Annotated in this window: 50 protein-coding genes, 1 rRNA gene and 1 pseudogene (2 of these 52 cut by a window edge); 6 read left to right on the top strand and 46 right to left on the bottom strand. The window is 45.5% G+C overall.

All coding sequences use genetic code 11. The features are described from left to right. A protein-coding gene (locus CCC17_RS06400) for a hypothetical protein (protein WP_022426903.1) crosses the window boundary here: on the bottom strand, positions 1–793 show its 5' portion. The gene continues 98 nt to the left of window position 1, outside the view; only the first 793 of its 891 coding nucleotides appear in the window; it begins with the start codon at positions 791–793; its stop codon lies off the left edge, out of view. A 30-nt stretch (positions 794–823) separates the two neighbouring features. Continuing rightward, a complete protein-coding gene (locus tag CCC17_RS06395; protein ID WP_022426904.1) occupies positions 824–1,765 on the bottom strand; it encodes a magnesium transporter CorA family protein in 942 nt (313 codons plus the stop codon). 226 nt (positions 1,766–1,991) lie between these two features. Here CCC17_RS06395 and aroC point away from each other — a divergent pair, with 226 nt between their 5' ends. Continuing rightward, positions 1,992–3,086, top strand: coding sequence for a chorismate synthase (aroC, locus tag CCC17_RS06390; protein WP_044962434.1), 1,095 nt, complete (start codon positions 1,992–1,994; stop codon positions 3,084–3,086). A 129-nt stretch (positions 3,087–3,215) separates the two neighbouring features. Here the strand turns inward: aroC and CCC17_RS06385 are convergent, their stop codons facing one another. The 7 genes from CCC17_RS06385 to hemA form a co-directional block, all read right to left on the bottom strand. After that, complete coding sequence (locus CCC17_RS06385; protein ID WP_022426906.1) at positions 3,216–4,298, bottom strand: lactonase family protein; 1,083 nt, start codon at positions 4,296–4,298, stop codon at positions 3,216–3,218. A gap of 188 nt (positions 4,299–4,486) precedes the next feature. Further along, positions 4,487–5,767 (bottom strand): glutamate-1-semialdehyde 2,1-aminomutase, encoded by a 1,281-nt coding sequence (gene hemL / locus CCC17_RS06380; protein ID WP_015525262.1) that lies wholly within the window; start codon positions 5,765–5,767, stop codon positions 4,487–4,489. Then, the gene (gene hemB, locus CCC17_RS06375; RefSeq protein WP_022426908.1) at positions 5,767–6,750 is read right to left on the bottom strand and encodes a porphobilinogen synthase; all 984 of its coding nucleotides are present in this window, start codon (positions 6,748–6,750) and stop codon (positions 5,767–5,769) included. Before hemB ends, hemL begins: the two co-directional genes overlap by 1 nt. A gap of 2 nt (positions 6,751–6,752) precedes the next feature. Further along, complete coding sequence (cobA, locus tag CCC17_RS06370; RefSeq protein WP_092071995.1) at positions 6,753–8,258, bottom strand: uroporphyrinogen-III C-methyltransferase; 1,506 nt, start codon at positions 8,256–8,258, stop codon at positions 6,753–6,755. After that, complete coding sequence (gene hemC / locus CCC17_RS06365; protein WP_022426910.1) at positions 8,255–9,148, bottom strand: hydroxymethylbilane synthase; 894 nt, start codon at positions 9,146–9,148, stop codon at positions 8,255–8,257. The genes cobA and hemC overlap by 4 nt, the downstream gene beginning before the upstream one ends. After that, positions 9,135–9,626, bottom strand: coding sequence for a precorrin-2 dehydrogenase/sirohydrochlorin ferrochelatase family protein (locus CCC17_RS06360; RefSeq protein WP_015525267.1), 492 nt, complete (start codon positions 9,624–9,626; stop codon positions 9,135–9,137). The genes hemC and CCC17_RS06360 overlap by 14 nt, the downstream gene beginning before the upstream one ends. Beyond that, a complete protein-coding gene (gene hemA, locus CCC17_RS06355) occupies positions 9,616–10,845 on the bottom strand; it encodes a glutamyl-tRNA reductase (RefSeq protein ID WP_173739430.1) in 1,230 nt (409 codons plus the stop codon). The genes CCC17_RS06360 and hemA overlap by 11 nt, the downstream gene beginning before the upstream one ends. Positions 10,846–11,046: 201 nt before the next feature. Between hemA and CCC17_RS06350 the strand changes: the two genes are divergently transcribed. Continuing rightward, positions 11,047–11,844, top strand: coding sequence for a sirohydrochlorin cobaltochelatase (locus CCC17_RS06350; protein WP_110103277.1), 798 nt, complete (start codon positions 11,047–11,049; stop codon positions 11,842–11,844). 122 nt (positions 11,845–11,966) lie between these two features. Here CCC17_RS06350 and CCC17_RS06345 read toward each other — a convergent pair whose 3' ends face one another. Together CCC17_RS06345 and CCC17_RS06340 are read right to left on the bottom strand one after the other, a co-directional pair. After that, positions 11,967–13,178, bottom strand: coding sequence for an NADP-dependent isocitrate dehydrogenase (locus CCC17_RS06345; RefSeq protein ID WP_059085918.1), 1,212 nt, complete (start codon positions 13,176–13,178; stop codon positions 11,967–11,969). 163 nt (positions 13,179–13,341) lie between these two features. Then, positions 13,342–14,166: a S8 family peptidase gene (locus CCC17_RS06340; RefSeq protein WP_287082752.1), complete on the bottom strand. Its 825-nt coding sequence runs from the start codon at positions 14,164–14,166 to the stop codon at positions 13,342–13,344. A 304-nt stretch (positions 14,167–14,470) separates the two neighbouring features. On the opposite strand from CCC17_RS06340, the gene CCC17_RS06335 reads away from it, so the two are divergent. Further along, positions 14,471–14,632 (top strand): hypothetical protein, encoded by a 162-nt coding sequence (locus tag CCC17_RS06335; protein ID WP_015525281.1) that lies wholly within the window; start codon positions 14,471–14,473, stop codon positions 14,630–14,632. Positions 14,633–14,668: 36 nt separating this feature from the next. Here the strand turns inward: CCC17_RS06335 and spoIVA are convergent, their stop codons facing one another. The 4 genes from spoIVA to CCC17_RS06315 all read right to left on the bottom strand — a co-directional run bounded on the left by spoIVA (position 14,669) and on the right by CCC17_RS06315 (position 20,343). Further along, complete coding sequence (spoIVA, locus tag CCC17_RS06330) at positions 14,669–16,138, bottom strand: stage IV sporulation protein A (RefSeq protein ID WP_022426914.1); 1,470 nt, start codon at positions 16,136–16,138, stop codon at positions 14,669–14,671. Between the two features lie 144 nt (positions 16,139–16,282). Then, positions 16,283–17,980, bottom strand: coding sequence for a [FeFe] hydrogenase, group A (locus CCC17_RS06325; RefSeq protein ID WP_173753593.1), 1,698 nt, complete (start codon positions 17,978–17,980; stop codon positions 16,283–16,285). 15 nt (positions 17,981–17,995) lie between these two features. Beyond that, on the bottom strand, positions 17,996–19,867 hold the full coding sequence (locus CCC17_RS06320) for an NADH-quinone oxidoreductase subunit NuoF (RefSeq protein ID WP_118369163.1): 1,872 nt from the start codon (positions 19,865–19,867) through the stop codon (positions 17,996–17,998). Then, positions 19,864–20,343, bottom strand: coding sequence for a complex I 24 kDa subunit family protein (locus tag CCC17_RS06315; RefSeq protein WP_015525285.1), 480 nt, complete (start codon positions 20,341–20,343; stop codon positions 19,864–19,866). Before CCC17_RS06315 ends, CCC17_RS06320 begins: the two co-directional genes overlap by 4 nt. 399 nt (positions 20,344–20,742) lie before the next feature. Here CCC17_RS06315 and CCC17_RS06310 point away from each other — a divergent pair, with 399 nt between their 5' ends. After that, entirely contained in the window at positions 20,743–22,251 is a 1,509-nt protein-coding gene (locus tag CCC17_RS06310) for a 4Fe-4S dicluster domain-containing protein (RefSeq protein ID WP_287082751.1), read from the top strand. 442 nt (positions 22,252–22,693) lie between these two features. On the opposite strand, the gene CCC17_RS06305 is transcribed toward CCC17_RS06310, so the two are convergent. From CCC17_RS06305 to CCC17_RS06230, 16 genes are all read right to left on the bottom strand, one after another. Continuing rightward, on the bottom strand, positions 22,694–23,455 hold the full coding sequence (locus tag CCC17_RS06305; RefSeq protein WP_330577300.1) for a glucosaminidase domain-containing protein: 762 nt from the start codon (positions 23,453–23,455) through the stop codon (positions 22,694–22,696). Positions 23,456–23,485: 30 nt separating this feature from the next. Continuing rightward, positions 23,486–24,337 carry a bifunctional 5,10-methylenetetrahydrofolate dehydrogenase/5,10-methenyltetrahydrofolate cyclohydrolase gene (locus tag CCC17_RS06300; protein WP_015525289.1) on the bottom strand — a complete coding sequence of 284 codons (852 nt, stop codon included), beginning with the start codon at positions 24,335–24,337 and terminating at the stop codon, positions 23,486–23,488. Positions 24,338–24,351: 14 nt separating this feature from the next. Continuing rightward, complete coding sequence (locus CCC17_RS06295; RefSeq protein ID WP_021651423.1) at positions 24,352–24,981, bottom strand: cyclodeaminase/cyclohydrolase family protein; 630 nt, start codon at positions 24,979–24,981, stop codon at positions 24,352–24,354. Between the two features lie 98 nt (positions 24,982–25,079). Beyond that, complete coding sequence (locus tag CCC17_RS06290) at positions 25,080–26,765, bottom strand: formate--tetrahydrofolate ligase (protein WP_138277590.1); 1,686 nt, start codon at positions 26,763–26,765, stop codon at positions 25,080–25,082. A 98-nt stretch (positions 26,766–26,863) separates the two neighbouring features. Next, entirely contained in the window at positions 26,864–27,526 is a 663-nt protein-coding gene (locus CCC17_RS06285) for a DUF3786 domain-containing protein (RefSeq protein WP_022427073.1), read from the bottom strand. 27 nt (positions 27,527–27,553) lie between these two features. Then, complete coding sequence (gene acsV / locus CCC17_RS06280; RefSeq protein ID WP_270855637.1) at positions 27,554–29,494, bottom strand: corrinoid activation/regeneration protein AcsV; 1,941 nt, start codon at positions 29,492–29,494, stop codon at positions 27,554–27,556. Between the two features lie 148 nt (positions 29,495–29,642). Next, positions 29,643–30,428 carry a carbon monoxide dehydrogenase/acetyl-CoA synthase methytransferase subunit gene (gene acsE / locus CCC17_RS06275; protein WP_015525295.1) on the bottom strand — a complete coding sequence of 262 codons (786 nt, stop codon included), beginning with the start codon at positions 30,426–30,428 and terminating at the stop codon, positions 29,643–29,645. A 110-nt stretch (positions 30,429–30,538) separates the two neighbouring features. Then, positions 30,539–31,885 (bottom strand): acetyl-CoA decarbonylase/synthase complex subunit gamma, encoded by a 1,347-nt coding sequence (gene acsC, locus CCC17_RS06270; protein WP_015525296.1) that lies wholly within the window; start codon positions 31,883–31,885, stop codon positions 30,539–30,541. 21 nt (positions 31,886–31,906) lie between these two features. Next, complete coding sequence (acsD, locus tag CCC17_RS06265; protein WP_015525297.1) at positions 31,907–32,848, bottom strand: acetyl-CoA decarbonylase/synthase complex subunit delta; 942 nt, start codon at positions 32,846–32,848, stop codon at positions 31,907–31,909. Between the two features lie 172 nt (positions 32,849–33,020). After that, the gene (gene acsB, locus CCC17_RS06260; protein ID WP_092072021.1) at positions 33,021–35,150 is read right to left on the bottom strand and encodes an acetyl-CoA decarbonylase/synthase complex subunit alpha/beta; all 2,130 of its coding nucleotides are present in this window, start codon (positions 35,148–35,150) and stop codon (positions 33,021–33,023) included. Between the two features lie 17 nt (positions 35,151–35,167). After that, positions 35,168–35,941 (bottom strand): ATP-binding protein, encoded by a 774-nt coding sequence (locus CCC17_RS06255; protein WP_015525298.1) that lies wholly within the window; start codon positions 35,939–35,941, stop codon positions 35,168–35,170. 44 nt (positions 35,942–35,985) lie between these two features. Then, positions 35,986–37,878 carry an anaerobic carbon-monoxide dehydrogenase catalytic subunit gene (cooS, locus tag CCC17_RS06250; protein WP_021975846.1) on the bottom strand — a complete coding sequence of 631 codons (1,893 nt, stop codon included), beginning with the start codon at positions 37,876–37,878 and terminating at the stop codon, positions 35,986–35,988. A 117-nt stretch (positions 37,879–37,995) separates the two neighbouring features. After that, complete coding sequence (locus CCC17_RS06245) at positions 37,996–38,766, bottom strand: ATP-binding protein (protein ID WP_021975845.1); 771 nt, start codon at positions 38,764–38,766, stop codon at positions 37,996–37,998. A 112-nt stretch (positions 38,767–38,878) separates the two neighbouring features. Then, positions 38,879–39,811 (bottom strand): methylenetetrahydrofolate reductase, encoded by a 933-nt coding sequence (locus CCC17_RS06240; RefSeq protein WP_059085931.1) that lies wholly within the window; start codon positions 39,809–39,811, stop codon positions 38,879–38,881. 23 nt (positions 39,812–39,834) lie between these two features. Further along, positions 39,835–40,017: a CooT family nickel-binding protein gene (locus tag CCC17_RS06235; RefSeq protein ID WP_021975843.1), complete on the bottom strand. Its 183-nt coding sequence runs from the start codon at positions 40,015–40,017 to the stop codon at positions 39,835–39,837. A 64-nt stretch (positions 40,018–40,081) separates the two neighbouring features. Then, complete coding sequence (locus CCC17_RS06230; protein WP_021650179.1) at positions 40,082–40,474, bottom strand: hypothetical protein; 393 nt, start codon at positions 40,472–40,474, stop codon at positions 40,082–40,084. A 346-nt stretch (positions 40,475–40,820) separates the two neighbouring features. On the opposite strand from CCC17_RS06230, the gene CCC17_RS06225 reads away from it, so the two are divergent. After that, positions 40,821–41,648: an aldo/keto reductase gene (locus CCC17_RS06225; RefSeq protein ID WP_287082749.1), complete on the top strand. Its 828-nt coding sequence runs from the start codon at positions 40,821–40,823 to the stop codon at positions 41,646–41,648. Between the two features lie 155 nt (positions 41,649–41,803). On the opposite strand, the gene CCC17_RS06220 is transcribed toward CCC17_RS06225, so the two are convergent. The 4 genes from CCC17_RS06220 to CCC17_RS06205 are packed head-to-tail and all read right to left on the bottom strand — an operon-like array spanning position 41,804 to position 46,158. After that, positions 41,804–42,820 carry an NAD(P)H-dependent glycerol-3-phosphate dehydrogenase gene (locus CCC17_RS06220; protein ID WP_287082748.1) on the bottom strand — a complete coding sequence of 339 codons (1,017 nt, stop codon included), beginning with the start codon at positions 42,818–42,820 and terminating at the stop codon, positions 41,804–41,806. A gap of 12 nt (positions 42,821–42,832) precedes the next feature. Continuing rightward, positions 42,833–43,480, bottom strand: a complete 648-nt coding sequence (gene plsY, locus CCC17_RS06215) for a glycerol-3-phosphate 1-O-acyltransferase PlsY (protein WP_287082746.1) — start codon at positions 43,478–43,480, stop codon at positions 42,833–42,835. A gap of 4 nt (positions 43,481–43,484) precedes the next feature. Continuing rightward, entirely contained in the window at positions 43,485–44,810 is a 1,326-nt protein-coding gene (gene der, locus CCC17_RS06210) for a ribosome biogenesis GTPase Der (RefSeq protein ID WP_015525309.1), read from the bottom strand. Next, positions 44,773–46,158, bottom strand: a complete 1,386-nt coding sequence (locus CCC17_RS06205) for a DUF512 domain-containing protein (protein ID WP_287082745.1) — start codon at positions 46,156–46,158, stop codon at positions 44,773–44,775. Before CCC17_RS06205 ends, der begins: the two co-directional genes overlap by 38 nt. A gap of 144 nt (positions 46,159–46,302) precedes the next feature. On the opposite strand from CCC17_RS06205, the gene CCC17_RS06200 reads away from it, so the two are divergent. Next, entirely contained in the window at positions 46,303–47,475 is a 1,173-nt protein-coding gene (locus CCC17_RS06200; protein WP_015525311.1) for a ribose-phosphate pyrophosphokinase, read from the top strand. Here CCC17_RS06200 and pgeF read toward each other — a convergent pair. From pgeF to CCC17_RS06145, 11 genes and pseudogenes are all read right to left on the bottom strand, one after another. After that, positions 47,462–48,307: a peptidoglycan editing factor PgeF gene (gene pgeF / locus CCC17_RS06195; RefSeq protein ID WP_022426627.1), complete on the bottom strand. Its 846-nt coding sequence runs from the start codon at positions 48,305–48,307 to the stop codon at positions 47,462–47,464. The genes CCC17_RS06200 and pgeF overlap by 14 nt on opposite strands. A gap of 18 nt (positions 48,308–48,325) precedes the next feature. Further along, positions 48,326–48,685 (bottom strand): YraN family protein, encoded by a 360-nt coding sequence (locus tag CCC17_RS06190; protein ID WP_186582607.1) that lies wholly within the window; start codon positions 48,683–48,685, stop codon positions 48,326–48,328. 45 nt (positions 48,686–48,730) lie between these two features. After that, positions 48,731–49,486 (bottom strand): ribonuclease HII, encoded by a 756-nt coding sequence (locus CCC17_RS06185; RefSeq protein ID WP_186582604.1) that lies wholly within the window; start codon positions 49,484–49,486, stop codon positions 48,731–48,733. Beyond that, complete coding sequence (gene ylqF, locus CCC17_RS06180) at positions 49,486–50,343, bottom strand: ribosome biogenesis GTPase YlqF (RefSeq protein ID WP_015525314.1); 858 nt, start codon at positions 50,341–50,343, stop codon at positions 49,486–49,488. The genes CCC17_RS06185 and ylqF overlap by 1 nt, the downstream gene beginning before the upstream one ends. Before the next feature lie 42 nt (positions 50,344–50,385). Then, the gene (gene lepB, locus CCC17_RS06175; protein WP_173758942.1) at positions 50,386–50,994 is read right to left on the bottom strand and encodes a signal peptidase I; all 609 of its coding nucleotides are present in this window, start codon (positions 50,992–50,994) and stop codon (positions 50,386–50,388) included. A gap of 96 nt (positions 50,995–51,090) precedes the next feature. Further along, the gene (gene rplS / locus CCC17_RS06170; protein ID WP_015525316.1) at positions 51,091–51,438 is read right to left on the bottom strand and encodes a 50S ribosomal protein L19; all 348 of its coding nucleotides are present in this window, start codon (positions 51,436–51,438) and stop codon (positions 51,091–51,093) included. Positions 51,439–51,575: 137 nt separating this feature from the next. Next, the gene (locus CCC17_RS06165) at positions 51,576–52,451 is read right to left on the bottom strand and encodes a methionyl aminopeptidase (protein ID WP_173775398.1); all 876 of its coding nucleotides are present in this window, start codon (positions 52,449–52,451) and stop codon (positions 51,576–51,578) included. Between the two features lie 196 nt (positions 52,452–52,647). Next, positions 52,648–53,811: an RNA-guided endonuclease InsQ/TnpB family protein gene (locus CCC17_RS06160; RefSeq protein ID WP_287082744.1), complete on the bottom strand. Its 1,164-nt coding sequence runs from the start codon at positions 53,809–53,811 to the stop codon at positions 52,648–52,650. Then, a pseudogene (locus tag CCC17_RS06155) lies at positions 53,741–54,273 on the bottom strand (IS607 family transposase). The gene CCC17_RS06160 and the pseudogene CCC17_RS06155 overlap by 71 nt, the downstream one beginning before the upstream one ends. A 399-nt stretch (positions 54,274–54,672) precedes the next feature. Then, positions 54,673–55,371 carry an energy-coupled thiamine transporter ThiT gene (locus tag CCC17_RS06150; RefSeq protein ID WP_287082743.1) on the bottom strand — a complete coding sequence of 233 codons (699 nt, stop codon included), beginning with the start codon at positions 55,369–55,371 and terminating at the stop codon, positions 54,673–54,675. Positions 55,372–55,695: 324 nt separating this feature from the next. Beyond that, positions 55,696–57,671: ribosomal RNA gene (locus CCC17_RS06145) — 23S ribosomal RNA — on the bottom strand (it continues 913 nt past the right edge of the window).

The following is a 57,671-nucleotide window of genomic DNA, read 5'->3' as shown; positions in this document are numbered from 1 at the left end:
TTTCGGTACGTCCGCAGATCGCACATTTATGCTTGGCGATTCCATCCGGACCGGACCCTGTTCTGGAAGGAGCCACAGCCTTCTTAAACTGCTGCCTCCTGTGGATCTCCTTCGGATTGTATCGGTTCATATCACGGGTACTGAAATAAAAGATCACAAAGTTTAAAAGTGATGCTACGATCGGTACTACACCTACCCAAAGCCCGACTCGAAGATAAGATACGATATCCCACGCAATGAACAGTCCGTATACAAAGGCCATCCATTTCATCCTGATCGGGATCACAAACATAAGAAGCAGCTGAAGATCCGGATATGTGACTGCATAGGCAAGGAAAATAGAAAGACTGATATAATATGTGGTAAAAATATTTCCGCCAAGAGAATAGGCGATCCCGTTCATCACCACATAACCACCTGTAAATACATGTAAAAGCACTGCTGCGATCACAGTAAACAAAACACCTGAAAAAATATACAATGTGTACCGAAAAGTTCCCCAGGTACGTTCCAGTGAAGTACCGATCGGATAATAGAAAAAAAAGATTGCGAGAAGGAACATCACAAGATTGCCGGTTCCTCCCACACTGGACGGCGGATAGATCACCCATGTCACCAGTCTCCAGATCTGTCCCTTCATGACCATGGACATATCAAGACTCAGCATATTCAAAACTCCTGGAGCAAACATAGCCAGAAAATACCCCAACACATAACATCCGATGATGTAAACAGTCAGATTCGGAACCCCGAATCTTCCGAATTTACGTTCCAGTTTGTCGATAAATTTCATTAAAATCTCCTTTCAGAAAACTTTTGAAAATCAGAAAAATCGCTTCTTGGAAAGAATGATCGCTGCCACAACACTGATCGCCACAGAAATCAGGATAATGATCAGAAATCCCAATGGACTCCTTGATAAGGGCATACCGGAACCAGCCACATTCATTCCGTAAGCACTGAACACAATAGTCGGAATACTCATGACAATAGTAATGATCGCCAGTACCTTCATAACGATATTCATATTATTGGAGATGATCGATGCAAAAGCATCCATAGTTCCGTTCAGGATACCGCTGTACACATTGGCCATTTCGATCGCCTGCTTATTCTCAGTGATGACATCCTCCAGAAGATCGGTGTCCTCCGGATATTTCTTGATGCTGTCTATCTTCAGAAGCTTCTCCAGCACAACCTCATTGGACCGGAGTGACGTAATAAAATAAGTCAGGGATTTCTGCAGCTCCAGAAGCTCGATCAGCTCTTCATTTCTTGTGGAAAGATGCAGTTTTTCTTCCACCTGCTCACTTTTTTTGTCAATGATACGCAGATAACGCAGGTACATGCTCGCATTTCTGTAAAGGATCTGAAAGATAAAACGGGTCTTCATATAGGTAAAAAAGCTCCGGACTCTTCCCTCCATAAATCTGGTAAGAACCGGTGTGTCCTCCAGACAGATGGTAAAGATCATAGACCCCGTCACAATGATGCCAAGCGGTATTGTCCCATACCAGTCCTTGTCATTACGTTCCTCGATCATAGGAACATCAACCAGGATCAGTGTATAATTATCCTCAACTTCGATACGTGACCGTTCTTCCTCATCCAAAGGGGATCGTAAATCGTCAACCTCTATATCAAACTTCTCGGAAAATTCAAAAATCTCTGTTGCCGTCGGATTCGTCAGCGCAATCCAGCAGCCTTCCTCCGGTTCCTGTATCTGGTGGATGGCTCCGTCTATTGTCTTGTAAATCCTTACCACGATTCCCACTTCCCTTCTCTTGCTTTTCTTTTGCCAGGGCAAAATTCTTTTTTATTATAAATAGTCAAAATAGCTTTGTCAATTCATACCTTTTCTTTTTAAAAGAGCTTTTAAATAATTTCACATGATCTTTACATAAAAATTCATTCTGCCTTCCACGTTCTTTACATTTTTTTCGGCTTCCTATATAATGATTCCAGAATTCCAACGAAAGGAAGTTATACAAATGAGTCAGTCATCATTCGGAAAAAAATTCGTGGTTACCACCTGGGGAGAATCTCACGGCAAGGCTATCGGTGCCGTTCTCGACGGCTGTCCCGCAGGTCTTTCTCTCTGCGAAGAAGATATCCAGGTTTTTCTTGACCGGAGAAAGCCCGGTCAGAGCCGTTATACAACTGCCCGTAAGGAAGGAGATCTGGTGGAGATCCTTTCCGGAGTTTTTGAAGGAAAGACTACCGGTACTCCAATTTCTCTTCTGATCCGCAATACAGATCAGCGTTCCAGAGATTACGGAAATATCGCATACTCCTATCGTCCCGGTCACGCAGACTTTACCTTTGACCAGAAATATGGATTCCGTGATTACCGTGGAGGTGGACGCTCCTCCGGAAGAGAAACCGCCGGACGTGTGGCAGCCGGTGCCATTGCCATCAAGCTGTTAAACGAACTTGGCATTACATTTACTACCTACGCAAGATCCATCGGTCCTGTGGAAATCCGGTCCTTCTCAGAAGAAGAGATCCGAAATAATGCACTCTGCATGCCAGATGCCGACGCAGCCGCAAAGGCATCTGCCTATCTCGAACAATGTCTGAACAGTCAGGACAGTGCCGGCGGTGTGATCGAATGCCGCATCAAAAACGTTCCTGCCGGTCTGGGCGATACGGTTTTTGACAAACTGGATGCTACCCTCGCTCATGCGATCATGTCCATCGGTGCTGTAAAAGCTGTTGAGATCGGTGACGGCATCAATGTGACACGTCTTACCGGTTCCGAAGACAACGACGGTTTTGTACAGAAAGACGGCATTATTTCCAAAACCTCCAACCACGCAGGTGGTATTATGGGTGGTATGAGTGACGGCAGTGATATCATACTCCGTGCACATATCAAACCTACTCCTTCCATCAGTCAGTCTCAGTCTACTGTGACCAACACCGGAGAAAATCTGGAGCTTGAGATCAAGGGCCGGCATGATCCGGTGATCGTACCGCGTGCAGTAGTCGTTGTGGAAGCTATGGCAGCACTTACCATTACAGATGCACTTTTTAACAATATGAGTGCACGGATGGATCATATCCACGAATTTTATCAGCGGTAATTTCACATTTTGACCTGTCAGATAAAAAATTATAAATGCGCAAAAAAAACAGACTCAGGGAAAGTTCCTACTCGTCCCTGAGTCTGTTTTTGTCTGCCTGTACAAGACTTACTTTGATCAATCCTGTTCTTAATCCAACTGCTCCCATGTATCCGGTACCGGCCAGATATGGATACAGTTCGGTGTCTCGATCTTTCTTGGTTTTTCATTCATCATGATGATATTCTTTTCATAATCCACAGTGAAAACGGTAATACTGTTGCTGGCATGATTGGCAACAGCAATATGCTTGTTATCCGGGAAGATCATAAGATCCTTCGGGTAATCACCACTGATCGGAAGTGTAAATTTCTTGGTCAGAAGGCCTGTTTCCTGGTCTACTGCATACATAGTCACAGTATTTTCCCCTGCTGTTGTACAGAAAAGATATTTACCGTCCGCAGAAAGAGACATACCGGAAGCTGCGTTATGGAGCGCATCATTGGAATCCTCTTTTCCAAGAGTGGTAATGCTCTGAAGCAGCTGAAATTCCGGATTCTTACCGCTTCCGTCATAGCTGTATACCTTCACCTCATTGCTGAGCTCAAAAAGAAGATATGCAAATCTTCCGTCATCACTGAAACGGATGATACGAGGGCCGCTCTCTCTCGGGCAGCGAAGAATGTCAACCAGCTCCAGTTTGTCTTTCTTCTTATTGATACGATAGATCTTAACCTGATCGATACCATTATCTACCGCACAGAGATACTTATTATCCGGTGTCGGACGTACACAATTAACATGCGGACGGAAGTTACGCTCTGCCACGCTTCCAAGTCCCTTGTGGAAAACGCCGTCCATAACACTTCCCAGACGGCCGTCTTTATGTGTATGTACAACCGTTACCTTACCATCATGGTACCCTGCCACATAAAGATATCTTCCGTCCACATCTGTTGCAAGATAGCAGCCTCGCATTCCGTTGATATCCACACTGTTGAGGCGGGTAAGATCACCGTTCTTGTCTCTTTCAAATACAGCTACACCCTCATCCTCAATGGAATACAGATATTTACCGTTTTTTGATACTGCCAGATGAGAAGCATTGCTAACTTCCACTTCGCTTCGTTCTGTGAGTGTTCCTTTTTCTACATCTACATCGTATACCTGAATTCCCTTACTGGTTCCATGGGTATATGTTCCCACGTAAGCCACGTACTTCTTTTTTCCCATAAGTTCTGGCCTCCTGCTTTTTACATTGGTTACGTATTTTTGTGTTTATTTTATCACAAAGCTTCTGCAAGAACAAGTTACCATCCTGTTATCTTTTGTGCAATTTTTTATGCAAAGCTGCCGTTCACTATGGCGTTCACACATGCTCCACGCAAATGGATCGGCTCCTGCGCATCCATTACGCCTCTTTACAGATCTCCCAAAGCGCCTCTCATTGCTTCCAGAGTTTCATCAATTACTTCATCTGTATGCGCTGTGGAAAGGAACATCGCCTCAAACTGGGAAGGTGCAAGATGAATGCCTCGTTTCAGCATTCCCTTGAAATATTTTGCAAAAAGCTCCAGGTTGGATGTTTTTGCAGAAACATAGTCTTTTACCTCCTGGTCTGTAAAGAAAATACTTGCCAGAGAAGAATCATAGTTTACCTGATATGGAAGACCTTTCTCCTCCACGATCTTCTTCAAGCCGCCGTAAAGTTTCTCACCTTTAGCAGCCAGATCTTTGTAGATTTCCTGATGCTCATAGAGATATTTCAGCTGTGTGAAACCTGCAGCCATGGCAACCGGGTTTCCGCTTAAGGTACCTGCCTGGTATACAGGACCACACGGTGAGATCAGATCCATGATCTCCTTACGTCCGCCATAAGCGCCTACCGGCATTCCTGCGCCGATTATTTTCCCGTAGGTGACAAGATCCGGACGGATACCAAAATACTCTGCTGCTCCGCCAAAGGCAAGTCGGAAGCCTGTGATCACTTCATCAAAGATCAGCAGACAATTGTGCTCATCGCAAAGCTCACGAAGCCGCTTTAAGAAGCCTGGTTTCGGAGGAACCACACCCATGTTTGCTCCTACTGCCTCCACGATCACGGCTGCCACATTTCCCTCTTCCTGTTTGAGAAGTGCTTCCACACTGGCGGCATCATTGTAGGTAGCCGTCATGGTATCCTGTGTACAGCCCTTCGGAACACCGGCGCTGTCCGGAATACCACTTGCCATGACACCGGAGCCGGCACTTACCAGAAGGCAGTCACTGTGTCCGTGATAGCAACCTGCAAATTTGATGATCTTGTCTTTTCCGGTAAAACCTCTTGCTGCACGGATGGCACTCATAACAGCTTCTGTTCCTGAGTTTACCATACGGATCATATCTACATGTGGAATATGTTCACAGATAAATTCTGCGATCTCTACTTCGATTCCTGTAGCACAGCCAAAGCTCAGGCCATTTTCGCAGGCCTTGATCACACTCTCGCGGATCTCCGGGAAATTATGTCCCAGGATCATCGGGCCCCAGGAATCAATGTAATCCACATAACGGTTTCCATCTACATCATAGATGTAGCATTTATCTGCTTTTTCAATAAAACGAGGTGCCTCACCGATAGCTCCGTAAGATCTTACCGGGCTGTTTACGCCTCCCGGGATTCTTTTTACCGCACGCTCAAATAACTGTTCTGATCTTGTCATCAGCCGATCCTCCCTTCATCCATAAGTCTTGCCAGAAGCTCCGCATAATAGGTAAGATAGATCTGCGCACCGGAACGGAATGCTCCTGTAGCCATCTCACCCACGATCCTTTCTTCGTCGATCCAGCCGTTTGCAGCTGCTGCTTTTACCATTGCATACTCACCACTGACACTGTATGCGGCAACCGGAACGTTTGTGATCTCCTTTACCTGCCAGATCATGTCCTGGTATGCAAGAGCCGGTTTTACCATGATGATATCTGCACCCTCTTCCACATCTGCAAGTGCCTCTTTCAGCCCTTCTCTGCTGTTGTGAGGATCCATCTGGTAGCTTTTTCTGTCCCCAAAAGACGGAGCAGAATCTGCTGCCTCACGGAACGGGCCATAAAATGCAGAAGCATATTTTACTGCATAGGACATGATCGGTGTTGTATAATGTCCGGCCTTGTCCAGACACTGACGGATCGCTGCAACACGACCATCCATCATATCAGACGGAGCAACCATATCTGCACCTGCCTCCACGTGGGAAAGTGCTGTTTTTGCAAGAAGCTCCAGCGTCTTGTCATTGTCCACATCATGACCGCAGAGAACGCCGCAATGGCCATGGGAAGTGTACTCACACATACATACATCTGTTACATAATAAAGCTCCGGAAATTTCTCTTTTGCAATGCGAAGAGCTCTCTGAACGATCCCCTCCGGATCATAGGCACCGCTGCCCACTTCATCCTTATGGTCAGGAATACCAAAAAACATCACACTGCCTACACCGGCTTTGGAAAGCTGTTCCAGTTTATACGGAAGACGGTCCAGGCTGTAACGGTACTGCCCGGTCATGGACGGAATTTCTTCTTCCTTATTTTCTCCTTCCATTACGAACATAGGATACATAAGAGAAGATTTATCCATTCTTGTCTCACGTACCATCTTACGAAGGTTTTCGCTACCTCTTAATCTTCTTGGTCTTTTTGTCAGTTCCATGATCATTCGCTCCTTTTCATATCCTCCACCAGCTTGACAAGACTGTCAATGGTGGCTTTTTCTGACATATATGCTTTCATTCCAAAGCTCTCAGCAGCCGCCTTCGTCTGTCTGCCGATGCAGGCCGCCTTAACCTTTGAATAATCCAGTCCTTTTGTTCCCTCTACAAATCCCTTCACAGTGGAGGCACTTGTAAACACCGCACAGCTGATCTGTCCTGTTTCAAATTCCTTCTTCTCATCGATGAGCTGGCTCTTTTCGTAAAGAGTCTGATAGGTCGGAACATCCTCGACCACAGCGCCTGCCTGTGCAAGAAATGCGGTAAGCTTTTCATTACCCTTTTCTGCCCGCGGGATAAGTATCTTTTCTCCACCGGAAAGAAGCTCTGAAAGTTCCTTTCCAAGAGTATCCCCGTCATATACCGACGGCACAAAATCTGCCAGCAATCCTCTTTCCTGCAGGGCCTTTTTTGTTCCCTCCCCAATCACGGCCAGACGAGCATTTCCCATGGCACGGATATCTTTTCCATGGCGGATCAGTTCTTCAAAAAATACCCTTACACCTGTAGGGCTGGTAAATACAAGCCACTGATATTCCTCCAGGTGATCCAGCGCTTTATAGAGACGGCTCTGGTCTTCCATGGGGACAGTACGGATCGCCGGAAGCTCCAGAACCTCCGCACCTTTTTCACGAAGCTTGTCCGCAGTTCTGGAAACAAGCTCTTTCGGTCTTGTGACAAGGACCTTCCATCCTGAAAGCGGCAGTTCTTCATACCAGCCAAACTTCTCTGCCAGTGTACATACCTTACCCACCACAATGATCGCCGGTGTCTCGATTCCCTGGCGTTTCACCTCTTCTTCCAGGGTAGAAACTGTTGCTACGATCCGTTTCTGACCTGCTGTAGTTCCCTTCTGCAGGATCGCCGCAGGCATGTCCTTTTCCATTCCTGCGCCTATCAGACCCTCGCAGATATCCGGAAGTGCGGACACGCCCATCAGAAATACAAGCGTTCCCTTTGTATCAACAAGTGCCCGGAAGTCTATATCATATTCTTCTCCGGCCCTCTTATGTCCTGTAATGATGTGGACTGAAGAACAGAAATCCCTGTGTGTTACCGGAACCCCGTTATATGCCGGTACTGCAATGGAGGAAGTAACACCCGGAACAACCTCATAAGGGATCCCATTCTCCCGAAGAAGCTCCAGCTCCTCTCCTCCTCTTCCAAAGAGGAATGGATCTCCGCCTTTCAGGCGCACCACACGAAGCCCCCGCTGTGCCTCCTCAAGAAGTACCTGATTGATATTTTCCTGACGCATGATATGGTGACTGGCACGTTTGCCTACATTGATCAGCCTGGCATTTTCCGGGATTCTTGACAGAACTCCCTGACCTACCAGACTGTCATAGACGACCACATCTGCCTGTTCCAGCACTTTGAGGCCTTTTAATGTAAAAAGGCCGATATCGCCAGGACCCGCTCCTACCAGCCATACTTTTCCTGTTTTCATCTGTTTTCTCCTTTTTTCCGAAGAGTTTCTGCCAGTTCCCTGCCTAAGCTTTCCGCATCTGCCTTATTGCCACGCAGTGTTCCTGTTACATAGGAACCGTCTTTTTCATTATAATAAAGCCCTCTAAGATAGATCTCATCCCCGAGAATTTCCGCATGGGCAGCCACCGGAGAAGAGCATCCTCCATCCAGGAGCTTTACAAAAGCACGCTCCGCACTTCCCGCGGTCCAGGCATCCTTATCACAGTAGCCCTCCAGGAAATCATAAGCTTCCCCTTTTCTTCCCTGTACAGCAAGGATTCCCTGACCAGCAGCCGGAATGATCTCATCTGCTGTAAAATACCGGTTGATCCTGGATTCCAGTCCAAGTCTCTTAAGGCCGGCAGCAGCCAGGATCAATGCACTGTACTGTCCTTCATCCAGCTTCCGGAGTCTTGTCTGAAGATTTCCGCGGATACTTCTGACATCCATATCCGGATACAGTTTTTTAAGCTGTAAGGTTCTCCTTAAGCTGGAGCATCCAAGGGGCTTGCTTTTATCAAGTTCAGAAGCTCCCTCAGGAAGAACCAGTACGTCTCTCGGATCTTCTCTTTTGGAAAAAGCCAGAAGCGGCAGCTCCTCCGGAACCTCCATAGGCATATCTTTCAGGCTGTGTACAGAAAGAATACTTCTTCCATCTATCAGTGCTTTATCCAGCTCCTTTACAAAAAGCCCTTTTCCGCCAACCTTATCCAGTGTACGGTCCAGAATGATATCCCCGGTAGTTTTCATAGTGAGGATTTCCACTTCCAGATCCGGATTTTTTTCTTTTATGTAGTCACGGACCATTTCGCTCTGCAGCACTGCAAGCTTACTCTCTCTGCTGCCGATCACGATCTTATCTCTCTTCATCTTCATCCTGCTCTCCCAATACTTTTTCCAGCGCATTCTGGATCTCTTCCCTTACACGCTTTGCTTTTTTGTGATCCAGTCCGCTGGCTGTAACTCCAACTACCATTTCATCCCGCATATATACGCCTGGGAAATAAAAATCACAGGCTTCCCGGTCGGAGGCTACATTAACATAAATGCCCTCCTCCTTACAGACACGGTGGATCTCATCATTCAGCTTCCAGTCATTGGTGGCTGCGATCACCATATATGCGTTGGCAAAGTCTGAACGTTTCACGGGACGGATATATAAAGTTACAGTTCCTGCTTTTCCAAGATCCATAAGCTCCTGGGTCACTTTTGTAGCCACTACCGTGATATTTCTTGTAAATTTCAGAAGAGTCTTTATTCTTCTGGTAGCAATATTACCACCACCTGCCACAACGATATTTTTATCGGACAGGTCTATAAACATGGGGAAATAAGGTTTATTCTTCATAAAGTTTCTCCAGTCCTTCCACACATTCCAGAAAAGCATCCTGGTTTAGGCTGTCCCGAAGCCCGAAGATCAGCTTGTTCACAACCTTTCCGGCTGCAGTATCCACTGCTTTTTTCAGGTTTTCTCTGTCTGAATCCTCCATAGGAGTTTTCCGGAAGATTTTTTCGATCCTCAGGTTCAGATCTTCCACAGCATCCGCTTTGATCTCCTGGATGCGCGGGATGATATCACGACCTTCCAGCCACTGGAAAAATTCGTTCATCTGGGCCTTCACAATGGATCCTGCTGCTTCTAGGTTATCTGCAAGTTCCTTCGGTGTCTCGCCGGTTCGGAAGCTGTCCATATCATAAAGTGTGATGTTATCTTTTTTTCGGATCTCCGGATCAATATCTCTTGGAACTGCCAGATCGATAAGGATCATAGGTCGTTCCACACGTACATCCTCAAACAATTCTTCCGTCAGTGTATAATTGGGGCTTGCTGTTGCGCTGACCACCAGGTCACACTCCGGCAGATAATCCATTCTCTCACCATAATTGATCCTGCTGCATCCAACAGGAATGCTCACAACACCACTTCTGTACTGACGGATCGTAACCGTCACATCCGCTCCTGCTTCACGCAGTGTCTGGGCAGCCATCTTCCCCATCTCACCGTTTCCGATCACCATACAGACTTTATTGCGAACATGATAACCGCCCTCTTCCAGAAAACGGATGGCCTGATGGATCACAGAAGGATTTCCATGGGAAAACGGCACTTCCGTTTTGATCTTCTTGCCTGCAGTTACCGCCATACGGAAAAGCACCTCCAGAACACTGTCTGTGGTAAACTCATCCCTTGACATACTCAACGCCTCTTTTACCTGGGTCAGGATCTGATCTTCCCCCAGGATCTGGGATTTCAGTCCGCTGGTAAGATAAAACAGGTGTTCCACCGCCTCTTCGTTTTCTCTGCTGGTAAAATACTTCTGGTATTGTTCTCCCTGCACACCTTTCAACGAGCAGAGCCACTGATACAGGTCCGGCTTCTCCTCATCTGCAGTACTTACCCACAGTTCCAGCCGGTTACAGGTCGACAGAATAATACACCCGCAGATCCCAGCTTCTTCTTTCAGCCTGCGCAGCGCCTCTCCGGTATTTTTACGGGTAAAAGCAAACTGCGCTCTGACATCTACAGGTGCCATATTATGATCGATTCCAATCATGAATATACTCATGTCCTACGTTTCTCCTTTGTTTCCACAATCTTTTATAATGATAAACATTTCCGTAAGGAAAGTCAACTACGATTGACAATGTCAGCCCTCCCTTTTATAATATCTTATGGTAGAAATTGCGGATCATCTTTATATTCCAGCGGAGAAATATAAAGAGTTTATCATAATCACCATAATTATCAGGATGGAGGAAATCCCCGTATGAACTCAGCTTCAAAAAAAGCGATCCTAGTAGTAAGTTTCGGCACAAGCTATGAAAACACCCGTAAGCTTACCATCGAGGCCATCGAGCACGATATTGCCGATGCATTCCCGGCCTGTCCCACCTACCGTGCATGGACAAGCAAAATGATCATTGCCAAACTGAAAAAGCGGGACGGTCTTACGATCCACACGGTAAAGGAGGCTCTGGAACAGATGCTTCTGGATGGTATCACCGATGTGATCGTACAGCCGACTCATGTGATCAACGGTATCGAAAATGATCAGATGAAAGCCGATGCGCTTTCTTTTCGTGACCGTTTTTCCAGTATTGTTTTCGGAAATCCTCTTCTCACAACAGAAGAAGATAACCAGGCGATCGTCCGGGTAGTTGCAGATGAATTCCGGGACATGGATCCGGACACTGCACTTGTACTGATGGGACATGGAACAGAACACTACGCAAACACGGTTTACGCTGCTTTGGATTACCGTTTTAAAGATACCGGACATAAAAATATTTTTCTTGGAACTGTAGAAGCCTATCCAGCCCTGGACTCCCTTCTCCGGGCTGCCGACAGCTTTCATCCGAAAAAGATCGTGCTGGCGCCTTTCATGATCGTAGCCGGCGACCATGCACAGAACGATCTGGCCGGTGCAGATCCGGACTCCTGGATGAACCGTCTTTCTTCCGAAGGATATGAAGTCACCCCTGTACTGAAGGGACTTGGCGAATATCCCCAGGTCCGGCAGATCCTTGTGGAACATGTACAGCAGGCCATGAACGCTTCGATCTGACAGAGATCAGATGATCCATATATATCCCTCATAAAAAAACTGCACCGTGATCCATCCCTGGATCTTCCGGTGCAGTTTTTTATTTTTTATGAAATTACTTGAAATTCTGAAATTCCTGTTATTTATGCCATCAGTTCATCCAGTTTTGTCTTTACAGCAAGGATAAACTCTTTGCTGTTCAATACCTGTACCTCTTTCAGGGAAGTGATCAGTGCAAGATCCTTGGTCATCTTTCCGCTTTCAATGGTATCCAGTGTTGCTTTTTCCAGTTTTCCTGCAAAATCAGCAAGTGCTTCATTTCCGTCCAGCTCGCCTCTCTTGCGGAGAGCTCCTGTCCATGCAAAGATCGTTGCAACAGAGTTTGTGGATGTTTCTTTTCCCTCAAGATGACGATAATAGTGTCTCTGAACTGTTCCGTGGGCAGCCTCATACTCAAAATATCCCTTCGGGGATACCAGTACAGAGGTCATCATGGCAAGAGAGCCAAATGCGGAAGATACCATGTCGCTCATAACATCTCCGTCATAGTTCTTGCATGCCCAGATAAAACCGCCATCTGCCTTCATAACACGGGCTACGATATCATCGATCAGACTGTAGAAATAGGTCAGGCCGGCTTCCTCAAATTTATCCTTAAACTCTGCATCAAAGATCTGCTGGAAAATCTCTTTAAATCTTCCATCGTATGTTTTGGAAATGGTATCCTTGCTTCCGAACCATACATCCTGCTTTGTGTCCAGTGCATAATTAAAGCAGCTTCTCGCAAAGCTCTTTACGGAATCATCAAGATTATGCATGCCACGGAGAACACCTGCTCCATCAAAATGCTGGATCAGCTCCTTACGCTCTTCTCCGTCTTCGCCCTCAAACACAAGATATGCATCTCCCGGCTTGTCAATATAAAATTCTGTATTCTTATAGATATCTCCATATGCATGACGTGCAAGTGTGATCGGTTTCACCCAATTCTTTACACATGGCTCGATTCCCTTTACAACGATCGGCGCACGGAATACAGTTCCATCAAGAATAGCACGGATCGTTCCGTTTGGACTCTTGTACATTTTTTTCAGGTCATACTCTTCCATTCTGGCTGCGTTTGGCGTGATCGTGGCACATTTTACGGCTACTCCGTATTTCTTGGTTGCTTCTGCTGCATCAATGGTAACCTGATCATCTGTCTCATTTCTGTGCTCAAGACCAAGATCATAATATTCTGTATTCAGTTCCAGATACGGTGTGAGAAGTTCATCCTTGATGATCTGCCACAGGATACGTGTCATCTCGTCTCCGTCCATCTCAACTAAAGGTGTCTGCATTTTGATTTTTTCCATATTATTTTCTCCTTTTGAGGTTTATTCTCCTGTTCGGATTCCAGGTGCTCTTTCCTTTAGAATCTTTCTTCAGCACTTTTACTGTACATTGTACTCATATTTTCCGGTTCCGTCAACGCTTTTGTGCTTTACCACACTATGTTTATAAGAATTGTATAATAATTCAGCCTGCCAACAGTTTTTCACAGTTAAATTTCCCCCATCCCTGCTGATTTCTGGGAAGTCCCATATCTTCTGCATTTTCTCTTAACAACAGCTTTACCTCTACATTAGAAAGCCGGGGATCTTTTTCCAGAAGGCAGGCGATCCCTCCTGACACCAGAGGCGTCGACATGGAGGTTCCGCTTTTGAGTCCATATGAGTACGGCAGTCCCGGTGCACAGGCAATGACCTGGCTTCCCGGCGCTACCAGATCCGGTTTGCACACACAGTCAAAAGTAGGGCCTCTTCCGGAAACTGCCTTTCTGCCATTCAGCATATCACTGGAGCCTACGGTAATGATCTTCCGGCTGCTTCCCGGTGCTGTTACCGTGCCGGCCCCCGGTCCCTGATTTCCTGCTGCAGCTACCACCACAAATCCCAGATCCCAAAGTTTTTCCACTCCTTCAAGAAGATCTGTCTGTTCCTTATGATCCCGGGATGTTGTTCCCACTGAAATATTAACGATACGGATATGATAAATGCTTCCAAACTCCATGATCCACCGAAATGCCCGCATCACATCCTCCCTGCTTCCGTTCCCGAAACGATCCAGAACCTTCAGAGCAGCGATACTGCAGCCAGGTGCAGCCCCTTTATATTTTCCACCTGATGCAGTTCCGTCCCCTGCAAGGATCCCGCTGACATGAGTCCCATGTCCGTTATCATCATATGGGCTGCGTCTGACTCCTGTAAAATCACGAAACACGGAAATACGGCTGCCAAAATCTATATGAGGAAAAATACCGGTATCCAGAACCGCCACGCCTATCCCTTTTCCTGTATACATCCTTTTATACCTTTCCAAAGCTCTCCCGCCGGACAGCTGACCTTTCTTTAGCTTATTCTGCGACCATCTTTCCCGCTACTCGTTTTATATAAAAAGACCCCGGGATCTTACATCTGAATCCCCGGGATCTTTGCTGTATATTTTATTTAGGTTCCGCGATCAGCTGTGGAAAAAATGAGATATACAGAAGCTGTTTTAAAAATCTCCATACCCGGTGATAATTATATTTTCTTGCAATATAATGTATAAAATACATTATCTCCTCCAATACTTAACATATCTGAAAAATAAAGGAGGTTTTTCTATGCTTCTCTTTTTTCTTGTATTCTTCGGACTCCAGATCTTTGTTCTTTTCTGCTGTGCCGCTGCAGGAAATGACGCCGCTTCCCAGGAACTATCTGACCAGGAACAGCTTCAGTTTATCGCAGAATGGAAAAAACAACATCAAAAAAAGGACGTCTGCTGAAGAACGTCCTTTTTGCTTTGCAATTCTATTCTCCATTCATATGATGATACACACCAGTCCGCCTTTGCTGTCATTTACGATCTTCTTCATAGTATCCTGAAGTTTCACCTGACTTTCTTCGCTGATCATGGCCAGCTTGTTCCGGATTCCGTCTTCCACCAGCTGCTGGATGGATTTTCCGAAAATATTGGTCTCCCAGATACTTTCCCCTCGCTCCGGGCTTTCTCTGATATACTTTATCAGATCCTCCGCCTGCTGTTCTGTACCAACGATCGGAGCGATCTCCGTTTCGATCCCCGCCCGGATCATATGAATGGACGGACTTTTTGACCGGATCTTTACTCCGAATTTATTTCCCTGACGGATCACCTCAGGTTCCTCAATAGTGATCTCGGAAAGCTCAGGCACCACAACCCCATACCCTGTTCCTTTTACCGCTTCCAGGGCAGCCTGGACTTTTACAAATTGTTCCTTCATACCGGCAAGCTCTTTTATGGTCTGGATCAGTTCATATTCGCTTTCCATGGATATCCCGCTCATTTCACTGAGCATCTGATAATAATAAATGTCTTTTACTGCGATCCGGATACGGACTTTTCCATCGGAAAGACTGACCTGCTCAAGCAATGTATCTTCCACATATGGACTTTCCAGATATACTGATTCTCTGCTTACATCACGCACATGAGTAAGTCTGGTCATCTTTTCCCGAATCTCATTTAACAGAGCCGCCTTTACCTCATGTTCCGGAGAAAGCATCTCCACCCATCTGGGAACAAAAAGCTCTATCTCACTGACCGGGAATTCATAAAGGATCTTCTCCAGGATTCTGGTCACATCCTCTTTTCGAAGCTGTTCACAGTTGACTGCCAGAACGGATACTCCAAATTTCTCTTCCAGATGTTTTACAGTTTTTCCGGTTTCCTCACTGTAGGGAGTCTGGGAGTTTACCAGGATCAGAAAGGGTTTTCCCTGGACTTTCAGCTCTTTTATGGTCTGTTCCTCTGCCGGGATAAAATTTTCTCTGGGAATCTCCCCGAAACTTCCGTCTGTTGTGACTACAATCCCGATGGTGGAATGCTGGCTGATCACTTTTTCCGTCCCAATCCGGGCCGCATCATGAAACGGGATCGCTTTTTCCTGCCATGGTGTTTTGACCATCCGTTCCCTGCCTTCTTCCACATTTCCGGATGCATCCTTTACCAGAAAGCCTACACAGTCAATGAGTTTTACCCGGATTTTCTGGTTTTCCCCTATGGATACTTCCACTGCTTCTTTTGGAATAAATTTGGGTTCTACGGTGGTGATCATTTTTCCGGCACCGCTTAATGGCAGTTCATCCTGAAGTTCTGCTCTTTTTCCCTCGCTGATCGATGGCAGTGCTATCAGCTCCATGAATCTCCGGATAAATGTGGATTTTCCTGTACGGACCGGGCCCACAACCCCTATGTAGATATCCCCACCCGTCCGTGCCTGGATATCACGGTAAACCTGAAAGTTTTCCATATAAAAAAGCCTCCCTGCATATACTGGCCTGTAAGCTCCGGAAACCATCTGCAAAAGATAATTCCCGCATATCACAGTATATGCCCGGAAGGCTTCTTATATGCTGCTGTTCATCAGGAACAGCAGCCCTTTGTATTCCTCACATCAGTCTTTGATATAGAACTCATTGTGAAGCAGATGATGCTCCTTGCCCTTGAGAAGTCCCTCATAAAGCTCCAGAACCAGCGGGTTCTCATCGGATTTCTTGATGATCATGGTATTGTCTGCATTGTACAAACCTCTTGCTCTGGCTGCCTTGGTTCTGTCACCGGATCTGGTCGGCTGACCTCCACCCATGATACATCCACGGCGGCATGCCATAACCTCGATCAGATGATAGTTTGCCTCGCCGTTCTTTACACGTTCCATAACGGTTCTTGCATTTGCAAGGCCACTGGCTACGCATACATTGATATCCATTCCCTTGTACGGTACGGTAAATTCCTTGATTCCCTCTTCACCACGAACACCGCACTCTGCAATCTCATGCATGGCTTCCTTGCTGTGATCCGGGCTCAGTCTTCGAAGAACTGCCTCGGTAACACCACCGGTAACACCGAAGATAACGCCACCGCCGGAACCAAATCCAAACGGCATATCGCATGCTTCCGGATCCAGTGTTGCAAAATCAAGACCAAAGTTATCGATCATGCGGAGAAGCTCTGTGGTTGTGATAACGATATCGGTATCCTGCTCGCCATCGGTAAAGCTGTTGGGGCGGATTGCCTCTGCCTTCTTGGCTGTACATGGCATAATGGAAACCATAACGGTCTTCTTGCCTGCTGCATGCTCCGGATCACGGAAGTATTCCTTGATAACCGCAGACATCATTCCCTGTGGGGAACGGCAGGTAGAAATGTTCGGAACATATTCTTTATACTGATCAGTGATAAACTTCACCCATGCAGGACAGCAGGAAGTCAGAAGCGGAAGATTCTCACCCTTCTCCACTCTGTTTAGGAACTCCTTGGTCTCTTCCATGATGGTAAGGTCGGCACTAAATGTGGTATCGTATACTTCGTCAAAGCCCATTCTGTGAAGCGCGTTAACGATTTTACCCATAACACTTCTGCCTTTGGCAAGTCCGTAATGATCACCAACTGCAACACGAACTGCCGGTGCAACCTGTGCAACAACACGAGTATTCTTATCAGCCAGTGCATCCCATACTTCATCCATATGTGTACGGATGGAGATCGCACCTGTCGGACAGTAAACACGGCACTGACCACAGTTTACACACTGTGTCTCAGCAATCTTTTTATTGAATGCAGGCATGACCATGGCCTCTGTTCCACGGAATGCGAATCCAAGAGCTCCGATTCCCTGAAGCTCCTCGCAGGCACGTACACAGTTGCCGCAGAGGATACATTTGTTCGGATCACGGATGATGGACGGTGAACTGTCATCGATCTCGTGCTGTTCTCTTGTATTTTCAAAGCGGATATTACGCACACCAAGGCGATGTGCCAGCTCCTGCAGAATACACTCGCCGCTCTTTACACAGGTTGTACAGTCACGGCAATGTGCTGCAAGAAGTAATTCCACGATCAGTTTACGATATTTCTTAATACGACCGGAGTTGGTATAGATAACCATTCCGTCTCTCGGCTGCTCGGAACAGGAGGCAAATGTTTTGCCTCTGTCATCCTCAACTGTACAGAGACGACAGGCACCAAAGGTGGAAACCTCTGAATGATAGCACAGTGTGGGGATATTGATACCGGCATTCCTGATGACTGTCAGGACATTTTTTTCGTCGGTGAATTCTACTTTTCTTCCGTCAATTGTCATTGTACCCATAAGATATCCTCCCTTCTATGCTTCCACATAAATCGCATCAAAGTTACAGTTATCCTTACAGGATCCGCATTTGATACATACGTCGTTGTTGATTACATGTGGATGCTTGATCTTTCCTGAAATCGCACCAGCCGGACAGTTCTTCGCACACTTGCCGCAGCCGATACAGAACTCAGGATTGATATGGAATTGACGGAGCGCCGTGCAGACCTTCGCACGACATTTCTTATCTACGATATGCTCTACATATTCGTCACGGAAACGCTTCAGAGTGCTGATGACCGGAAGCGGTGCACTCTTACCGAGTCCGCACAGGGCCATGCTCTGAACCATGTTTGCAAGCTCTTCCAGCTCATCCAGATCGGAAAGCTCACCCTTACCTGCGACGATTCTCTCCAGGATCTCAAGCATACGTTTGGTACCCTCACGGCAGGGAACACATTTACCACAGCTCTCACGCTGTGTAAAGCTCATGAAGAAACGCGCAACCTCTACCATACAGGTATTCTCATCCATAACAACCAGTCCACCGGAGCCCATGATGGCATCCAGCTTCTTAACAGAATCAAAATCAAGCGGATGATCGATCTGATCGTCGATCAGACATCCACCAGAAGGACCTCCGATCTGTACACCCTTAAATGCAGCACCGCTCTTAAGACCGCCGCCGATGTCATAAATGATATGACGGAGGCTTGTTCCCATCGGCACCTCGATAAGGCCGGTGTTCTCAATGGAACCGGTAAGTGAGAAGGTCTTTGTTCCGGGGCTTCCCTCTGTACCGATGGTGTGGAACCAGTCAGCACCCTGAAGGATGATCTTCGGTACGTTGGCGTAGGTCTCTACGTTATTGAGGACGGTAGGCTTACCCCACAGACCCTGCTCGACAGTTCTCGGAGGTTTTACTCGAGGCATACCTCTGTTGCCTTCGATAGAAGCAGTCAGGGCAGAACCTTCACCACATACGAACGCTCCGGCACCGCGATTGATATGTAAGTGGAAATTAATACCGGAACCAAGGATATTATCACCAAGAAGGCCATAGGACTCTGCCTGCTCAATAGCCATTCGAAGTCTCTGTACAGAAAGAGGATACTCGGCACGCACATAAATATAACCATCTTCTGCACCTACTGCATAGGCAGCGATCACCATACCCTCGATCATCTTGTAAGGATCACCTTCCATTACGGAACCATCCATAAATGCTCCCGGGTCACCCTCATCACCGTTACATACTACATAACGGACTTTTTCCGGCTGGCGTGCAACCTGTGACCATTTCTTGCCTGCAGGGAAGCCTGCACCGCCACGGCCGCGGAGACCAGACTTCGTGATCTCGTCGATAACACCCTGTGGGGTCATTTCAAAGAACGCCTTCGCCATTGCGGAAAAGCCGCCTACGGAAATATATTCATCAATGGACTCTGCATCGATCTTGCCACAGTTCTCAAGAACGATCCTTGTCTGCTGGTTCAGGAACGGAATGTCACTGGGATGTGGACAGGCCTCATCATTATGACGATAAAACAGACGCTCAACAGGCAGTCCGCAGATCACGGTCTTCTCTACGATCTCGCGACAGTCGTCTACCTGAACATGTACATACTGATAATCATAGGGCTCAATTCTCATAAGAGGACCAAGTTCACATAAGCCCTGGCATCCAGTCTTAACGATTCCTACATGAGGAACATCCTTCTGCATCTCAACCGCAACACCCTCGATTCCCTCACAGAGTCTTGACATTTCTTCATAAATCTTCTGAGCACCGGAAGCGATACATCCGGTACCGGAACAGACGAGAACACGGCAGGTATAGCCATCAAGATTCTTCTTAACCTCAGCCTGTTTGTTTTTCAGATCTTCCATACTGGTTATACTCATACGCTCTCACCTCTCAATTCATTTAAAAGCTCAACAGCCTTCTCAGGAGTCATCTTCGGGTGAACTTCATCATTTACAGTCAGTGTCGGTGCAAGTCCGCAGGCACCAAGACAGGAAACTGTCTCAACGGTAAACATCATATCATCTGTAGTATGCTTCTTATGACTCAGTCCAAGTTCCTTCAGCATTGCTTCCTTTACAGGCATGGACTTACGTACATGACAGGCAGTACCGTCACATACCTTGATGATGTACTTGCCCTTCGGCTCAAAGGAAAAGTTTTCATAGAAAGTAGCTACACTGTACGCCTTCGCTTCTTTTACACCAATCTGTTCCGCAACATAAGTAAGAAGCTCTCCCGGAAGATAACGGTACTCAGCCTGAATATCCTGCATGATCGGAATCAGTGATGCAGCTTTCCGGCCGTAGTGCTCGATGATCTCGTCCGTTTTTCTGTAATACGTCTGGTCTAACATTCGGTTCCCTCCTTGTTTCTCATAGATTTTCCACTTGATCAACCTGTTCCACTACAGGTTAATGCTTTAACACTCTGTCAGTGCCGCGCATTTATGCAAATCATTATTTTGCACTATTTCATGCCTTTAATTATAACTTATATGGTCATTTTTCACAAGCGGTTTTTTGCTTTTTTCAGAATATATTGAAATGTTTACAGTGGCTTACTGATTTTGTATCTATTTTCCATAAAATATGTTCAATTTTTAACAGCCTTGATAATAAAGATACAAATCTGCTCTTTGTTTCTGCCCCAAAACATTAAAGCCGGTTATTGATTTTATTTCTCAATTACTTTAAGATAGATAAAAAGTGCGTGGAAAACATTTAATTAATTTATTTTGTAAAGGAGAACATCTATGCGAAATCTTGACACACCAGTAAAACAGATCCGGCGAAAGATTTTTACCGAAATTGCTAAGATCGGATTTGAATCCACGGACGAATCAATGATCCATGATATCGAATCCATTCCCTACAATATTGTAGAGGAACGCGCGAAATACCGCGAAAGCATCTATCGTGAAAGAGCTGTTGCAAGCGAACGTGTCCGTCTGGCCATGGGACTTTCCCTCCGCCCGGAAAATCGTTCCGTCCACCTTACCGATGGCGTGAAGGCCAGCAACATTGACGAGAAATATTATGAACCACCTCTTATGCAGGTGATCCCTTCCGCATGTTCCGCATGCGAATCCAACAAATACGAAGTCAGCAACATGTGCCGCGGCTGTGTCGCACATCCTTGTTTACTCACCTGCCCCAAAGGCGCCATTTCCATGGTAAACGGAAAATCCTTCATCGACCAGGACAAATGTATCCATTGCGGAAGATGCAAAGCTGTCTGTCCTTACGATGCCATCGCCCATAAAGAACGCCCCTGCGAACGTGCCTGCGGTGTAAAAGCCATCGAGAGCGATGAACAGGGACGCGCCTCCATCAACCAGGATAAATGCGTATCCTGCGGCATGTGCATGGTCAGCTGTCCATTCGGAGCTATCTCCGACAAATCCCAGATCTTCCAGCTGTCCCACGCCCTTCGAGAAGGAACTGAGATCATTGCAGAAATCGCCCCCGCCTACATCAACCAGTTCGGCGAAGACGTCACCCCGGGCAAATTCCGCTCCGCCCTTAAACAGCTGGGCTTCTCAAACATTTACGAGGTAGCACTGGGCGCAGACATCGGCTGCATCTCTGAGGCACACCACTACGCCAAAGAAGTAGCCACCGGCAACCTCCCGTTCCTCCTCACTTCCTGCTGCCCGTCCTGGTCCGTCATGGCAAAGAAATACTTCCCGGCTATGATCGACAACATCTCCCAGGAGCTGACCCCGATGGTGGCAACTGCCCGGATCGTAAAAAAAGAGCACCCCCATGCGAAAGTAGTCTTCATCGGACCATGCGCCTCCAAAAAACTGGAAGCCATGCGACATTCCGTAAGAAGTGATGTAGACTTCGTGATCACCTTCGAGGAACTCTGGGGCCTGTTCGACGCCAAAAGCATCACCCCATCCACCTGCGAAGAGCTCCCGGAAGAAACCCAGGCTGCAACCGCCGCAGGACGAGGCTACGCCATCGCCGGCGGCGTAGCTGGAGCCATCGAAAACTGTCTGAAGGAATACTATCCCGATATACCAGTCCACATCGAACACGCAGAAAGCCTTGCCGAATGTAAAAAAGTCCTCACTCTGGCAAAAGCCGGAAAACTCAAAAACTGCATGATCGAAGGAATGGCCTGCCCCGGAGGCTGCATCGGAGGCGCCGGAACCAACGCCGGCTTCGCAAAAACCTCCAAGGCCCTCAAAAAATACGTAGACAGCTCAGAACCAAAACTCCCCTCACAGGAACTGGAAAACCTGGAGTTGAACTAAATACCCCCAATATATCGAAATACTTTTTAAGCATTATTAAATAAAAAACGGAGATGCAACCTAGATGATTAAAAATCCAGGTTACATCTCCATTTTTTATCAACCAGGACAGGGCAAAGCCCGCCTCCGTCCCTCATCCACATCCTTCCCCATAGCCAGACAACCTAACACAGCCAACGCACAGGCCCGGAAGGGAGTGCGGTTCTGTCTGCGGACGACTCTGCAGGAGGTGTGCTGGATCTTAGACGGCGGGACTTCTGCGTTATTTTTCAAAAGCCAGCTGTCTGAGCGGCAAAAAGCCGCGAGTTCTGGCTTTTGGAAAATGGTTTTAGCAGAATCCCGGCGCCTTAGATCCAGCCGCCGACGAAGCCCGGCCGCGGACAGAACCGCACTCCCTTCCGGGCCGTCCCGTTCGCCACTACCGTCCCGTTCGCCACCACCACTACTTCTCCACCGTCTCCGTACTCTCCGGCCAGGTATACTCCTCCCCCTTCAGCTCCGCCAGAAGACTCCTAAGCTTATATCCATAACTTCTCCCGGCGGCCCAACCACCGCCGTAAGGATTCTCCTGAATCCCAAGCCATTCCACATAAGGTGCACTCTCCCGGGTCACATACTGAAAACGGTTATCCACACAAGCCTGGTTCAGCTCCTCCGAAGAAGCATAAGCCTTCAGATGCTGCACCTGCGCCCGGATCCCCGTCCTTACATCAGGAAAAGAATTACCGGCAACACCACCACCGGTAGTTCCCAGCCCCGAAAAATTAAACTGCCCCGCACTGGCATCCCCACCAAACTGAAGCCATCCGGTCTCAAGCATGGCCTGCTCAAAAACAACCTCTCCACGGACGCCCTCCGCATCCGCTTCCTCTATCACAATCGTGCAAAACGTATCAATATCCGGTGCACCACCCTCCGTCAGGATGCCGGAAGGATACTCCACATTCTGCGCCTCATACTGCACTACCATATCCTCCGCATCCACTGTGGTACACCCCATGATCGTATAATATCCATAAGTATTATCTGTGGAATCATCCACAAAACCCTCTGTATCACTCTCTCCAGATGACTGAGGCTTCGAAATCTGACCCTCCATAGAATGATCCGCTTCCTCTGCCAAAACACCTGCAGGCGTTCCGAACACCAGAACGCCTGCAAGTACCATCATCCGTAAACAAAAACGATTTCGGAATCTGTACATATATAAATGATCAATCCTTTATTACTGTTATTACTGCGCTTTTCTCATTGCAGCTTCAACCACATGACCTACAAGAACAGAAGTTGTAACACTTCCTACTCCGCCAGGAACCGGTGTGATCGCATCAACGATTGGCTCAACTGCCGCATAATCAACATCACCACAAAGCTTGCCCTCTGCATTGACATTGATACCAACATCGATAATAGTCTGTCCCTCTCTGACATAATCAGCGCCGACAACACCAGCACGACCAGCTGCAACGATGACGATATCCGCCTCTTTTGCAACAGACGGCATATCAACGGTTCTTGTATGGCAGATCGTTACTGTCGCATTTTTCTTAACAAGCATCATGGCAGCCGGTTTACCAACTACAAGACTTCTTCCGATAACAACCGCTTTTTTGCCTGTGCAGTCGATTCCATAGTGATCAAGGATCTCCATGCATGCCTGCGGTGTACATGGCGGGAATCCGATCTTCTTGCCTGTAAATACACCAGACATGGAAAGATCTGTCATACAGTCAACATCCTTCTCTGCTGCAAGTGCATTCTCGATCACTGCCTGATCCAGATGTTTTGGCAGCGGACGGAACAGAAGAACTCCATGGATCTTGTCATCTTTGTTTACTTTATCGATGGTTGCAAGAAGCTCATCCTGGGAAACATCCTCCGGAAGAAGAATTTTCTCACATGCAACACCAAGAGTCTCACAGCGCTTTGTAGCACCTCTCTCATAGGAAATATCGCTTGGATTCTCACCAACACGGATAATGCAAAGTGTAGGATCTACACCTTTTGCCTGAAGCTCTGCAACGTTCGCTTTGATCTTTTCATTGAGAGCCGCTGTTACTTCTTTACCTAATAACTGCTTTGCCATTTGTCTGGTTCCTCCTATTTCAGTCTTCCGAGAACACTGTCAAATGTCTCGTCTGCGATCTTTGTATATTTCTCAAGCATAGCGTCTGCTTTTTTGTTTAATTCCTCTGCATACGCACGGTCAGCCATAGATTTTGTGTTAATGTACACATTCAGGCTTGCTCCCTTAAGAGCTGCTTTGCAGAATGCAGCACCTACACCAGCATCACTGATTGCAAGCTTAGAACCTTTTGCTCCGAACTCAACGATAAGTTCAATAGCCTCGCAGCATTTCTCCATGATCTCCATAGGAACAGAGCATGCTTCCTTGAGGGCAGCTTCCATTACTCGAGCCTTCTCAGCCTTCTCTTCTTCTGTCTCTCTCGGCATTCCGTAAGCCTTGGAAAGAGGCTCAAAAACTTCCGCATCTCTCTCGATCAGATGAAGGAAATCTTTCTGAAGCTGATCACATTTCTTTTTCAGCTCCCACATTTCATCTTCTACATCTGCATATTTTTTCTTACCGACAGTAAGGCTTCCAACCATGTTTCCAAGAGCTGTACCAACAGCAGCTACAAGGGCAGATGCACCGCCGCCGCCTGGAACCGGTGCCTTGGAGCTTAATACCTCGACAAATTCAGTACATGTACTGGTAGAAAATCCCATAGGACTCTCCTCCTTATATTCTTATTTTAGCACTCTTTAGAGCCCATTGGGGGCTTTATAAAAAGCCCCCTCCGGTTGTTTTTGATCTTATGTTCCGATTAGAAGAGACCTGTGATCTTACCTGTCTCATCTACATCGATCTTGGTTGCTGCCGGAACTTTCGGGAGACCTGGCATAGTCATGATCTCACCTGTCAGAGCAACGATGAATCCTGCACCTGCGGAAATCTTCAGGTTACGTACTGTTACCTCAAAGTCTGTTGGTGCACCAAGTTTTGTCTGATCATCAGTCAGACTGTACTGTGTCTTAGCAACACAGATCGGGCAGTTGCCAAATCCAAGTGTTTCCAGCTGTTTTGCCTGTTTCTGAGCATTTGCTGTAAGAACAACTTTCTTACCACCGTAAACTTTCTGTACGATGTTATTCAGTTTATCCTCGATGGATCCCTCAAGCTCATAAGCATATGTGAAGTCATTCGGCTCCTCAACAAGACGGATTACTTCCTCAGCAAGCTTCATGCCGCCTTCGCCGCCTTTTGCCCATACCTCGGAAAGTGCAACGTTAACGCCAAGCTCTTTACATTTTGCCTCAACCAGGTCAAGCTCTGCCTTGGTATCGGTCGGGAATGCATTGATAGCAACTACACATGGAAGTTTGTATACATTTTTGATATTGCTTACATGTTTCAGAAGGTTTGGAAGACCTTTCTCAAGAGCCTCAAGGTTCTCGTTGTTCAGATCTGCCTTCGGAACACCACCGTTGTATTTCAGTGCACGAACAGTAGCTACGATAACAACTGCGCTTGGATGAAGGCCTGCCATACGACACTTGATGTCAAGGAATTTCTCTGCACCAAGGTCAGCACCGAATCCAGCCTCTGTGATAGCATAATCTGCAAGTTTCATAGCCATCTTTGTAGCTGTTACGGAGTTACATCCATGAGCGATGTTTGCGAATGGTCCGCCGTGTACGATTGCAGGAACATGCTCCAGTGTCTGTACAAGGTTTGGTTTCAGGGCATCTTTCAGAAGTGCTGTCATAGCACCCTCTGCATGAAGATCACCAGCTGTTACCGGTTTCTGCTCGGAAACTTTACCATAGGTATATCCGATGATGATTCTGGAAAGTCTCTCTTTCAGGTCTTTGATGTCACTTGCGAGGCAAAGAACTGCCATGATCTCAGATGCAACTGTGATGTCGTATCCGTCTTCACGAGGCATACCGTTTGTTCTTCCGCCAAGACCATCTACTACATTACGAAGCTGACGGTCGTTCATGTCCACGCAACGTCTCCATGTGATCTTTCTCGGGTCAATGTTCAGGTCATTACCCTGGAAGATATGGTTGTCGATCATTGCTGCAAGAAGGTTGTTTGCCGCACCGATCGCATGGAAGTCACCGGTAAAGTGAAGGTTGATATCCTCCATCGGAACTACCTGTGCATAACCGCCGCCTGCTGCACCGCCTTTTACACCGAATACCGGTCCGAGGGATGGCTCACGAAGAGCTACCATTACTTTTTTGCCCATTTTCTGCATTGCATCTGCAAGACCAACGGTTGTTGTTGTTTTTCCCTCTCCTGCAGGTGTCGGGTTGATAGCTGTTACGAGGATCAGCTTACCATCTTTCTTGTCACTCTCTTTTAACAGATTGTAATCAATTTTTGCTTTGTACTTACCGTACTGCTCCAGATATTTGTCGTCAATACCTGCCTTCTCTGCAATCTGTGTGATTGGAAGCATTTCGCACTCCTGTGCAATCTCGATGTCACTTTTAAATCCCATAATGTTACCTCCCTTTAGGTATTTTTACAGTTTTTAATCCCTTAAAACTGCATCTCTATAAAAACAGGTCCCATCCTGTTCTTAACTATTTTTCATTTTTAAAGACATTTCAGAAATGCCTTTAAAGACCCAATGATAACGTCTCCCATAACGGCCATATCCTCAGCCGCAAAGGAAACCGGAAAATTATCAGAAAACAAGATCTGTGAGGACGGCGGAAATTCATCATCCCCCTCCCAGAGGATCATCTGAACTACATATCCTGGAAAGATCTCCACCTGGTATGCAATATCTCCATGATCCACGGGAACCGCATGGATGTGTTCCATGATTTCCTTGAAATCCTTAAGTCTGTTTCCGTATGTGAAAGCCAGGCGTTTGATGCACCTGCCATCAAACTGACGGAGATAAACCTCTCCCCAGGGCATTTCCCTGTATGTTTTAAACCTTCCGCTTCCCTGAGATACATTCCCGTTCAGCAGAAAACGGATAGCAAGGATCTTTGCATAATGCATTTCCTCAAGAGGATAAAATCCCGCATCATCTTCCTCATGAGTTACCTGAAAATCCGGCCAGGAAATATAATAAACGCTTCCCAGGAATTTCAGAGTCAGTTCTTTCTTCTCTTCGTCATAAGGAAGTGAAAGACGTCCGGCAATTTCTGCCGGGTCTGCCTTAGCGAACTCCTCTGTATAATGCTCCCAGGGCATTCTTTCTTTGCTGTCTTTTTCATAATTCAAGTCATTTATACTAAAAGCCATGTTTTACCTCTGCTGTTTTAGTCTGCTTTATCTCTTCTGCTGTTCTTCCATAACAGACGGAAACAGATTTGTGTCCGTATGCGGAATAAAGCATGCACCTACAAACTCATCCATATAGGTAGGAACTGTAGAAAGCTCCAGGTAAGTCATATTGGATGCAAGTTCGTATGTCTTTTTCTCTGCCGGTGTGGAATGAAGCATCAGATAAGCACCTGTAAGAGAAGAGTTACCAATATAGTGGAATTTCTCAAGAGGAATATCCGGGAACATTCCGATATGCACTGCATTAGACATATTGATCCCGCTTCCGATTCCACCGGCAACATATACGTCATCGATCATGGAAACATCGAAATCAAGAGAATTCAGCATAGTACGGATTGCAGAGAAAATAGCGCCTTTGGCACGGATAAAATTATCAATATCTACTTCTGTGATCTCAACATCCTTGGCAGAACCGGCTTCCTCTTCAAACGCGATCACATAGCTTCCCATGCCATAATGATCGTGACGGATTCTTTTGCCTTCACGAACAAATTTGCCCTTCGGATTGATGATTCCTGTCATAAAAAGTTCACTGATCACATCAATGATACCGGAACCGCAAAGTCCTACCGGTTTGGTTCCAGGTTCGCCTACAACCTTATATGTCGGTTCCATAGTTTCTTTATCAATGGTACATGCCTCAATAGCACCGTCTGTAGCACGCATACCGCAGCTGATATCTCCACCCTCAAAGGCAGGACCTGCGGAACATGCACAGCTCATCATAAAATCGGAATTACCGAACACAAGCTCTCCGTTAGTACCAAGGTCGATAAACAGAGAAAATTCCGGTCTGTTCCAGATCATACTTACCAGTGTACCGGCAGTGATATCTCCACCTACATAGCTTCCGATATTCGGAGCCATGATAATATGTGCATCCGGATTGATCTCAATTCCCACATCGGATGCAAATAAGGAATTTGTTTTGAAAAATGTAGGAATATACGGCTCCATGCGAAGCGGATCCGCATTGATCCCTGCAAACAGATGATTCATGGTTGTATTGGAAGCAACACACATCCGGTAGATCTGTTCCTCCGGGAAGTGAATGCTTCTGCACATCTCGTGGATCATCGGATTGATGGTCTCTTTGATCACTGCATCCTGAAGCTTCTTTTTTCCTCCAGGTTTCTGAGATTCAATAATACGGTTGATAACATCCGCACCAAAACGGATCTGTCCGTTTCCGGAAGAGCTTTTGGCCAGGATCTCTCCGCTTTCCATATTGATCAGAACTGCAGAAACTGTTGTGGTACCGATATCTACGGCAAGACCACCGATCACAACATCTTCTTTACTGTCAAAAATATCGTATACAAACATGTCGTTCGGTGTTGTACGAACCACACATTTCACTGAAAATTTACTGTTTCGAAGTACATCCGGAAGTTTTTTCAGCACGGAATAGGGAATTCTGATATGTTTAAGATTCATATATTTCCGCAGTGCCCGTGTCAGTCTCTCATTATCCGGCATGGTATCATCCAGAGATGGTTCCTCCATGTGTACTTCTATAACATCAAGACTGTTTGTAAGTTCTATGCCAGCCATCTCAACTTCATGCTTGGCATTTTCAAAAATAGCAATTTCTTCTTTTGAGCTTAAATCAGCCACTTTCATTCGGCTCTTATATGCGGATGCAATATCCGGAACAAGAACCTCCACATCTGCACTGATCTTGCTCATACAGGCCAGACGCCAGCCTGCGCCATATTCTTCATCCGAAATATGAAGAGTTTTCTTTGAGTCCAGTTCTCCGCTTTTTAACTGTACCCGACATTTTCCACAGGCTCCGTTTCCGGAACATGGTGCATCGATAGCCACATTGGCACTACGAGCAACCTCCAGTAAATTATCCCCCGCATTGGCAAATGCTTCTACCGTACTGCCATTTTCAAAAGCAAAAGTCACCTTAAACATTCGGCAACCACCTTTCTCGCCTCGTAAAAGTTATTCGTCTTCCACCTGTGGCGTTGGGAGTTAGACTAAACTATATTAGTAAAAAAGAGGCTGAAGGCCGAAGCCCCCAGCCTCTGAAACAGCGCTCCTGTTTTGTTCACACGCCAAATTAGATCTCAAGGTAAGAATCTGCGTAAAGTGTGTTACCCTTGAATACGTCACAGGATTTGATTGTCTCCATAAGACGAAGGTCGTTAGGGTTAACGATTGCAGATGTAAGACCATTCATCATAGCCATAGCTACAAGAGCAGAGTCCATGATCGGACGGATATGTTTTGGCATACCGTTACTGTTGTTGGAAAGACCGCCAGTGGAGTTCAGACCCATCTCGGAGAACATCTTGATTGCCTCAAGAACTTCCATCTGTTTGTCCTGCATTCCTTTTACAACAAGGAAAAGCGGATCAAACCAGAGATCCTCTGCTTCCATACCAAGGCCAAGACCTCTCTCAAGCATGTTCTGGCAGTGCATCATACGCTCGTCATTGTCTGATGCAACCATACCGGAAGAGCAAAGTGCGATACAGATCGCATCGTTAGCTGCTGCAAGGTCGATATTGGAAATTCTGTCTCCAGCATCTGCAGAGTTTACGATCGGTTTACCTTTGCTTCTGTTGTATACGGAAATACCAGCCTCAATAGCTTTCTGGTTTGTAGTATCCAGAGCAAGCGGAACATTGTCAAACTCAGACTGAAGGAGCTGTACTGCCCATTTCATAAGGTCCTCGCCATCGTTCTCAGCAGGTCCGATATTTACGTCAAGATATGTAGCGCCTGCATCAAGCTGCTGTTTTGCTCTTTTGATGATCGGCTCAGGATCTCTCTCAGTAAATGCTTTATTTACTGCCGGTGCTGTTGTTGAAAGTCTCTCCCCAATTGTTACAAATTTTGCCATACTCGTGTTCTCCTTTACATATTAGTAGGATATGGCTGTGCAGCAAACCTGCACAGCCGTTTATAACTGCCGGCGATATTGCCGGACAGCTGATTTCTTAAACCTTAAGTTTATGCATCAAGGTCTTTTAAGAATTTCACAAGCTGTACTGCTTCTCTTGGTCCTACGATGATCTCCCATCCAGGAAGCTTAGCCTCAAGATCGCCCTTAAGAACTGCTACTTTACCAGGAATAACCAGTCTTCTGCATTTAACCTTCGGCTCAACATTCTCTTTGATATACTCGGAGATGCTGTTTCCGGAGAATTTACCTGCTGCCCAGGATGTAAGTACGGAAAGTCCGCCTGCATCATTGATCACCAGGTTAAGCGGAACACCGGAACGCTCCAGCTCGCCAGATACTACGAAATATGTAAGAGCAAAGTCTACTGTTGTTACAACGAGAGAATTCTCGTCTGCTCCGTTCAGAGGATAAATGCCCGGCTCTACCTTCATTGGCTTCTGCGGGTCTGTAAATACGTTCTGACGAAGACCGAACAGCGGAAGTGCCTCTGCATATGTCATCTGCTCCATAACGATGATAGAACCATATTTCATAGTAAACATGGAAGCAAGTGCTGCCTGTAAATGTTTGTCACCCTTCGCAAGTTTAACAAGGTTAACGATAGAAGGATAACCAAATGTTCTGTCCTGATTCTTAAGAGCTGCACGACGAACCTGTACAGTATTTGCAAAGGTCTCTTTGATGTCAGCTCCTGTTGTATCAAGTACGAGATTCTTGTTGCCAAGTTTCTCAATAGCTGCTGTAGTATCATATAATTCATTGATGTCCTTACCGGATACACCGAGAACTACGCCTGCATCTGTAGCAACCTTGCTCATTGCCTCGTAGTTGGAAGCGTTTGCTCCGTTAAGAACCGGTTTGCCGTCCTTACATACTTCAAGGGCAGCTTTTGCGATCTCAGGATCTGTACAGCCAAGGATCAGTGTTCTTCCAAGACCTTTAGCCTTCTCTACAAGTGCTGTAAATTTTGCAGCATCTGCATTCTCATCGCAGTTTACATACACAAGCTCTACATGCATTCTCTCACCGATACGATCATAGTCAACGTGTGGGATCTCTGCAAGTTTTGCTTCTACTTCTTCATCACTCATGCATGTGCAAAGTGATACGGCATATCTTGTTTTGCTTACAAATGTCTTCTCATGTCTGAAAAGAACAGTCTCTCCACCAAGTGTAAACTCTCCATCGCCTGTTCCGATCTTGATAGTTTTCATTGGCGGTGCAGTTGCCTCAGAAAGAGATGCTAATGCATCCTCGGACATATGAGGACACTGCTCAATTTTCATAGCGCCCTGTGCAACTTTCATAGAGAAAGCCATACATGTAGGGCATCCACATTCCTTACAGTTTTTCTTTGGTGTTAATTTAAAGATCTGAATACCATTCAGTGCCATAGCTCTTTATCCTCCTATTTATTACGCAAGTGCTTTGATCAGCTTGGAAATTGTCTTAACAGATTCCGGATGTCTTAAGATAACTGCATCAGAACCAGCTGCAAGATCAGCTGCTGCTGTCTCAACTTCCATGTCGATTCCACGCTCGTCCTGTGGTCCCCATGCCGGCATGTCTGCTTCAGAAGCCATTGCCTCTTTAACATTCCATGTCTCAGCGGATACAGGTGTAATAATAGGCATCTGCAGCATGTTATCATTCTGGCCTAAAGCGGCACCTTTGATACGGTCCATAGTAGATACTACGTACTCATATCCATAACCAACTGCTGCACTACCGATATTCATAACGATCTTCTTTGCATCTACACCAAGCTGTGTAGTAACAACGTTAAGCTGTTTAGCAAGGTTGATATCAACGGCAGACTCAGCGCCTACGATCTGATTGTAAGCAAGACCTGCTGCTGCACCGATCGCTTTGTAGTTCTCCTCTTTCTCGGAAAGGATCAGTGCATTTCTGCCCTGAAGAGCCTCTGCAACCTTCGGAAGGAGCTCTGCATCCTTCTCAACATTCTTGCAGCCCTCTACAACCAGTGGACAGTCAACTGCATCTGCAACTTCTTTAACAACTGCGATCAGCTCATCGATAGATTTGTTAACACCGTTCGGGTCGCCGCCCTCAAGAATAAGTGCAACAAAGTCAGCACCCTCCATAGCTGCAGCTTTCTTAGCAATGTCAGCCATTGTAGTAGCGCCTTCATAGTAAGCTTTGATACCTTCAGATACGCCCTCAAGACCCATATCAGAGATCTCTACACCGATCTTCGGGCAGTTCTCTGACTCTGCGTCAAAGGAATAAAATGGGAATGTACAATCCCCACCAATTGTCACAGTCTTATCTCCGCTTCCGATTGTGACAGCATTAATCTTTGCATTGAACTTTTGTGGTTTCTGATTAAACGGCATTTTTCGTTAGCCTCCTTAAAAATAATAATTAAAAACTACAGAGCTTCTTATATTATACTACATAGCACCAGTTATTGGCAAGATGCAGCACTATATTTCTGTTAAAAAATCAACAAACTTTTTAACAGTTTACAGGAGAAAGGATGTCCGCACATCCTTTCTCCCGGATAAATTACATCATCGGATCAAGTCCGAGAGCCGGATGTCCTTTTTCTGTAAGGAATGCAACCAGTGTCTCTGGATCTTCTGCGATCGTCTCATCACCGATCATGTCTGTAAAGTTATCGATTCCGTAAAGCTCTTTTGCAGTCTTATTAAGTCTGTCAGCTACGAATTCTTTCAGTTCTTTTGGCATCCATACGATACGCTCGATACCGCCCTCAGCCTTCATGAACTTCTTAGAGGAAATGAAATGTTTACCATGTCCCATGAATCCAGGTGTCTGAACTCCACCACCTGTCATGGATGCCATCTCAGGGAATGTCATTCCAAGTGGTGTCATGCCTGCATACTCACGGTTAGCAATAACAACACCGTTGGAGAATGGCTCGATACCACAGATACACTCGAAGCATCCGCAGGAAGTCATCGGATCCTGCATGATGGAGTACAGTGTAACGTGCTCCAGAGCACCCTGGGAGAATTTCTGAACTGCCTCATCAACGTCCTCATAAGAACCAAGATTCTCATCGATCGGACGCTCTTTTGTGATGATCTGGCAAGGGCCAGCTGGGTCAAGCTGATGTGTAGCTTTTGCATCCAGCCATGAAACCGCACCGCAAAGACCAAGTCTCTCAGGTGTTACTACACATACGTGGCTTGGTGCGAATGCCTGGCAAAGGATACAGCTGTAATATACGTCAACAGACTCATCTGTCAGAGTATCAAGACGCTCATCACGTTTGTCAAAGATCGGAATTGCAACCTCATGACGGATTCTTGTACACTCAGCAGGATCTGTATAGATAACAACCTCACATTTATCAACAACCGCATCGAACTCATTCTTAACAGATGCATAAAGAACCTCACCGATATGTTTGATTCTGAAGCCTGCATTAAATGCATCAATGCTGATACGGATACGCTGCATATCACGCTGTCCTGTATGGTATACACCCTCGATACAGTTGATATAGTTGTGGAATTTACGCTCGATAACCGGCTCAAAGTCAGACTGCATGTTCTTACCTGCAACTTTAACAACATATGCAATGCTGTTCTTGCTGCCGAATTCCATCTCATCTACTTCAGGTCCGATCACTGTGATCTTGTGATCCTCGATCTCAGAAGCATCGCAGGTCTGTACAAGCTCTGCACAGTCTACACGGGAGCCATCGAACTCAACCTGCATATCTTTACGACGGATGATCTCACCCTCGAATGCAGATGCGAAAGCAACCGGAATATCAATATTTGTGATCTTGATCTTAATATCACGCGCCTCAAGAGAAGTAGCGTTAAATTTGCTTACGTCCTCCTGAACGATAAGGCTCTTCGGTACACGGAAGATATTCTCTGTCTCATTTGTAACAACCGGGAATCCAAGTGCGATAGCGCCTGCACCGCATGCTACGATCACATCATCCAGAGGTTTGAATGCGTTAACAAATGCCGGTACACGATCCATTGTGTATTTCATAAGTGTTCCTGCATCTCCAGGTGTTACGTTACCGAAGATCAGAGCTGCACGGATCGCAACGGAAACTACATGAACAACAGATGTAACATCTTTTCCAAGAGGAATAACACGAACGTTGGCACCTGTCTTCATTCCGGCTTCTGCAACCTGATCAATGATTCCGCCAACAAGTGTTACCAGGATACCCTGTGCCTGATAGCTCTTTACAAGAGCAACACCCTCTTCTGTAGTAGGAGCAGCACCAAGGATAACAGCAACGCCTGGGATATCGCCTGTTACGAGCGGTACACCGAGCTCACGGATAACAGCATCACCAAGATGTCCATAGCATGGCTCTTCGTAAGGAGTTGCTCCGTCGATATATTTCAGAACCTCGATGAACTCTGCGCAGAGTGCTGTAGCAACACCGGACATGAATGCATCGTTCAGTCTTTTCTCTCTTGTCATAAGTGTTTTTACAACGCCAAGAGCTTCTTTTAATTCTTTTAATGTTGTAACTTTTGTTCCTGTTACAGCATAGTAGCAAGGAAGGCTGTAAGCGGTATTCGGGAAGCTGACAGCTTTGTCTTCGCCATACTGAGCGATCGCGCCGTCAATAGCACCCTCTGTTAAACCATATACAGCATCGTTTCCGCCGAATACTCTATCAAATAAAGTCACTGTAATACCTCCTATTTTTACAGAATTGAATTCTGATCAATTTTGTCTTTGATTTTTCTGATTTCAGCTGTTACAGTTTCACTGAAATCGTAGGGAGATTTTCCCTGACGATCAGCATCTATAACTTCTGTATTGTAGTGGATCATTCCAAGCAGATCCTCTGCCGGGATCTTACTCCGAATAAATTCCTCATCCTCAGGATTTCTTACCTTATTGGCCACGACCTTAACCTGAGAAACTCCCAGATCCTTTGCAAGACGTTTAACATTCTTATATGTCTGTACACTTCTTGCCCCTGGTTCGATCACTACAATAAATTCATCCATGCTCTCCGTGGTGCCCCGGCCCAGATGTTCCAGGCCGGCCTCCATATCCATGATCACCACATCATCTCTGTGGATCACAAGGTTATTGATCACTCTTTTAAGCATCACATGTTCAGGACAGACGCATCCGCCTCCACCTGTTTCCACAGTTCCAAGGACAAGCAGCTTTACGCCATTACAGGTTTTTCCATAAGTATCCGGAATATCGTCTACCTTTGGGTTCAGTTTATAAAACTGATTCTGGCTGTTGGCTCCGGTGCGTTCTTCTATGAGCTTACGCATTTTTGAGATTGGAACAATAGAGTCCAAGGTTTCCTCGTCAAATCCAAGGGCAAGACCCAGGTTCGCATCCGGATCCACATCCGCCGCAAGGACTTTTTTTCCCTCATCTGCGTATAGTCTTGCAAGTGTTGCTGCGAAAGTTGTCTTTCCTACTCCGCCTTTACCGGTTACTGCTATTTTCATTTTACGTCTTCCACCTTTTATAACATTTTAAAGATCGCAACGGATTAGATTCCTAATGCTGTTCTCTTCTCTTCAATTCTCTCGATCATAAGATCAACTAATTTCTCGATGTCTGTCTCTACTGTGTAAGCAGCACCTGTCCATTTTCTTGTTCCCTCTGTAAGAAGTTCGCACATTTCTGAAGAACCGGAAACATATGGATCAACGCCAAGGAATGTATCAATACCAGTACCAACTACGTAGTTACCGATGGATACAGCTTTTTCAGACATCCACTCAGGAGCACATCCTACTACAGGAAGCTGATTGATCTGAAGTCCTGCATCTTTTGCAAGTTCAGCAGCCAGGATCATCATACGGGAGATATCTACGCAGGATCCCATATGAAGTACTGGTGGGATATCAGCCAGCTCACAAACACGTTTCAGACCTGCACCGCAAAGATCTCTTGCGGATTTGTCCATCAGACCAGCTTTAGCAGCTGCCTGTGCGGAACATCCGGAAGCGATGATAATGATATCATTTGCGATACACTTCTTCATCAGTTCGATATGTGCATAGTCAGGACGGATCTTAGGATTGTTACATCCAACCATAGCGACAGCACCACGGATAACACCGGAAGTGATGCACTCAAGTAATGGTTTGGTTGTTCCTGTTACATCAACCTGAGAGTTTGTAACACCATCAAGAACTTTAACGATCGCTTCTACTGAATAACCAACAGTAGCTTTCTGTTTCAGCTGCGGGATATGTACAAGCTCAGGTTTTCTGTTCTTGAAGTTATCGATAGCCATCTTAACGATTGCTTTTGCATTTTCTCCTGCTGTCTCAGCGTTGAATCTGATAAATTCAGAATCCGGCATCTGAGCGATCGGAGAAGTTGTAACAAATTTAGTATGGAAACATTTGCTCAGAGGTCCTAATGCAGGGAAGATACACTGAACATCAACTACGATCGCCTCGCAGGCACCTGTCAGTACTACGTTCTCCTGCTGCAGGAAGTTACCAGCCATCGGAACACCACGACGCATAGCTACCTCGTTAGAAGTACAGCACACACCGGAAACGGTGATTCCTTTTGCTCCTACAGATTTTGCATAATCGATCATTTCTTTGCTGTCTGCATACTCACAGATCATCTCAGAAAGACTCGGATCATGTCCGTGTACAACAATGTTTACGTTCTCTTCAACCATTACTCCAAGGTTAGCCTCTGTATCAAGTGGCTTCGGAGTTCCGAATAATACATCAGAGAACTCTGTTCCCATCATGGAACCGCCCCATCCATCAGCCATACCGCAGCGAATAGACTGTTTTACAAGTGCTTCCGGAAGAGATGAACATCCCATATGAGACATATGCAGGGAGCTTGCAACCTCACGGTCGATAGCACGTGGTGCGATTTCGTTCTCGATCAGTTTTTCTTTCTGTCCTGCAGGCATTCTGTCAAGGAATCTCTGATATCCGAACGGTTTACCATATTCCATAAGACCGATCTCAGCCATCTCATGAGCCAGATCATAGATATCCTTGCCTTCTGTTTCCACGCCCCACTCTTTAGCGATGCGAAGCAGTTTCTCAGGATCTTTTACCTGATAATTTCCGCCCTCTTTTGCACAGTACAGTGTATGGCAGATCTCACGACCATGATCGGAGTGAGTAGCTGCACCACCGGCTGTAAATTTAAGGAAGTTTCTTCCTACGATACCATGAGCATCACATCCGCAGATTCCTCTTGGAGCCTTCGGTGTAATACGACACGGTCCCATTGCACAGATACGGCAGCAGATACCCTGCTCACCGAATTTACAGTGCGGAGTCTGGTTCTTTGCACGGATCTGCCATGCATCTGCTCCTACCTTTGCACCTGTCTCGAGAAGACGGGCTGTAGCGGCTTCAAATTCCTCCACTGTAGTTAATTTGAATTCACTCATTATAGACCTCCTTTAATAGCACATCTATTTTTATTTTTCTTTTTATAATAAGCCCAAGGCAGGAACCCATCCCCACCCATGGGTTATTTTCTTTTTTAAAAAAAGGTTTATATTTCGTTATAAACCTAATTTATCAAAAATTTCAAAAGCTGCTTTTCTCATCGGATTATCCTCAGGAAGAGTAACGGTTGGTTTACCATCGCAGTCATATTCATAAACTGCCTCATCCTGTGGTACCACACCGATCAGATCGAGTCCCTGATTCCGGATCTCCTCAAGGATTCCTGAATTCAGTTCTGCTTTTGGCGCGCGATTGATAATAAGACCTACTCTGGAAGGCTTCATATCGCATTCCTTAATAAGTTCTGCGATCCTGCCAACTGCCTGAACGCCTCTTCTGGAGCAGTCACTTACAAGAATTGCTGTCTCCATGCTCGGAAGGATTCCTCTGCTGATATGTTCCATTCCAGCTTCGTTATCCACAACAATATACGGATAATTTTTCTGGTATTTAGCAAGCTGTGCCTGAAGCAGACCATTTACAAAGCAATAGCAGCCTTTTCCCTGGGTTCTTCCCATCACAAGAAGATCATAATCATCTTCCTCTGCAAGAGCATCCTCAAAACGTACCTCCGCATAATCTGCCTTGGACATTCCTTTGGGAATCGGGCTTTTCTCTGTCATCTCAGCATGTGCGATCTCCTCGCGGACATCGCCAAGAGTCGTATCTACTTCTACGCCAAGAACCTCATTCAGATTTGAATTGGCATCTGCATCTACAGCCAGTACAGGTCCTTTTTTCTTTTCGCAGAGATACTGGATCAGCATTCCGCATAATGTAGTTTTTCCAACGCCGCCTTTTCCGGCGACTGCAATAACATGTGCCATAAAACGGGCACCTCCTGATTTTATATCTGTTATGCCGGCGCATAAGGGAGGTGCCTGATACTGTTCTGACACCTCCGCATCGTGCCGGAATTCTTATTTATTTCGTTGATGATTAGATAAGTGTACGAAGTCCGGATCTGTCAATGATCTCGGATACATCTTTCCATTTGTTTAATGCATAAAGATGGATACCGTCAACACCAAGAGCGCGATACTCATCGATCTGTCTGATGGTGTATTCGATTCCTTCTTCTTTGAATCGTTTAACCTTGTCCTCATAGAACATGTCAAATGGTTTACCATCAGCATCTTTAGCGTTAAACGGATTCGGGAACAGCCAGTTTCTGGAGATCAGCCTGCAAAGCTCACTGTCCATTACACAGCCATTACGTGAAAGAGCCATATTAATGGTAGCTGCCTGATCCAGGATTGGCATTACACCAACATCTACAGGCATTGTCACTCCAGCCTCGCGGATAGCGTCCAACCAGTATTTAAACTGTTCCATATCCCAGCAGAGCTGGGTCATGATATAATCAGCACCATTGTCCTGTTTCTGTCTCAAAACAGCAATATCAGCATCCAAGCTTCTGCATGCGATATGGCCTTCCGGTGAACCGGCTACTGCGATCTCGAACTTATCGCCAAATTCATCACGGACAAATTTAACAAGGTCTGTCGCATAATTGAAGTCTCCGCAGGTTGTTGTCTCACCAAGTGGAATATCTCCGCGAAGCGCCAGCATATGGTCAACGCCATCTGCCAGATACTGTTCCAACTGCTGTCTGATTCCTTCTTTTGTGTTCTTGATCACTGTGAAGTGTGTTACAGGAACAGTTCCTGCATTCCTGATCATCTGGCATACTTCCCTGTTGGCACCGACATTTCCGCCGCCGGCACCGTATGTACAGGAAATATACTCCGGTCTATACTTCATGAGATGTTCAATGGTTCCCGGCAGGTTTGCCATACCTTTTTCTGTCTTTGGCGGAAAAAGTTCAAAAGAAAGCAGCATTTTTTCTCTCATTGCTTCAGATAATTTCATTGATCGTCCTCCACGTATTTGTATCAGTCACACTGCAGTTTCACGATGCTGTTTGCAAGATCCACCATAAGGATACTGCCTTCTACCACGCGCTCATCTCCCATGATATCTCGAAGGATCAATTTATTTCCGTCCACATCGATCCGGCTTACATTCTTAAAGATCACAGAATTATCTTCTTCCTTATATACTGTTGCAAGACACATAATCATTCCTCCAAATAAGTGGCATCATTTAACCACTATGCTGTCAAAACTATTCTGTCGGTTTTTATTTCAACTCTTCCTTAACAAGTGTAAGGGCAAGTCCAAGTCTCATATTGCCTTTCTGAAAATCTGCAACTGCCTCTTTGATCGTCTTCGCAGCTGCATCCATGTTAAGCTTCTTAAGATTGTCAGCCATCTGATCAAGTTCTGCGGCATGATGCTCGTTATGCTGCAGCATGTAGGTAAGAAGTGCTACAGTCTCATTCTTGCAGTCACCGTTCTCACAGGAACCGCAGTGTCCATCACCGTGTGTATGACAATGGTTATCTCCTTCCGCATGGCTGTGTGTATGGCTGTGAGTCACACCGTCCTCATGGGTGTGCTCATGTGTATGTTCATGGCTGTCTGCATGTCCATGCTGAACAAGATTGCCATTCTCATCTTTGATTAAATGCATAAATACCCCTTTCCTGTATCCGCCGGGCGGACACTCTCATGACAAGAATTTATCAATTAAATTCATTATACATCTTTTCACTGTTATTATCAAGAAAATAATTATAAAATATAGCCAAAATTATATGCTGTTTTTCCTATTTTTCCAAAAACTTTGACAGTAATTTAACTCGATTGTTTCATTTTTAACGAAGTTAGTCTCTCCAAACCACAACTTATTACCCGGTCTGCGCGTCTGTCCAACTCTAAGCTTTATCACTTTTGTAATATAATTGATGTGATTCTTTCATATTTTTGTGCTATAATAGCAAGAACATGGAAAGCAGAACATACAAGGAGGAATTATTTTGAAAGAAACTGTTTTTCTGAACAACGACAGAGAAATGCCTCTTCTGGGGCTTGGCGTATACAAGTTGCCCGATGACGTACAGGCCGAAGCAGCAGTCACTTCTGCTATTTCCGCCGGCTACCGCATGATCGATACCGCTTCTGTTTATAAAAATGAAGAAAGCGTTGGACGTGCCATTGCCAAATGCGGAGTTCCCAGAAAGGATCTTTTCATCACCAGCAAAATCTGGAACAATGCGCAGCGTCTCGGCGATGTCCAGGGAGCTTTTTCCCGTAGTCTCGACCGTCTGAAAGTCAGTTATGTAGATCTCTATCTGATACACTGGCCGGTTCCCGGCTGCTATTTGAGCACCTGGAAAGAGCTGGAATCCATTCTGGAATCTGGACGTGCTTTAAGTATCGGCGTCAGTAATTTTGATATCCGGCATCTGGAAGAGCTTCGTAAGATATCCGGGGTTATTCCTGCTGTAAACCAGATCGAGTGCCATCCTTTGTGTTACCCTGCTGAACTGATCGAATACTGCAAGGCTTTCGGTATTCAGGTACAGGCTTATGCTCCTCTGGCAAGAGGTGCATATTTTGATAATGATGTAATGTGTGTTCTGGGGACCAAATATGCCAGGACTCCTGCACAGATCGGGCTTCGCTGGGCAATACAGAAGGGAATTTCTGTCATTCCGAAATCCATCAACCCGGAACGAATCCGCAGCAATGGAAATATCTTTGACTTCAACATCGAGGATGAAGATATGGCGATCATCGATACACTGAACGAAGATCTGCATACTTCTCATGTTCCAGAAGATCTCCGTGATCTTCAGTTTTAATTTCCCATAATAATGCAAAAAAGATATCTGTCAGAGCATAAGTGATCTTCTGACAGATATCTTTTTATTTTTTCTTTTCAGTTGATACGGCGATCCTGTTATTCCCAGCTTAGCATTTCACATATCTGAAACCCGGAAATATTTAACTGATCCGCTCACGCATTTCCCCACGGGAGCATGGGCGTTTCCACTTTTTTATCACGCAGCATCAGGTCCATTACTGCTTCCGCTGCTGATTTTCCTTCAAACAGTACGCGGTTCACTTCCGTTATGATAGGCATCTCCACCTCATATTTCTCCGCAAGCTCTCTTGCAGCTCTTGCAGAATAAACACCTTCCACAACCATCTGCACTTCTTTCATAGCTTCTTCCATCGTATATCCCTGGCCGATCAGATATCCGGCCTTTCGATTACGGCTATGCTTACTTGCACAAGTCACGATCAGGTCGCCGATCCCGGACAGGCCGTAAAAGGTTTCCATCTGCGCCCCCATTTTTTTACCAAGTCTTCCTATTTCTGTGATTCCCCTGGTGATCAGTGCCGCCTTGGTATTATCTCCATATCCAAGGCCGTCGGCAGTACCTGCTGCCAGTGCGATCACATTTTTCAGTGCTCCGCCAAGTTCCACCCCAAGGATATCCGGTGTTGTATACACGCGGAACACAGGGCTCATAAAAATGCTCTGAAGGTATTCCGCAGTTTCCTGTGTATGTGCGCTGATCACACAGGTTGTAGGAAGTCCGCGTCCTACTTCTTCCGCATGGCTTGGACCGGAAAGTACAGCTACATTACCCTGCGGGATTTCTTCTTCGATCACCTCGCTGAGTGTTTTCAGTGTCTTTTCCTCAATACCTTTAGCAACATTGACGATCTTCTGGTCCCTGCACACAAACGATGCCATCTTGTGTGCAGTACTCCGGATATACGGGGAAGCTACTGCCAGAACTGTTACATCCACATCCTTAAGCGCACGCCCCAGATCTGTCAGGACATCGATTTCATCCGGAAGCCGTACCCCCGGAAGCCTGTCAGGATTTTCTCTTTTTTCCCGGAGTTTCCGGGCATTCTCCGGTCTTGCCGACCAAAGAAGGACTTCATGGCCATTATTATGCAACAGGAGTGCCAGGGCTAATCCCCAGCTCCCCGAACCCAGTACGCTGATTTTTGCCATAAATCTTACCTCTTATTTTTTATTCTTACTGCTTAAAAACACCTTATTCTCTGTTCCATGAAACAGTCTTACAATGTTTGCCCTATGTCTGTAAAACGCCATTGCTGTAAGAACTGCCATCACGATATAAAGCTCAACGGTATGCGCCTGATCCATCCCATATTTTCCCATATGTCCAAAAACTAGGACCAGGATAAAAGCCACCGCATATGCACAGAGAGAGCAAAGCGATACATAATGAGTTGTAAAGAACAGTGCAAAAAAGACAACTGCACATACAATAAATATCCGCCAGTCAAAAGCAATGATCATGCCTACAGAAGCAGCAATTCCCTTTCCACCGCGAAATTCCATAGAAATCGGAAAATTGTGGCCGAGGATACATCCCAATGCTGCATAAAGGGTAAGAAGCGGAAGGAGACCATTCATGGAATTTCCATAAACCATTCTCACGATCACAATAGCCAGTACACACTTCAGGCAGTCTCCCAGCAGGGTGATCGCTCCCGCTTTCTTTCCAAAGGTCCGGAAGGCATTCGTAGTACCCGCATTCCCGCTGCCATGATCTCTGATATCTGTCTTGTGGACTTTTCCAATAATATAGCCTGTCTGAAAAAGCCCGCATACATAACCGATAACAAGACAAATAATACGTTCCATACTTTTATTCCTTTTCCCCGCGCTCGCGGATGATAAATTTCAGGGAAGTTCCAGAAAATCCAAAAGCATCCCTGATCTTGTTCTCCAGATATCTTACATAGGAAAAATGCATCAGTTCCTTGTCATTGACAAAGATAACAAATGTCGGCGGTTTTACCGCAACCTGTGTCATATAGAAGATCTTCAGTCTTCTTCCTCTGTCAGACGGCGGCTGCTGAAGAGCGACTGCCTCAGAAAGGATCTCATTAAGAACACCTGTCTGGATACGAAGTGTCTGATTTTCGATAACTGTATCGATATTTTCGAAAAGCTTTGGAAGTCTCTGACCTGTTTTTGCAGAGATAAAGATGATCTGTGCATATGGCATAAAGGAAAGGATCTGACGGATCTTTTCCGTATGCTTGTAGATGGTCTTGTCATTTTTCTCAATGGCATCCCATTTATTTACCGCTACGATGATACCCTTTCCTCTGTCATGAGCGATTCCCGCGATCTTAGCATCCTGCTCGGTAACGCCCTCGGAGGCATCGATCACAACTACAACCACATCTGCACGCTCTACAGCTGTCACAGTACGGATAACACTATAGCGCTCGATCTCTTCTTTTACCTTACCCTTGCGTCGAAGTCCTGCAGTATCGATAAAAATATAATCTTTTTTGTTCCAGGTAACCTTTGTGTCTATAGCATCACGTGTGGTTCCTGCAATATTGGATACGATCACACGCTCCTCTCCAAGAAGCTTGTTGATCAGAGAAGATTTTCCCACGTTCGGCTTTCCTACAATGGCGATCTTCGGAATATCATCCTGATCTTCCTCTTCACTCTTATCCGGGAACTCTTTGATCACCTCATCCAGCATATCTCCAAGGCCTTGTCTGTTAGCTGCGGAAATCGGGATCGGTTCTCCGATTCCAAGATTGTAAAACTCATATACGTCCATCATATATTTCTGGTGGCTGTCTACCTTGTTAACTACAAGACGTACCGGCTTGCCGCTGCGGCGGAGCATATCTGCCACCTTGGCATCGGAATCCACAAGACCCTGGCGAACATCTGTGATAAAAATGATCACGTCTGCCGTATCAATGGCGATCTGTGCCTGCTCTCTCATTCTGGAGAGGATGATATCGCTGCTGTCCGGCTCGATTCCGCCTGTATCGATCAGAGTAAATGTCCTGTCAAGCCATGTGACATCTGCATAAATCCTGTCACGGGTTACTCCTGGTGTATCCTTTACTATGGAAATATTGTCACCTGCCAGAGCGTTAAACAGAGTGGATTTGCCTACATTAGGCCTTCCCACTATCGCTACTACTGGTTTGCTCATAAATCTGTCTCCTTCTTGTTTGTTTATGTTCCGGAGGGTAGATCACGGCTTCCACCAGATCACGTCCTCCTGTGTCTACGATTACAATTTCTGTGTTCAGTGCTTCCGAAAGCTCTTCCAGCGTCATGTCATCCAGAAAAATCTCCTCATCACCTTTCAGCATGCTGCATGGGATCAGAAGCTTCTCTCCAAGGTCAAGACCGGAAAGCTGCTCTTTCAGATCCTGCCCTGTGATCAAACCGGACACCGTGATCTTTTCACCGAAAAAACGATTCTCGATGGTTGTGACCGAAATCTGCACATTGGGATATTTCTTCTGGATCTCTTTTATATAGCGTGCGATAAAAGGCGCTGCCAGTTTTCCTGTGGCGATCCTGCCTGTCACCTTACGGTCGTCACCAGAAAGCCCCTCCAGCGTTTCTTTTACTTCCGTTTCCAGAAGTCTGAGCATTCCCACGCCATTCTCAAGCTGCAGATATCCATCATATTCATCCTCACAGGGAAGCTCCCTGTCTGCCAGAATATACCATTCGTCTGAAGCATGGATAAAATGGATCCCGTATTTCTCCATCATGATCTTCTGCCAGCGTTCGATCTGCCCCAGGACTTTTTCAGCATCTTCCTTATTAAAAGGCTCCAGAGGATAGAGACCTTCTCTGTATTTGGTAAGTCCTACCGGTACAACAGAAACGCTCTGAAGGACCGGCGCATAAGCAGAAAGCTTTTCAAGGCTGTATTCCAGCTCGTCTCCGTCATTGACACCCTTACACAGTACGATCTGTCCATTCATGGTGATTCCTGCATTGTACAGCATATCCACCTTATCCAGAGCCTTTCCTGCAAAACGGTTATGCAGCATTTTACACCGGAGTTCCGGATTCATTGCCTGGAACGAAATGTTGATCGGTTCCAGATGATAGCGGATCACACGCTCAATATCCTTCTCGCTCATATTGGTAAGCGTAACATAATTTCCCTGAAGAAAGGAAAGCCTGGAATCATCATCCTTAAAATACAGCGTCTCACGCATACCTGGAGGCATCTGGTCAATAAAACAGAACATACACTTATTTGAACAGGAGCGATAGTCATCCATCAGTCCTCCGTTCTCAAATTCTATTCCAAGGTCTTCCTCATATTCCTTCTCTACTTCCAGCTCCCACTCTTCGCCATCAGGCTTCTCTACCAGAAGCACCACGAGCTCTTCATTCATGAGATACCGGTAATCGAAGACATCTTCCACAGGCTGTCCGTTTACAGACACAAGTCTGTCTCCCTGCTCCAGCCCCAGCTCCTCGGCAATACTGTCGGGCAGCACCCTGGAAATCATATGTTTTCTTAATTTCATCATTATCTCCCTTTTCTATCCCGTATATAATAACAACTTTGCTCTTAAAAATCAACACTTTGAGAAAACACCTTGACTGACACGTGGGTCTGATGTTATAAATAGACTGAGAATTTTTAATGACATACACTTAGGAGGAATATTATGCCAAACATAGAATTGCTGGAAAAGTCTATGCCTGTTGCCCCGATCCGAATCGCCGCACTTGCCGGATGCCGCGAACTGGCCGAGGAGGTTGACAAAAAGCTGGTTAAATTCCGTAAAGAACTTGTAGCCGCCAAGAAATCCACCATCATCCCACAGGGATATGCAGAAAAATCTTTCCTTGTAGATTGCGAATGCCCACGTTTCGGAACCGGTGAGGGTAAGGGTTACATCAAGGAATCTGTCCGCGGAACAGACCTTTATATCATGGTAGATGTGACCAATTACAGTCTTACTTACAGCGTATGCGGTCATGAGAACCACATGTCTCCGGATGACCATTACCAGGATCTGAAGAGAATCATCTCCGCAGCCACCGGTAAAGCACACCGCATCAACGTTATCATGCCATTCCTTTACGAGGGACGTCAGCACAGACGCACCAAGAGAGAATCTCTTGACTGTGCACTTGCACTTCGCGAGTTAAGTGCCATGGGTGTTTCCAACATCATTACTTTTGATGCTCATGACCCACGTGTACAGAACTCTATTCCGCTGAAGGGCTTTGATAACTTTTTCCCCACATACCAGTTCCTGAAAGCACTGGTCAAAAATGTCCCTGATTTCAAGCTTGACAATGATCATCTCATGATCATCAGCCCGGATGAAGGTGCCATGTCCCGTGCTGTATACTTTTCCAATATCCTTGGAGTCGATATGGGTATGTTCTACAAACGCCGTGATTACTCCACCGTTGTCAACGGAAAGAACCCGATCGTTGCTCACGAATTCCTCGGAGATTCCGTAGAGGGCAAAGATGTTGTCATCATCGACGATATGATCTCTTCCGGAGAAAGCATGCTGGATGTTGCCCGTCAGCTTAAAGAGCGTAAAGCCGGACGTGTATTCGTCTGCACAACCTACGGTCTGTTTACAGATGGCGTAGCCAAATTTGATGAATATTACGAAAAAGGCTGGCTGGACAGAGTCATCACAACCAACCTTAACTATCGTATTCCTGAGCTTCTTGACCGTCCATACTATATCGAAGCAAACATGAGCAAATATCTTGCAAGTATCATCGATATCATCAATCATGATGTATCTGTCGAGAAGGTTCGTTCCAGCAACGAAAAGATCATGGATCTCATGAAAAAAGTCAACGAACAGTAATAAATGCTCCCAGGTTTCCACGTTTCCCGTGAGAAGCCCTGTGTGAGTAAAGAAAGAGCGGATTACAGCAGGTGCAGATGCCCGGCATTGAGATCCGCTCTTCTTTTATGCCTGCATCCAGAAAGATCCTTCGGTTCGCCTCCCACAGATTCAGCTGGTATTTCCCATCTGGTTTTCTGTAAAAAAGCACATCCCAGTATTTTTCTTCAAACGCCTCTCTAAACTGATCGATCACATCTTCACTGACTTCATAGCAATCCTGACAGATAGAAGGACCAATGGCTGCATAAAGCTCTGAAGGATCTGTCTGAAATTCCTCAGTCATCTTCTCCACCGTCACTTTTCCGATCTTTCCTACAGTACCTCTCCAGCCGGAATGAGATAATCCCACAGCTCTATGTACCGGATCTATAAAGAAAAGTGGTACACAGTCCGCATAAAACGTTGCCAGCACCAGTCCCGGCACATTGGTGATCATTCCATCCACATCTGTATAAGGTCTTGGTTTTGTGATCCCATTTCCTCTGTCTTCTTCCGTGACCACACGTACATTGGTGGTGTGTGTCTGATCAGAGGTTACGATATCTTCCATGGAAAATCCCATAGCAGCAGAAAGTCTGCGGTAATTTTCCCGCACCGCAGACTCTTCATCCCCTCTTGTGAAGCTTAAGTTCATAGATTCATAAATCCCCTGGCTTACTCCTCCCAGGCGGGTACTGAAGCCATGTACGATCCCGGGAAATTTCTCAAAAGCAGGATATGTAAGCCAGGTAACCTTGTTCTTCTGATTTACATTCATTAGCTGTTTATCTTTATACCATTTTATTTTCATCTTATGTGACCAGTCCTTTCAACTGCAAAAATCAAAAGCATTTTTTATCCAGTGGATGTTCTCTCCATCAATTCCTACTACGTCAAAACGGCAGGGAGGCAGCTCCCGGTATCCATGTGCAATCAGATAAAACATTGCCACTTTGCTGATGATCCTCTGTTTTTCTCTCCCTACCGCTGAAAAAGGACTTCCACTCTTTCCGTTCTTTCTGTATTTCACTTCAATAAACACCAGATATCTTCCATCCTGCGCAACAAGATCGATCTCACCACTTCGGCAGCGAAAATTTCTTTCCTTGATCTGCAGCCCCTTTTCTTCCAGGAACTCTGCAGCAATCCCTTCATAATAGCTTCCCTTCTGTCTTCTATTTTCCTTCAGATAAACAAAACCTTTCTGTTTTTAATGTCGGTATCTTAAGTATTTTTATACAAAATGTGTGATAAACGTTTTTCTATGTATCGGACTTGGTCCATATTTCTTCAGCGCATCAATATGCGCTGCAGAACCATATCCTTTATTGGAGGCAAATCCGTATTCCGGAAGAACCTTATCATATTCTTCCATCATCCGGTCTCTGGTCACTTTGGCAACAATACTTGCTGCCGCAATGGATACACTTTTTGCATCACCTTTGATGATGGGTACCTGCGGAATCTGGATTTCCGGTATGGTAACCGCATCGTTCAAAAGCAGCTGTGGCTGTACAGAAAGCCTGCTCACTGCCTGACGCATTGCCTCATAGGTTGCCTGCAGGATATTGATCTCATCAATCCTCTCCGGACTTGCCATTCCGATTCCAACAGAAACTGCTCCCTCCAGGATCACATCGTACAATTCTTCTCTCTTCTTAGCTGTAAGCTTTTTAGAATCATTCAGCCATAAAATATCGCAGTCTTTCGGAAGGATCACCGCACAGGCGACTACCGGTCCGGCAAGAGGGCCTCTTCCCACCTCATCGATCCCGCAAAGATATCCAAGATGCTCATATTCATGTTCATATTTCTTCATGCTCTCTGTACGTACACGCTCATCCTTCAGAGCCTGAAGCTTTTTGTGATACTGCTGGATCAGTTTCTGTACACCGCTTCTCTCATCATTTTCATAATGACGAAAAAGGGCGTTATATTCGCCCTCCTTCGCTGACGCAAAACGCGCCTTGATATCTTTCATTGTTTCCATTACGCTTCCTCCGGTCCTTTTGGAAACTCCAGAGTCACTTTTCCCAATTTTCCGGAACGAAATTCTTCCAGCAAAAGACGGGATGCTTTCTCATAATCAAGCTCTTCGCCCTTTTTCAGACATCCTCTTGCTTTCGCAACTGCAGTAAGGATATCCAGCGGTTTCAGCTCTTCTTCTACATTGTATCTCTCTCTGATCGCTGCCGGATAAAACTCCTGCAGATATCCGATCAGACCCAGGGCAAGTTCTTCGATGTTCAGAATATCGTCCTTGATCGAACCGATATAGGCAAGACGCATTCCAACTTCCTGATCTTCAAATTTCGGCCAGAGAATTCCAGGGGTATCCAGAAGCTCCACACTTTTATTCAGACGTATCCACTGTTTTCCTTTTGTAACTCCTGGTTTATTACCGGTCTTGGCACAGGCTTTTCCTGCAAAGGTATTGATAAATGTTGATTTTCCAACATTAGGGATTCCTGCAACCATCGCACGTACCGGACGGTTTTTGATTCCTCGTCTCCGGTCTCTCTCCGTCTTTTCCTTACATGCCTCTGTGATTGCCGCAGAAACGGCCTTCATAGATCCCTTATTGCGGGAATCAATACTTACCGCATAGATTCCTTTTTCTTTGAAATATTCCATCCAGGCACGGTTCTGTCTCTCATCGGCAAGATCTGCTTTGTTGAGAAGGATCATACGCGCCTTGTTTTTTCCCAGCTCATCAATATCCGGATTTCGGCTGGAAAGAGGAACTCTTGCATCTACAAGCTCAATGATCAGATCGATCAGCTTGATATCTTCCTGCATCTGACGCTTCGCCTTCGTCATATGGCCTGGATACCACTGTACGTTCATAATTCACCTCATTTATCTATACTTTAATCTGTTTACTTTGATCTATTTTATAAAACCTATTTTATTTTTCGGAGAAACTGTAAACCAAACTTTCCCGACAATGTACTTCTTACTGATATTTCCGATATCGCTGAAGCGGCTGTCCTCACTGTTATTGCGATTATCGCCAAGGACAAAATATTCCTCGCTTTCCAGAGTTATAGCACTATTTGCAAGTCCTCCATCTGTCATATCCTGATAAGCTCCGTTTTCTTCATAAACCTTGCCATTGATATAGATCTTCCCGTCTTTAACCTGAACAGTCTCTCCGGGAAGGCCGATCACACGTCGGATATGCAGGGCTGCTGAGTCACTGGCGCTTGTTTTAAAAACGATCACATCTCCACGTTTTGGTGAACTGACCTTATATAAAGCCCTGTTTACAAAAAACTTTTCACTTACAGAATACGTGGGTTCCATGGCACTTTCTTGCAATGTCACAGTCTGAAATGCAGAAATTGCAACCAGCACAGCAAAAACCAGGGTCACAATAATTTCAAACACCCATTTCACGATTCCTCTTGTCCTGTCATCACGAAGCTTCTCCCTTGCTTCGGAAACAGCTCTGTTTTCCTTCAGATTTTCGATATTAATCTTCTTATTTAATCCCATATTCTATCCCCTGTATGTGTCTTTACACGCATACGCACTGATGTAAAAAGAGGGACAATAGCAAATGTTATTGTCCCTGCCTCTTTACTTATGAAATTATTTTACAAGCTCTTTAACCTTAGCTGCTTTACCTACACGATCTCTCAGGTAGTTCAGTTTCGCACGGCGTACTTTACCATGACGGATAACCTCAACCTTAACTACATGTGGGGAATGAAGCGGCCATGTTTTCTCAACACCAACACCGTTGGAGCTCTTTCTTACTGTGAAAGTCTCTCTTGTGCTTCCACCCTGTCTCTTAAGTACTGTACCCTCGAAGATCTGAACACGCTCACGTGTTCCCTCTTTGATCAGTGCGTGTACTCTTACTGTGTCTCCTACGCGGAACTGCGGTACTTCAGCTTTCAGCTGAGCGGACTCAATGTTCTTAATAATTTCGTTCATTTCTTTCTCTCCTTAATTATACTGGATGTTCTTAATACACATATGGTAACAGAGGACCATCTTTTTTCACAACATATGTGATTATACACTAGATAACTTCTCATTGCAAGGACTTTTTTCCGGATTTTCGATGGCTTTTACCAGCAAAGGACCTCATGTCCTGTTTCTGTGACAAGGACCATGATCTCCCACTGTGCCGATGGCAGACCATCCTCTGTCCTCACTGTCCAGTCATCGATCTCATCTGTATAGATTTCATCAGATCCCATATTGACCATTGGTTCAATAGTAAAGATCATTCCGGGTACCATGAGTACACCTGAATCTTCCTTAGATGTGTAGCTTACCCATGGATCTTCATGAAACTCAAGACCTACACCATGTCCGCCAATTTCCTTCACAACTGTATAGCCGTTTTCCACTGCATGTTTGTGTACAGCACTTCCCATATTTCCGATCGGGGTCCATGGTTTTACCTGTTCAAGGCCAAGCTCTATGCATTCTTTTGTCACACGGACAAGCTTCTCCTTCTCCGGACTTACCTGTCCAATACAGAACATACGGGAGGAATCAGAAAAATATCCCTGATAAATGGTGGATACATCTACATTGACAATATCACCTTCTTTTAAGACAATTTCTTCATCCGGGATTCCGTGGCATACTACCTCGTTGATAGATGTACATACGCTTTTTGGAAAACCTTCATAATTAAGTGGTGCCGGAATTCCGCCATGACGTACTGTTTCTTCATGTACCCAGTCATCAATCTGCTGTGTCGTCACGCCTGGTCCGATATGCTCTGCAACATAATCAAGAACTGCAACATTGATCTTGCAGCTCTCTTTGATCTTCTCGATCTGTGCAGGTGTCTTGATCAGATCATGGTCGAGAACTGCATACCCCTTTTTTTTCATGAGTTCCATTTTTTCATCAAATGCTTCATGACATTTTTTATATTTTTTTCCGCTTCCACACCAGCAGGGATCATTTCGTTCGATTTTTTTAGACATCTTTTTCTTCTGCCACTCAAAATATGTGTAAATATACTCACATCGAGATAACGTAGACTCTCACGAGTTCTACTTACTGCTTCACCGTGTATGTTTTTGATTGATCGAAATCATATCTACTCACAAGTTCTTGTACACTCCGCAGTCGTAAATTCCCGAAAATAGCCTTCGGTACATACTTACGTTTGCGTTTTAGTTATGCAACTTCGTAAGTTATTGCATCTCTCAAATTAAGTGCAGCATTGAGATCTCTGTCTTCGACATAACCGCAACTGCATTTGAATATTCTATCTGAAAGCTTTAAATCTTTTTTGATAGCGCCACAGCAGTGACAGGTTTTAGATGATGGATACCATCTATCTACTATTCGAAGTTCGATCCCATTTTCATTGCATTTGATTTGCAGCTTTGTTCTAAATTCATAAAACTTTTGTGATGCAACTGCTTTTGAAAGATGTCGATTCTTCATCATACCATTTACATTTAAGTCCTCGATCGTTATATAAGATGGCTTGGTTTTCACTATCTCAGCGATTGTCTTGTTAATGTAATCAGTACGGATATTATCTATCTTATGATGAAGTTTCTGTACCTTGAGTTTTTGTTTTTGTATATTCGCCCTTTGAGTGACTTCTCCTTTCTTTAGATTTTCATACTTACGGGAGAGACATCTCTGTTCCCGAATAAGTTGTTTCTCAAGCTTTTTCAGTCTTGCTGACTTGTTGATGTTCTTATAAGTCTTACCATTAGAAACAATGGCAAAATCCTTTAATCCCAAGTCTATGCCAATTCCTGCATTGGAATTATCAGCAATCTTGTTATCAGAAATTTCTACAAGAACTGAAACATAGTATCTGTTAGCTTTCATTGAGACCGTGCCACTTTTAACCACATATCCGTCTTTAGTTGTTGGAATATATCCTTTTTCTTTGATACGGACCCAACCAAGTGACGGAATATTGATTCTATGCCTTTCGCAACGACAATCCTTTGGATTATTCTTTACAAAATACATCTTTACATCAGATCTGCCTTTCTTTTTGAACTTAGGAAAAGCACTCTCGTGATTGAAAAATCTTGTAAAAGCAGTTTGTCCATTATTTACTGACTGTGTTACTGCTTTTGAATAAGCTTCCTTGATCCACGAATACTCCGGATGCTCAGAAAGATATTCATTGTTAAGCCAGACTCTAAACCTGTTACTGCTCATAAACTTTTCACCGTTGTTGTAAAGTTCTTTATTATGGGCAAGATAGAAATTATAAATAAATCTACAAGTTCCTATCGTCTTATGAATCTTGACTTTCTGTTCCTCTGACGGATTTATTTCCGTCTTGAAGCTCTTTATCAATTTCCACATCCCTTTCTATTTGTTTTTTATACTTACGAAGTCCGTACAACCTGCAAGAGAACACATGGAGTATTGAAACAATATCCTGCACGAGGTTTTGATTTTTTGTTCCATCACTTCATCTAATAATTCGTTCCACTTTTTACGATTGTAATTAAGGCCACTTCCATAATCTTCAATACACTGGTCTACAATAATACCTTTGGCATTACAAAACTGTCGTAAAAATGCAACCTGGTTTTGTAAATCATCTTTTTGATTTCTTGTAGATACCCTGGCATAAATAACTACCTGACGTTGGTCATCTTCAGTACTTATTCCTTTGAATTGCAGATATTGGTCATAAGTGTAATAACGTCTATCAGTTGGAGTTCGGTTTGCCTTTAGAGTTCCGTCTCTATCCCAACGCTGTAATGTTTTTACAGATACACCTAACAGTTCAGCAAAATCTTTTGGCTTGTAATTTGTGATATTTGATGTGTTCATAATAGTTTACTCTTTTGAGTACTTTTAAACACATTTGATCACATTAGTCAACAAATTTGATTACTTAAGATATTCTCCTTTTCGCAACTGTATGGCTGCTTTTTCTTTTGTATTTTATATGTTCAGATTATATCTGTCTGAAATATTTTAACCGAATCAAAGAAGTCTCCTATGTGGTTGCGAAAAGCAATAAACTGTAGGTGGGGACTTGCCTTCATCCGTTTGAATGGGAAATTATTCCGCCTGATTATCATAGCACAACTTTCTTTAAGTGAAAAGTATTCTTTGTGTTTTTGGTTTGTTTTATATAACTTTTTGTGATTTTTCAATAAAAAAAGATCGTAGTAGCTTGAACGATCTTTTTTATTTATGTGTCTGTATTAATTATTTTTCGGTGGCTGCAGATTGTCGGTTTCCACCAGTTGCCATTATTCGTATTCGCCCAAGTGCACTGGATACTGCCGGAATAGAAATTACTACGATCGTCAGTACACCTTCCAGAAGAATATAACTGTAATTGTAAATAATCGGATACAAAGCTGTCAGAGACTTCGGAAAATTATCCGGCATATAATCCATCCAATAAAGATATCCGCCAAGTGCATGGAATGCCCCTCTTGCCAGAATTGCTAGTATGTATGCTTTAAGAAGACCATGTTTTCTGGATTTTGTAAATAATCCGGAAAGCCCCATGGCTCCAAATGCCAGAATGTAATCACAGCATACCTGAAAAAATGAAAGGACATATGGCTCCTGGAGGAACTGAAAAATCCCATATACAAGACCGGTAAGAATTCCTACCTTAATGCCATACCAGTAACCGATCAGAACAATAAACAACATACTGAACAAGGTCACAGATCCGCCAAATGGCAGTTTAAATATCTTAATGTAGGAAGTTACATATGCAAGTGCCAATGCTACTGCACAGGTAACCAGCTGCTGTGTGGTAAATTTTAATGCAGATGTGTTTTTCTGAAGTAATACTGCTACCAGAATTATCAAAATCAGGACTGCAATAACAGATACGGCATATCCTGCCGTTGTGAGACCGCCTTCGGCAGTCACAAGAAAATTAAACATACTCTTTTCTTTCCTCCTTACGATTAAATTGCCCAAATCAAGTTCAAAGGTCAAAGCCTGCACCTCCTCACAGCCTGGTCAGGCTCCTTTGGTCTTACCTATTGTAGCATATGGAAAAAGAGATGTAAATGGTGGGAGATGTATGATTATATATAATAAAAACAGGAGAAAAATCCATGTACTGATTTTTCTCCTGCTTTCCTCTTTCCCTTTGTACCTTAAAAACTACATACATGCTTTGTTGACGGTTAATCAAACTTTTTGAATCAAATTTAACCTGCGTACCGATACTACAGCGGGGGGTATCCCCGTTTCCTCGGCTTGTTGGTCAAGCCCTCACCCGATTAGTAACAGTCAGCTCCATGTGTTACCACACTTCCACCTCTGCCCTATCTACCTCGTCGTCTTCAAGGGGGTTTACTTCACTAAGAATGGGATATCTCATCTTGAGGGGGGCTTCACGCTTAGATGCCTTCAGCGTTTATCCCTTCCGGACTTGGCTACCCGGCCATGGCTTTGGCAAGCCAACCGGTCCACCAGCGGTCCGTCCATCCCGGTCCTCTCGTACTAAGGACAGCTCCTCTCAGATATCCTACGCCCACGCCGGATAGGGACCGAACTGTCTCACGACGTTCTGAACCCAGCTCGCGTACCGCTTTAATGGGCGAACAGCCCAACCCTTGGGACCTACTACAGCCCCAGGATGCGATGAGCCGACATCGAGGTGCCAAACCACTCCGTCGATGTGAACTCTTGGGAGTGATAAGCCTGTTATCCCCAGGGTAGCTTTTATCCGTTGAGCGATGGCATTCCCACTTAATACCACCGGATCACTAAGCCCTACTTTCGTACCTGCTCCACCCGTCGGTGTCGCAGTCAAGCTCCCTTCTGCCTTTGCACTCTTCGAATGGTTTCCGTCCATTCTGAGGGAACCTTTGGGGCGCCTCCGATACCCTTTCGGAGGCGACCGCCCCAGTCAAACTCCCCGCCTGGCATTGTCCCACCGCCGGTTCACGGCGGCTGGTTAGAAGCCCAATATCACAAGGGTGGTATCCCAACAGCGGCTCCGCGGCAACTGACGTTACCGTTTCTCAGCCTCCCACCTATCCTGTACATGCAACACCGGACCCCAGTGCCAAACTGGAGTAAAGCTCCATGGGGTCTTTCCGTCCTGGCGCGGGTAGCCAGCATCTTCACTGGCACTTCAATTTCACCGGATGTATTGCCGAGACAGCGCTCAAATCATTACGCCTTTCGTGCGGGTCGGAACTTACCCGACAAGGAATTTCGCTACCTTAGGACCGTTATAGTTACGGCCGCCGTTTACTGGGGCTTAAATTCAAAGCTTCGACTTACGTCTAACCTCTCCTCTTAACCTTCCAGCACCGGGCAGGCGTCAGCCCATATACCTCACCTTTCGGTTTCGCATAGACCTGTGTTTTTGCTAAACAGTTGCTTGAGCCTATTCTCTGCGGCCTGCTCTCGCAGGCACCCCTTCTCCCTAAGTTACGGGGCCATTTTGCCGAGTTCCTTGGCAATACTTCTTCCGCCGGCCTTAGGATTCTCTCCTCATCCACCTGTGTCGGTTTACGGTACGGGTACAATATGAACGATAGCGGCTTTTCTTGACGCATGGCTCACGGGCTTCGTTACTAAAATTCACTCCACATCACGTCTTCCCATTGCATGGCGGATTTTCCTACCATACTGGTACCTCGCTTGTACCGGGCTTTCCATTCCCGGCTCCCGCTCTCCTTACGTGTCCCCACAGTTCTGTCATACTGCAGTACAGGAATATCAACCTGTTGTCCATCGGCTACGGCTCTCGCCCTCACCTTAGGTCCCGACTCACCCAGGGCAGATCAGCTTTACCCTGGAAACCTTGGATATTCGGCCTAGAGGATTCCCACCTCTATCTCGCTACTCATTCCGGCATTCTCTCTTCCATGCAGTCCACAGCTCCTTCCGGTACTGCTTCTTCCCGCATGCAATGCTCCTCTACCAATCTTTTCAGATTCCTTAGTTTCGGTGGCGCGTTTCAGCCCCGGACATTTTCGGCGCAGGACCTCTCGACCAGTGAGCTATTACGCACTCTTTGAATGTATGGCTGCTTCTGAGCCAACATCCTGGTTGTCTTCGAAATCCCACATCCTTTTCCACTTAACGCGCACTTTGGGACCTTAACTGTAGGTCTGGGCTCTTTCCCTTTTGACCGCCCAACTTATCTCGTGCAGTCTGACTCCCGGTGATATCTACACGGCATTCGGAGTTTGATATTCTTCGGTAGGCTTTGACGCCCC

The organism is Blautia sp. LMAG:36 (genome assembly GCF_008680535.1).
GTDB classification, from domain to species: domain Bacteria; phylum Bacillota; class Clostridia; order Lachnospirales; family Lachnospiraceae; genus Blautia_A; species Blautia_A fusiformis.
The sequence above is the reverse complement of the archived record's forward strand: the minus strand, read 5'-3'. Positions and strand labels throughout refer to the sequence as shown.

Excerpts from the sequence above, each read along its gene's own strand:
- CCC17_RS06320 (WP_118369163.1), bottom strand. The coding sequence starts at position 19,867 with ATGAGTATAACCAGTATGGAAGATCTGAAAAACAAACAGGCTGAGGTT.
- CCC17_RS06325 (WP_173753593.1), bottom strand. The coding sequence starts at position 17,980 with ATGGGTACAATGACAATTGACGGAAGAAAAGTAGAATTCACCGACGAA.
- CCC17_RS06300 (WP_015525289.1), bottom strand. The coding sequence starts at position 24,337 with ATGGCAAAGCAGTTATTAGGTAAAGAAGTAACAGCGGCTCTCAATGAA.
- pgeF (WP_022426627.1), bottom strand. The coding sequence starts at position 48,307 with ATGAAAATAAAATGGTATAAAGATAAACAGCTAATGAATGTAAATCAG.
- CCC17_RS06315 (WP_015525285.1), bottom strand. The coding sequence starts at position 20,343 with ATGTTAGACCAGACGTATTACAGAAAAACGGACGAGATCATCGAGCAC.
- acsE (WP_015525295.1), bottom strand. The coding sequence starts at position 30,428 with ATGGCAAAATTTGTAACAATTGGGGAGAGACTTTCAACAACAGCACCG.
- CCC17_RS06235 (WP_021975843.1), bottom strand. The coding sequence starts at position 40,017 with ATGTGTCTTGCAACAGTATATAAGGAAGAAGATAATTCTGTGATCTTT.
- rplS (WP_015525316.1), bottom strand. The coding sequence starts at position 51,438 with ATGAACGAAATTATTAAGAACATTGAGTCCGCTCAGCTGAAAGCTGAA.
- lepB (WP_173758942.1), bottom strand. The coding sequence starts at position 50,994 with ATGGGATTAAATAAGAAGATTAATATCGAAAATCTGAAGGAAAACAGA.
- acsC (WP_015525296.1), bottom strand. The coding sequence starts at position 31,885 with ATGGCACTGAATGGTATTCAGATCTTTAAATTAACACCAAAGAAAAAC.
- CCC17_RS06385 (WP_022426906.1), bottom strand. The coding sequence starts at position 4,298 with ATGGGAAAAAAGAAGTACGTGGCTTACGTGGGAACATATACCCATGGA.
- cobA (WP_092071995.1), bottom strand. The coding sequence starts at position 8,258 with ATGAAAACAGGAAAAGTATGGCTGGTAGGAGCGGGTCCTGGCGATATC.
- CCC17_RS06245 (WP_021975845.1), bottom strand. The coding sequence starts at position 38,766 with ATGGCACATGTTATTGCAGTCGCCGGAAAAGGCGGCGTTGGAAAAACT.
- ylqF (WP_015525314.1), bottom strand. The coding sequence starts at position 50,343 with ATGAACGTACAGTGGTATCCAGGCCATATGACGAAGGCGAAGCGTCAG.
- CCC17_RS06160 (WP_287082744.1), bottom strand. The coding sequence starts at position 53,811 with ATGTGGAAATTGATAAAGAGCTTCAAGACGGAAATAAATCCGTCAGAG.
- CCC17_RS06295 (WP_021651423.1), bottom strand. The coding sequence starts at position 24,981 with ATGGGATTTTCTACCAGTACATGTACTGAATTTGTCGAGGTATTAAGC.
- CCC17_RS06290 (WP_138277590.1), bottom strand. The coding sequence starts at position 26,765 with ATGGGATTTAAAAGTGACATCGAGATTGCACAGGAGTGCGAAATGCTT.
- hemB (WP_022426908.1), bottom strand. The coding sequence starts at position 6,750 with ATGGAACTGACAAAAAGACCAAGAAGATTAAGAGGTAGCGAAAACCTT.
- der (WP_015525309.1), bottom strand. The coding sequence starts at position 44,810 with ATGAGCAAACCAGTAGTAGCGATAGTGGGAAGGCCTAATGTAGGCAAA.
- CCC17_RS06360 (WP_015525267.1), bottom strand. The coding sequence starts at position 9,626 with ATGAAGAATAAACCTTATTTCCCCATGTTTATAGACCTGTCCGATAAA.
- CCC17_RS06220 (WP_287082748.1), bottom strand. The coding sequence starts at position 42,820 with ATGGCAAAAATCAGCGTACTGGGTTCGGGGAGCTGGGGATTAGCCCTG.
- CCC17_RS06205 (WP_287082745.1), bottom strand. The coding sequence starts at position 46,158 with ATGAAATTAAGAAAACATATGATTTCCAGGGTGCTGCCCGACAGTATT.
- CCC17_RS06200 (WP_015525311.1), top strand. The coding sequence starts at position 46,303 with ATGCCAAACATAGAATTGCTGGAAAAGTCTATGCCTGTTGCCCCGATC.
- cooS (WP_021975846.1), bottom strand. The coding sequence starts at position 37,878 with ATGAGTGAATTCAAATTAACTACAGTGGAGGAATTTGAAGCCGCTACA.
- CCC17_RS06285 (WP_022427073.1), bottom strand. The coding sequence starts at position 27,526 with ATGGCTTTTAGTATAAATGACTTGAATTATGAAAAAGACAGCAAAGAA.
- CCC17_RS06335 (WP_015525281.1), top strand. The coding sequence starts at position 14,471 with ATGCTTCTCTTTTTTCTTGTATTCTTCGGACTCCAGATCTTTGTTCTT.
- CCC17_RS06230 (WP_021650179.1), bottom strand. The coding sequence starts at position 40,474 with ATGCATTTAATCAAAGATGAGAATGGCAATCTTGTTCAGCATGGACAT.
- CCC17_RS06340 (WP_287082752.1), bottom strand. The coding sequence starts at position 14,166 with ATGTATACAGGAAAAGGGATAGGCGTGGCGGTTCTGGATACCGGTATT.
- CCC17_RS06150 (WP_287082743.1), bottom strand. The coding sequence starts at position 55,371 with ATGTTTAATTTTCTTGTGACTGCCGAAGGCGGTCTCACAACGGCAGGA.
- CCC17_RS06345 (WP_059085918.1), bottom strand. The coding sequence starts at position 13,178 with ATGGAAAAAATCAAAATGCAGACACCTTTAGTTGAGATGGACGGAGAC.
- acsD (WP_015525297.1), bottom strand. The coding sequence starts at position 32,848 with ATGCCGTTTAATCAGAAACCACAAAAGTTCAATGCAAAGATTAATGCT.
- CCC17_RS06310 (WP_287082751.1), top strand. The coding sequence starts at position 20,743 with ATGCGAAATCTTGACACACCAGTAAAACAGATCCGGCGAAAGATTTTT.
- CCC17_RS06350 (WP_110103277.1), top strand. The coding sequence starts at position 11,047 with ATGAACTCAGCTTCAAAAAAAGCGATCCTAGTAGTAAGTTTCGGCACA.
- hemL (WP_015525262.1), bottom strand. The coding sequence starts at position 5,767 with ATGACAAGATCAGAACAGTTATTTGAGCGTGCGGTAAAAAGAATCCCG.
- CCC17_RS06305 (WP_330577300.1), bottom strand. The coding sequence starts at position 23,455 with ATGTACAGATTCCGAAATCGTTTTTGTTTACGGATGATGGTACTTGCA.
- aroC (WP_044962434.1), top strand. The coding sequence starts at position 1,992 with ATGAGTCAGTCATCATTCGGAAAAAAATTCGTGGTTACCACCTGGGGA.
- hemA (WP_173739430.1), bottom strand. The coding sequence starts at position 10,845 with ATGAGTATATTCATGATTGGAATCGATCATAATATGGCACCTGTAGAT.
- hemC (WP_022426910.1), bottom strand. The coding sequence starts at position 9,148 with ATGAAGAGAGATAAGATCGTGATCGGCAGCAGAGAGAGTAAGCTTGCA.
- CCC17_RS06255 (WP_015525298.1), bottom strand. The coding sequence starts at position 35,941 with ATGAAAATAGCAGTAACCGGTAAAGGCGGAGTAGGAAAGACAACTTTC.
- CCC17_RS06240 (WP_059085931.1), bottom strand. The coding sequence starts at position 39,811 with ATGAAATTATCTGAAGCAATGAGAGAAAAAATGCTGCTTTCTTTTGAA.
- CCC17_RS06185 (WP_186582604.1), bottom strand. The coding sequence starts at position 49,486 with ATGGAAACAATGAAAGATATCAAGGCGCGTTTTGCGTCAGCGAAGGAG.
- CCC17_RS06165 (WP_173775398.1), bottom strand. The coding sequence starts at position 52,451 with ATGTCTAAAAAAATCGAACGAAATGATCCCTGCTGGTGTGGAAGCGGA.
- spoIVA (WP_022426914.1), bottom strand. The coding sequence starts at position 16,138 with ATGGAAAACTTTCAGGTTTACCGTGATATCCAGGCACGGACGGGTGGG.
- acsV (WP_270855637.1), bottom strand. The coding sequence starts at position 29,494 with ATGTTTAAGGTGACTTTTGCTTTTGAAAATGGCAGTACGGTAGAAGCA.
- plsY (WP_287082746.1), bottom strand. The coding sequence starts at position 43,480 with ATGGAACGTATTATTTGTCTTGTTATCGGTTATGTATGCGGGCTTTTT.